Annotated in this window: 47 protein-coding genes (2 of these 47 running past the window's edge); 35 read left to right on the top strand and 12 right to left on the bottom strand. The window is 72.1% G+C overall.

Features of this window, described 5'->3' with window-relative positions:
* The 3 genes from BSB02_RS14165 to BSB02_RS14155 form a co-directional block, all read right to left on the bottom strand.
* Positions 1 to 1,656 carry the 5' portion of a protein kinase domain-containing protein gene (locus BSB02_RS14165; protein WP_143590637.1) on the bottom strand. It extends 156 nt beyond the left edge of the window, so the window shows 1,656 of its 1,812 coding nt (coding positions 1–1,656); it begins with the start codon at positions 1,654 to 1,656; its stop codon lies beyond the left edge, outside the window.
* 98 nt (positions 1,657 to 1,754) lie between these two features.
* Positions 1,755 to 3,197, bottom strand: a complete 1,443-nt coding sequence (locus BSB02_RS14160) for an FGGY-family carbohydrate kinase (protein WP_084959243.1) — start codon at positions 3,195 to 3,197, stop codon at positions 1,755 to 1,757.
* A 2-nt stretch (positions 3,198 to 3,199) separates the two neighbouring features.
* On the bottom strand, positions 3,200 to 4,612 hold the full coding sequence (locus BSB02_RS14155; RefSeq protein ID WP_084959242.1) for an L-fucose/L-arabinose isomerase family protein: 1,413 nt from the start codon (positions 4,610 to 4,612) through the stop codon (positions 3,200 to 3,202).
* A 112-nt stretch (positions 4,613 to 4,724) separates the two neighbouring features.
* On the opposite strand from BSB02_RS14155, the gene BSB02_RS14150 reads away from it, so the two are divergent.
* The 16 genes from BSB02_RS14150 (at position 4,725) to BSB02_RS43505 (ending at position 22,111) form a co-directional block, all read left to right on the top strand.
* Positions 4,725 to 5,705, top strand: a complete 981-nt coding sequence (locus BSB02_RS14150) for a LacI family DNA-binding transcriptional regulator (protein WP_143590635.1) — start codon at positions 4,725 to 4,727, stop codon at positions 5,703 to 5,705.
* Between the two features lie 133 nt (positions 5,706 to 5,838).
* Complete coding sequence (locus BSB02_RS14145) at positions 5,839 to 7,353, top strand: DUF4185 domain-containing protein (RefSeq protein WP_084959241.1); 1,515 nt, start codon at positions 5,839 to 5,841, stop codon at positions 7,351 to 7,353.
* Between the two features lie 219 nt (positions 7,354 to 7,572).
* Entirely contained in the window at positions 7,573 to 8,652 is a 1,080-nt protein-coding gene (locus BSB02_RS14140) for a glycoside hydrolase family 172 protein (RefSeq protein ID WP_084959240.1), read from the top strand.
* Positions 8,649 to 9,737, top strand: coding sequence for a DUF4185 domain-containing protein (locus BSB02_RS14135; RefSeq protein WP_206184682.1), 1,089 nt, complete (start codon positions 8,649 to 8,651; stop codon positions 9,735 to 9,737). The genes BSB02_RS14140 and BSB02_RS14135 overlap by 4 nt, the downstream gene beginning before the upstream one ends.
* Complete coding sequence (locus tag BSB02_RS14130) at positions 9,722 to 11,041, top strand: ABC transporter substrate-binding protein (RefSeq protein ID WP_084959239.1); 1,320 nt, start codon at positions 9,722 to 9,724, stop codon at positions 11,039 to 11,041. Before BSB02_RS14135 ends, BSB02_RS14130 begins: the two co-directional genes overlap by 16 nt.
* Before the next feature lie 88 nt (positions 11,042 to 11,129).
* Positions 11,130 to 12,071: a carbohydrate ABC transporter permease gene (locus BSB02_RS14125; RefSeq protein ID WP_206184681.1), complete on the top strand. Its 942-nt coding sequence runs from the start codon at positions 11,130 to 11,132 to the stop codon at positions 12,069 to 12,071.
* On the top strand, positions 12,068 to 12,886 hold the full coding sequence (locus BSB02_RS14120) for a carbohydrate ABC transporter permease (RefSeq protein WP_084959238.1): 819 nt from the start codon (positions 12,068 to 12,070) through the stop codon (positions 12,884 to 12,886). The genes BSB02_RS14125 and BSB02_RS14120 overlap by 4 nt, the downstream gene beginning before the upstream one ends.
* Positions 12,883 to 15,360 carry a GH116 family glycosyl-hydrolase gene (locus tag BSB02_RS14115; protein ID WP_084959237.1) on the top strand — a complete coding sequence of 826 codons (2,478 nt, stop codon included), beginning with the start codon at positions 12,883 to 12,885 and terminating at the stop codon, positions 15,358 to 15,360. The genes BSB02_RS14120 and BSB02_RS14115 overlap by 4 nt, the downstream gene beginning before the upstream one ends.
* 10 nt (positions 15,361 to 15,370) lie before the next feature.
* Positions 15,371 to 16,198 carry an SDR family oxidoreductase gene (locus BSB02_RS14110; RefSeq protein WP_084959236.1) on the top strand — a complete coding sequence of 276 codons (828 nt, stop codon included), beginning with the start codon at positions 15,371 to 15,373 and terminating at the stop codon, positions 16,196 to 16,198.
* Positions 16,195 to 16,875 (top strand): carboxymuconolactone decarboxylase family protein, encoded by a 681-nt coding sequence (locus tag BSB02_RS14105; protein WP_240506410.1) that lies wholly within the window; start codon positions 16,195 to 16,197, stop codon positions 16,873 to 16,875. The genes BSB02_RS14110 and BSB02_RS14105 overlap by 4 nt, the downstream gene beginning before the upstream one ends.
* Complete coding sequence (locus BSB02_RS14100; RefSeq protein WP_084959235.1) at positions 16,868 to 17,491, top strand: TetR/AcrR family transcriptional regulator; 624 nt, start codon at positions 16,868 to 16,870, stop codon at positions 17,489 to 17,491. Before BSB02_RS14105 ends, BSB02_RS14100 begins: the two co-directional genes overlap by 8 nt.
* Positions 17,492 to 17,629: 138 nt before the next feature.
* The gene (locus BSB02_RS14095) at positions 17,630 to 18,514 is read left to right on the top strand and encodes a PE-PPE domain-containing protein (RefSeq protein ID WP_084959234.1); all 885 of its coding nucleotides are present in this window, start codon (positions 17,630 to 17,632) and stop codon (positions 18,512 to 18,514) included.
* Between the two features lie 9 nt (positions 18,515 to 18,523).
* Entirely contained in the window at positions 18,524 to 19,342 is an 819-nt protein-coding gene (locus BSB02_RS42205) for a M23 family metallopeptidase (RefSeq protein WP_084959233.1), read from the top strand.
* Positions 19,343 to 19,577: 235 nt separating this feature from the next.
* Entirely contained in the window at positions 19,578 to 20,795 is a 1,218-nt protein-coding gene (locus BSB02_RS14085; RefSeq protein WP_084959232.1) for a cysteine desulfurase-like protein, read from the top strand.
* Between the two features lie 108 nt (positions 20,796 to 20,903).
* Positions 20,904 to 21,914 (top strand): hypothetical protein, encoded by a 1,011-nt coding sequence (locus tag BSB02_RS42200; RefSeq protein ID WP_240506409.1) that lies wholly within the window; start codon positions 20,904 to 20,906, stop codon positions 21,912 to 21,914.
* Positions 21,800 to 22,111 carry a response regulator transcription factor gene (locus BSB02_RS43505; RefSeq protein WP_084959281.1) on the top strand — a complete coding sequence of 104 codons (312 nt, stop codon included), beginning with the start codon at positions 21,800 to 21,802 and terminating at the stop codon, positions 22,109 to 22,111. The genes BSB02_RS42200 and BSB02_RS43505 overlap by 115 nt, the downstream gene beginning before the upstream one ends.
* Here BSB02_RS43505 and BSB02_RS14070 read toward each other — a convergent pair.
* Entirely contained in the window at positions 22,049 to 22,897 is an 849-nt protein-coding gene (locus BSB02_RS14070) for a CPBP family intramembrane glutamic endopeptidase (protein WP_084959231.1), read from the bottom strand. The two genes, BSB02_RS43505 and BSB02_RS14070, sit on opposite strands and share 63 nt — an antisense overlap.
* A 240-nt stretch (positions 22,898 to 23,137) precedes the next feature.
* Between BSB02_RS14070 and BSB02_RS14065 the strand changes: the two genes are divergently transcribed.
* From BSB02_RS14065 to BSB02_RS14045, 5 genes are all read left to right on the top strand, one after another.
* Complete coding sequence (locus BSB02_RS14065) at positions 23,138 to 23,350, top strand: hypothetical protein (RefSeq protein ID WP_084959230.1); 213 nt, start codon at positions 23,138 to 23,140, stop codon at positions 23,348 to 23,350.
* A 189-nt stretch (positions 23,351 to 23,539) separates the two neighbouring features.
* Entirely contained in the window at positions 23,540 to 24,271 is a 732-nt protein-coding gene (locus tag BSB02_RS14060) for a response regulator (RefSeq protein ID WP_158088627.1), read from the top strand.
* Positions 24,264 to 26,015, top strand: coding sequence for a hypothetical protein (locus BSB02_RS14055; RefSeq protein WP_084959228.1), 1,752 nt, complete (start codon positions 24,264 to 24,266; stop codon positions 26,013 to 26,015). The genes BSB02_RS14060 and BSB02_RS14055 overlap by 8 nt, the downstream gene beginning before the upstream one ends.
* Positions 26,012 to 27,022: a hypothetical protein gene (locus BSB02_RS14050; protein ID WP_084959227.1), complete on the top strand. Its 1,011-nt coding sequence runs from the start codon at positions 26,012 to 26,014 to the stop codon at positions 27,020 to 27,022. Before BSB02_RS14055 ends, BSB02_RS14050 begins: the two co-directional genes overlap by 4 nt.
* Before the next feature lie 97 nt (positions 27,023 to 27,119).
* On the top strand, positions 27,120 to 27,392 hold the full coding sequence (locus BSB02_RS14045; protein WP_084959226.1) for a YciI family protein: 273 nt from the start codon (positions 27,120 to 27,122) through the stop codon (positions 27,390 to 27,392).
* A 393-nt stretch (positions 27,393 to 27,785) separates the two neighbouring features.
* Here the strand turns inward: BSB02_RS14045 and BSB02_RS14040 are convergent, their stop codons facing one another.
* Positions 27,786 to 29,426, bottom strand: coding sequence for an alpha/beta fold hydrolase (locus tag BSB02_RS14040; RefSeq protein ID WP_206184680.1), 1,641 nt, complete (start codon positions 29,424 to 29,426; stop codon positions 27,786 to 27,788).
* A 130-nt stretch (positions 29,427 to 29,556) separates the two neighbouring features.
* Here BSB02_RS14040 and BSB02_RS14035 point away from each other — a divergent pair, with 130 nt between their 5' ends.
* The 5 genes from BSB02_RS14035 to BSB02_RS14015 all read left to right on the top strand — a co-directional run bounded on the left by BSB02_RS14035 (position 29,557) and on the right by BSB02_RS14015 (position 34,695).
* A complete protein-coding gene (locus tag BSB02_RS14035) occupies positions 29,557 to 31,212 on the top strand; it encodes a LuxR family transcriptional regulator (protein WP_084959224.1) in 1,656 nt (551 codons plus the stop codon).
* Between the two features lie 94 nt (positions 31,213 to 31,306).
* On the top strand, positions 31,307 to 31,975 hold the full coding sequence (locus BSB02_RS14030; protein WP_084959223.1) for an NAD(P)/FAD-dependent oxidoreductase: 669 nt from the start codon (positions 31,307 to 31,309) through the stop codon (positions 31,973 to 31,975).
* Complete coding sequence (locus BSB02_RS14025) at positions 31,972 to 32,754, top strand: class I SAM-dependent methyltransferase (protein WP_084959222.1); 783 nt, start codon at positions 31,972 to 31,974, stop codon at positions 32,752 to 32,754. The genes BSB02_RS14030 and BSB02_RS14025 overlap by 4 nt, the downstream gene beginning before the upstream one ends.
* An 85-nt stretch (positions 32,755 to 32,839) precedes the next feature.
* Positions 32,840 to 33,424 (top strand): TetR/AcrR family transcriptional regulator, encoded by a 585-nt coding sequence (locus BSB02_RS14020; protein WP_084959221.1) that lies wholly within the window; start codon positions 32,840 to 32,842, stop codon positions 33,422 to 33,424.
* Between the two features lie 101 nt (positions 33,425 to 33,525).
* Positions 33,526 to 34,695 carry an FAD-dependent oxidoreductase gene (locus BSB02_RS14015; protein ID WP_158088626.1) on the top strand — a complete coding sequence of 390 codons (1,170 nt, stop codon included), beginning with the start codon at positions 33,526 to 33,528 and terminating at the stop codon, positions 34,693 to 34,695.
* A gap of 13 nt (positions 34,696 to 34,708) precedes the next feature.
* Here the strand turns inward: BSB02_RS14015 and BSB02_RS14010 are convergent, their stop codons facing one another.
* The 4 genes from BSB02_RS14010 to sigK form a co-directional block, all read right to left on the bottom strand.
* Positions 34,709 to 34,894, bottom strand: a complete 186-nt coding sequence (locus tag BSB02_RS14010) for a hypothetical protein (RefSeq protein WP_084959219.1) — start codon at positions 34,892 to 34,894, stop codon at positions 34,709 to 34,711.
* Between the two features lie 148 nt (positions 34,895 to 35,042).
* The gene (locus BSB02_RS40560; protein ID WP_084959218.1) at positions 35,043 to 36,038 is read right to left on the bottom strand and encodes a carbohydrate-binding protein; all 996 of its coding nucleotides are present in this window, start codon (positions 36,036 to 36,038) and stop codon (positions 35,043 to 35,045) included.
* 1,144 nt (positions 36,039 to 37,182) lie between these two features.
* Positions 37,183 to 37,896, bottom strand: coding sequence for an anti-sigma factor (locus tag BSB02_RS14000; protein ID WP_084959217.1), 714 nt, complete (start codon positions 37,894 to 37,896; stop codon positions 37,183 to 37,185).
* Entirely contained in the window at positions 37,893 to 38,483 is a 591-nt protein-coding gene (gene sigK, locus BSB02_RS13995) for an ECF RNA polymerase sigma factor SigK (RefSeq protein WP_084959216.1), read from the bottom strand. The genes BSB02_RS14000 and sigK overlap by 4 nt, the downstream gene beginning before the upstream one ends.
* 194 nt (positions 38,484 to 38,677) lie before the next feature.
* Between sigK and BSB02_RS13990 the strand changes: the two genes are divergently transcribed.
* The 3 genes from BSB02_RS13990 (at position 38,678) to BSB02_RS13980 (ending at position 42,816) form a co-directional block, all read left to right on the top strand.
* Positions 38,678 to 40,063, top strand: coding sequence for a DUF4331 domain-containing protein (locus BSB02_RS13990; RefSeq protein WP_084959215.1), 1,386 nt, complete (start codon positions 38,678 to 38,680; stop codon positions 40,061 to 40,063).
* Between the two features lie 87 nt (positions 40,064 to 40,150).
* Positions 40,151 to 41,380, top strand: coding sequence for a tetratricopeptide repeat protein (locus BSB02_RS13985; RefSeq protein ID WP_084959214.1), 1,230 nt, complete (start codon positions 40,151 to 40,153; stop codon positions 41,378 to 41,380).
* On the top strand, positions 41,377 to 42,816 hold the full coding sequence (locus BSB02_RS13980; protein ID WP_084959213.1) for a hypothetical protein: 1,440 nt from the start codon (positions 41,377 to 41,379) through the stop codon (positions 42,814 to 42,816). The genes BSB02_RS13985 and BSB02_RS13980 overlap by 4 nt, the downstream gene beginning before the upstream one ends.
* A gap of 34 nt (positions 42,817 to 42,850) precedes the next feature.
* Here BSB02_RS13980 and BSB02_RS13975 read toward each other — a convergent pair whose 3' ends face one another.
* The 3 genes from BSB02_RS13975 to BSB02_RS43500 all read right to left on the bottom strand — a co-directional run.
* Positions 42,851 to 45,349 carry a polysaccharide lyase family 8 super-sandwich domain-containing protein gene (locus tag BSB02_RS13975; protein ID WP_084959280.1) on the bottom strand — a complete coding sequence of 833 codons (2,499 nt, stop codon included), beginning with the start codon at positions 45,347 to 45,349 and terminating at the stop codon, positions 42,851 to 42,853.
* Between the two features lie 155 nt (positions 45,350 to 45,504).
* A complete protein-coding gene (locus tag BSB02_RS42980; protein WP_276206330.1) occupies positions 45,505 to 48,225 on the bottom strand; it encodes a CARDB domain-containing protein in 2,721 nt (906 codons plus the stop codon).
* Between the two features lie 635 nt (positions 48,226 to 48,860).
* The coding region (locus BSB02_RS43500) for a discoidin domain-containing protein (protein WP_420855853.1) at positions 48,861 to 49,885 on the bottom strand (1,025 nt) is incomplete at its 3' end.
* 262 nt (positions 49,886 to 50,147) lie between these two features.
* Between BSB02_RS43500 and BSB02_RS13955 the strand changes: the two genes are divergently transcribed.
* From BSB02_RS13955 to BSB02_RS13930, 6 genes are all read left to right on the top strand, one after another.
* Positions 50,148 to 51,194 carry a LacI family DNA-binding transcriptional regulator gene (locus BSB02_RS13955; RefSeq protein ID WP_084959211.1) on the top strand — a complete coding sequence of 349 codons (1,047 nt, stop codon included), beginning with the start codon at positions 50,148 to 50,150 and terminating at the stop codon, positions 51,192 to 51,194.
* Between the two features lie 215 nt (positions 51,195 to 51,409).
* Positions 51,410 to 52,792 carry an extracellular solute-binding protein gene (locus BSB02_RS13950; RefSeq protein WP_084959210.1) on the top strand — a complete coding sequence of 461 codons (1,383 nt, stop codon included), beginning with the start codon at positions 51,410 to 51,412 and terminating at the stop codon, positions 52,790 to 52,792.
* A 64-nt stretch (positions 52,793 to 52,856) separates the two neighbouring features.
* Positions 52,857 to 53,756, top strand: a complete 900-nt coding sequence (locus BSB02_RS13945) for a carbohydrate ABC transporter permease (protein ID WP_084959209.1) — start codon at positions 52,857 to 52,859, stop codon at positions 53,754 to 53,756.
* Positions 53,753 to 54,718, top strand: coding sequence for a carbohydrate ABC transporter permease (locus BSB02_RS13940; RefSeq protein ID WP_143590629.1), 966 nt, complete (start codon positions 53,753 to 53,755; stop codon positions 54,716 to 54,718). Before BSB02_RS13945 ends, BSB02_RS13940 begins: the two co-directional genes overlap by 4 nt.
* Positions 54,719 to 54,749: 31 nt before the next feature.
* Positions 54,750 to 56,270 (top strand): glycoside hydrolase family 13 protein, encoded by a 1,521-nt coding sequence (locus BSB02_RS13935; protein WP_084959279.1) that lies wholly within the window; start codon positions 54,750 to 54,752, stop codon positions 56,268 to 56,270.
* A 12-nt stretch (positions 56,271 to 56,282) separates the two neighbouring features.
* Positions 56,283 to 57,671 carry the 5' portion of a glycosyl hydrolase family 28-related protein gene (locus BSB02_RS13930; RefSeq protein WP_084959208.1) on the top strand. It continues 588 nt past the right edge of the window, so 1,389 of the gene's 1,977 nt are visible here — the first part of the coding sequence; it begins with the start codon at positions 56,283 to 56,285; its stop codon lies off the right edge, out of view.

Below are 57,671 nucleotides of genomic sequence, written 5' to 3'. Positions count from 1 at the left end.
CTGGTCGTCGTACCACTCCCATGCCTCGCCGCCCTGCGTGGTGAACAGCGCGATGGTCGCCTGCCGTACCCCTTGCTCGGAGTCCCAGAAGCAGTAGGTGCCGCCGCTGGGGCAGTGGGTCATGAACAGCCGGCCGTCTGGCGAGTACGACTTGCGGCCCCACGGGTCGCCGACCCATTCCATGGTGCGCAGTTGCCTGCCGTTCAGGTCGAGCAGGCGGATGCCGGACCTGTGGGCGATCATGACGCCGCTGCCGTCGGGCAGCCAGGCGTAGTTGCGCGTGGCCGGGGTGACGGTGTCGTCGGTGGCGACGAAGGAGGACGCTCGCGTGGCGGGATCGATGAGGAGGAACCCGGCATACCGCTCGTTGGCGATGACCGTGAGCATGAGGCGCCTGCTGTCCCGCGACCACGTGGGGGCCGTCCCGGCGTGCTGCGTGGTGACGGTGTGCCTCGCCTTGGCCGCCAGGTCCACCAGCGTCACCCGCGTGCCCGCGACCAGGGCCAGCCAGCGGCCGTCGGGGGAGTGCGCGGGGTCGGCGCCCGGAATGTCGCTCTTGACGAAGGTGTCGCCCTCGCGGACGTAGGTGTCCTCGCCGACACGGTAGGCGGTCATCCTGATGGGGTCGGTGGGGTGCTCCCGCAGCGTCATGCGGACCCCGGGCACCTTGATGGAGGTGGTGGGCGCGGGCGGCGGCGTGGGCTCCCGCGGCGCGGCCACCGTGCTGAGCGTGGGTGCCGGCGTCGCCGCCGGCTGCGGCTGGGCGACCGTCGCCCTGGCCACGAGATGGCCCCCGGCCGCGGACAGTGCCGCGAGCGCGACGGCGGCGGCGCCCATCAGGAGCCTTCCGGTACGGCGAGGCCGCGCCGGCGGCTCGGGCGCGGGTGGCGCGATCACCCGTAACGTGTGGCCCACCAGCGCCATCAGGGCCTGCGGCGCGGTCGGGCGATGTCCGGGATCCTTGGCCAGGCAGGCGGCCAGCACGTCGTCGAGGGGTTGGGGGACCCGGCTGAGGTCGGGCTCGTCGTTGAGGATGCGGTTCATGGTGCCCGTCGGCGTGCCGGCGTCGAACGGGCCGCTGCCGGTCGCGGCGTAGGCGATGACGCAGGCCCAGGAGAACAGGTCTCCCGGCTGGCCGGGTGGCCGGCCCTCGAAGCGTTCGGGGGCCAGGTAGCCGGGGGCCTCCACCCGGTGCGTCGCCTGGGCCGCCGAGGTCTCCACGGCCGCCGCCACCCCGGCGTTGATCAGGCAGGGGCCGTCGGGCCCGACGACGACGTTGTCGGGTCGTAAGGCGCCGTGCACGGCGGGCGTCCGGTGGATGCCCGCCAGGGCGGTCATCGTGGCGATCGCCAGCCGGTGGAGCGCCGTCTCCTCCAGCGGGCCGTCCCGCCGGACCACGGCCTCCAGGGTGGGGCCGGGGACGTATTCGGTGACGATGTACGGCTTGCCGTCCCAGACGCCCGCGTCCAGAACCTGGGCGAGGTGGTAGCCCGCGATGCGGGGAACGTCGGGACGCTCCGCCGCGGCGGTCAGTATCTTGACCGCCACCGGCGTGCCGTCGGGGGCTCGGCCCCGGTAGACGACTCCGGTGTCGCTGCGCGCCAGCTGGCTGTCGAGCTCGTAGTCGCCTACGCGCCGGGTCTCTGATGACGCCACGCTTGAATTATCGGTGATGTTGCTTTCACGCGGGCACCGGATCGCCGGGGACGCCGGGGGCGGAGTGGCCGCGTGGCGGGGTTCTCAGGCGGCCGTGCTCACGATCGGGCGAGGGCGTGCATCAGCGGCGCGGTCGCGCCGTAGAGGTCCCGGTAGATCCGGTAGAACCGGTCGTAGCCCGCCGCGGCATCCGGCTCGATCACCTCAGCCACCGGGTTCCACCCCTGCGTGCCGACGCCGAGCGCCTCGGCCGCGAGCATCGCGTCGCCGTAGGACGCCCCGATGGTCTGCTCGTGCAGCACCTGCGGCAGCCCCACCACGTCGGAGACGATCCGCGTCCACAGCCCGCCCCGCGTGCCGCCGCCCACGGCGACCAGCCGGCGCTGCGTGCCGCCCGCCTCCCGCATGACCTCCAGGTTGTGCCGCACGCCGTACGCCGTCGCCTCCAGCGCGGCCCGGTACAGGTGCCCCCGCCCGTGGCGCAGCGTGAGCCCCACCACCGTGCCGCGCGCGTCCGGGTCGAACAGCGGGGTCCGCTCGCCCGCGAAGTACGGCAGCATGACCAGCCCCTCGGCGCCCGCGGGCACGGCCGCCGCCTCCCTGGTCAGCTCCTCGTACCCGGCGCCGGTCAGGTCGCGCAGCCAGGCGGTGACCGCCCCGGACGTGGCCATGCCTGCCGCCAGCGTGTAGGTGCCCGGCGCGATCCCGGCCGTCCCCCACAGGTACGGCGAAGCCGTCCTTTCGGCCAGCACCTCCACGATGAACATGGTCGTGCCGTACATCAGCATGACGTCACCCGGCTCCCGCACGCCGACGCTGTGCGCCTCCGCCCAGGCGTCGATCGTGCCCGCCACCACCGGGATGCCGGCGGGGAGCCCGGTCCGCGCGGCGGCGCCGGCGGTGACGTGTCCGGCCACCTCGCCGCTCCAGAGCAGCTCGGGCAACTCAAGCCCGGGAGCGATGTCGGCGGCCCACTCGGCGATCCACCGGTGGGAGCGGGTGTCGTAGAGGGGCGTGCACTGGCTCGCCGAGTGGTGGTCGAGCACGTAGGCGCCGGTGAGCTGGTGCACGATCCACGAGTGGGCCATGAACAGGCGCCGGGTGCGCTCCCAGACTCGCGGCTCGTTGCCACGCAGCCACTCCAGCTTGGGGCCGGCGGCCTGGGAGGTGAGCGGCGAGCCGCACCGCTCCAGGATCGCGGCGTCGCCGTACCGCTTGCGCTGGGCATCGATTTCCCGCACGGCCCTGGTGTCGACGCCGTAGAGGATGGCCGGGCGCAGCGGCACCCCGTCGGCCGTGGCGGGCAGGACACACGGCCCGATGCCGCTCACCGCCACGGCGGCGACCTCGGGCCTGGCCAGCGCGCCCGCCAGGGCGGCGAAGTCGGCCCACCACACCCCGGCCGCGTCGTGCTCGAACCAGCCGGGACGCGGCGTGGAGGTGCGGTGCTCGCGCGTCGCGGTGGCCACGACCTTGCCGCCGGGGTCCGCCAGGACGCCCTTGGAGCTGGAGGTCCCGATGTCGATGCCGAGCACGAGCATGGCTAGAGGTCACCGAACCCGTCGAAGTCGAGGTCGAGCAGCTCGCAGACCGCCTTCAGCTCGCCGACGTGGTCGCCCGGCACCGCGTGGATGTGGTTGGAGCCGAACCTGCCGAGGAACTCGGTGGCGGGGGCGTGGAGCCGGGTGAACGCATGCGGCCACTCGAACGTGGACTGCCGCGCCATCGCCTCGTTGGTCGCGTCGTCGTAGAGCTCGAAGTCGCCACGCATGACGTGCATGCGGTAGCGGCCGTCGCGGCGGGTGAGCCGGGCGAACGTGGCGGAGCCGGGCGCGGCCAGGTGGTGGACGCTGGCCCCGCCGGCGGGGAAGAAGAAGACCTCCGGGTAGAAGTGGGTCCTGGCCAGGTTCTCGGCCGGGTCGGCCGAGCGGGCCGCGTACCAGGTGGCGTGCTGGCCGGAGTTGCACAGGTCCCAGACGTCCTTGTCGGCGTGGTAGTGGCGGACGTCGGCGAACAGCACCGGGTCGCCGCTGATCAGCTTGAGCAGCTGCATCGTCAGCGCGCCGTCCATGTCGGCCTCGGTCGCGCAGACGTGGGTCTCCTTGGGGCCCTCCCAGTCGTAGGGGTCGTTGAGGAAGGCCTCGGCCACGTCCATGGTGCAGAAGTGGGTGGTCAGCTCGGGCTGCCCCTTGATGCCCGAGAAGTCAAGGTTCCACTCGTCGATGAGCTCGCGCATGGCGTAGTAGCTGCGGATCTGCCGCTCGAACAGCTCGGGCGTGAGCTGCTTGCCGTCGTAGTGGACGTTGCCGTGGCGCTCCAGCCACTCGCGGGCCTCCTTCACGCGGGTCGCGTCGGCGTTCTCGCTGCGCCGTACGATCTCCCACTGGTCGATCTCCTCGACGTCCACGCCGAAGACGCGCATCCACTGGTCGGTGTTGGCGACCGCGGTGTTCATGCCCATGGGGCGCCCGCCGATCCGGCCGAAGGTGGACCCGCGCAACCCCTGGACGGCCTGGGCCGCCCGCACCTGGGTGAGCACCCGGCCCAGCACGCCGGGGTCGGCGATGTCGCCCCACGCGCGGGCGTGCACCCGTCCGATCTGGTCGAGAGCGCCGCCTCCCGCGAGCATGCCGACCATCCCCGGTTGCGCCGGGTCGATGTTGGCCATGAGCAGCAGCGGGCCGGGCGTGGCCGCGGCGGCGAGCATGGTGAAGTGGGGGAAGGCCCAGACCGCGTAGTTGAAGACGGTCAGGTCGGGCCGCATGTCGGCAACCCAGCGCGCCTGGCTGGTGGCCAGCTCGTTGGTCCAGACGATCTCCGGGGCCACGATCACCTCGTGGCCGGCGTCCCGCAGAGCCCGCGCCAGCCCGCCGGTGGCGCTGGTGATGTGGTCGACCAGGTCGCGGGCGACGTAGTCCCGCCCGTCCGACATGCTCAGCACTCCGATGCGTGCCACGTGGCGCTCTCCTTCGGGGAATCGGGGAAGCTAGGTGGGAAATCGATTTCCGATACCGTAGGCTCCTGGCAGACGGGTGTCAATGGGATGATGGGCCGGACTGGAGGTGCGGGTGTCACAGATCACGATCAAGGACGTGGCCAGGCAGGCGGGCGTCTCTCCGTCCACCGTGTCCCGGGTGCTCAACCAGGGACCGACCGTGGCCGCCGAGCTGCGCGAGCGCGTGCTCGCCGCGGTCCGCCAGCTCGGCTACCGGCCCAACAGCCAGGCGCGCTTCCTGCGCACGCGAGCGACCACGGTCCTCGGCGTGATCATCTCCGACATCACCAACCCGTTCTTCACCTCCATGGTCAGGGGCGCCGAGGACGCCGCGAGCAAGGCCGGCTACTCCGTCGTGCTCGCCAACACCGACGAGGACCTGGAGAAGGAGCAGCGCTACATCGAGGTCGCGGCGGCCGAGAACATGGCGGGCGTCCTGCTGTCGCCCGCTTCGGCCACCCGCACCTCGATCGCGCTGCTGACCGAGCGCGGCATCCCCGTGGTGACCATCGACAGGCGGCTCCAGACCGCCAGGGTCGACCGGGTCGGCGTCAACAACGTCAAGGCCGCCCAGGACGCCGTGCTGCGCCTGGTCGACCAGGGCTGCAGGCGGATCGGCTTCATCGCCGGGCCCACCGAGGTGACCACGGCGGTCGACCGCCTGGCCGGATACCGGCACGGGCTGAAGGCGGCCGGCCTGCCGTACCGGCCGGAGCTGGTGGTGCGCGGCGACTACCGCATCGAGGGCGGCCGGTCGGCCGCGCACGAGCTGCTCGGGCTGCAGCCGAGGCCGGACGCGCTGTTCGTGTCCAACAACCTGATGACGCTCGGCGCCGTGACGGCCCTGCGCGAGGCGGGGCTGCGGTATCCCGACGACATCGCGCTGGCCGTGTTCGACGACATGAGCTGGGCGCTGGGGCTGAGCGAGGAGATGACGCTGATCTCCCAGCCGACCTACGAGATCGGGCGGCAGGCCACGGAACTGCTGCTGCGGCGGGTGGCGGGGGAGAACTTCCCGCCGCGCCACGTCGTGCTGTCCGCCACCCTGCACTGACCCTGCCTTCGCCCGGCGCCGGCCCCCGCGTCCGCGCCGTGCCGCCCGGCGGGCCGGCACGGCATTGACGGCTCCGGTCTCCCCTTGCACAATGCCGGGAAATCGATTCCCGGAGAGTCGGCAAGGAGCCGCCATGCGCCGCTTACGCCCAGCATTACGCCCAGCCGCCGCGTTCGCCCTGCTCACCGCCCTGGCGATCGCCCCGGCCGGCCCCTCCCACGCCTCGACCGCCCGTTCCCCCGCCGTCGTCGTCGGCAAGATGACCGGCCCCGGCTCGCTCAGCGCCACGGACCGCGCCTGGCAGGTGCGCGCCACCGACCTCGGCATCATGTGGGACAACGGCAGCGGCGAGATCCTCGCCGCCTTCGGCGACACCTTCGACGACGGATGGGCCCCGCCGGGCGCCAACGGCGGCGACTGGCGCAGCCAGGTCCTCCTGCGCAGCACCGACCGCGACCTCGCCGACGGCATGTCCTTCTCCAGCGCGGCCACCGACACCCCCGGCCACGCCAAGGAGCTGATCCCCAGCCGCAAGGTCGACAACGACGAGATCACCGTCATCCCCACGGCCGGCGTGTCGGTCGGCGGCAGGCAGTACCTCGCCTACATGTCGGTACGCCACTGGGGCCCGCCCGGCCAGTGGGACACCAACTACTCCGGCATCGCCTACTCCGACGACAACGGCCAGAACTGGACCACGGCGGGCGGCCCGCGCTGGGACAACCCGTCGGGCGACAACCACTTCCAGATGGCCGCCTTCGTCCGCCGCGGCGGATACGTCTACATGTTCGGCACCCCGAGCGGCCGCAACGGCTCGGCCTACCTCGCCCGCGTTCCCGAGGGGTCCGTGCTCGTCAAGTCCGCCTACCAGTACTGGACGGGCTCGGCCTGGCAGTCCGGCCCCGACACCCTGGCCGCGCCGGTGGTCCCGGCGCCCGTGTCGGAGCTGTCGGTCCAGTTCAACGCCTACACCGGCAGGTGGCTGATGACCTACCTGCAGGGCAGCGACGTCGTGCTGAGGTCGGCCGCCTCGCCCACCGGGCCCTGGAGCGGCCCGGCCGTCGTGGCGAGCTTCGCCGACTTCCCCGGCCTCTACGGCGGCTTCATGCACCCCTGGTCGTCCGGCCCCGACCTGTATCTCGCGCTGTCGGAGTGGACGCCGTACAACGTCTACCTGATCAAGATCACCCTCAACCCGGACGCCACGATCGCCAACCCCAACCTGATACGCGACCCGAGCTTCGAGCGCCAGACGACGGGCACGGTCAGCTCGCCGTGGGCGTGTCGCGGCAACTGCGGCGTCGACAAGGCGACCTGGGCCTTCACCGCCGACAGGAACGGCTTCGTGCGCTACAACCGGGGCTGGCACGACCTGCACCAGGCGGTCACGGTCGCGCCGAACACGACCTACACCCTCACCGGCTGGCTGCGCACCTCGCCCAACAACGACAACGGCTTCTTCGGCGTCCGCGACCCGGGCGGGCTGCCGTTCGCCGAGGTCAACTTCCGTGCCGTGAACTCCTGGACCAGGTTCACCGTACGCTTCAACAGCGGGAACCGGACCTCGGTGGAGGTCTTCGCGGGGATCTGGACCGACAACGGCGACATGTGGCTCCAGCACGACGACTTCGCGCTGGTCCGGAGCTAGGTCCGGAGCTCGACAGCGAAAAATCGTTTTCCCAGATCCCTCCACCCGTCGGACCTGGTCAGATCCGCATATCCGCTGGCACACTGGCGTTTCATGTACGGAGGTGTACAGCACCGGACGGCCCCTCGCGTGGCGACGATTGGGTAACGCTGCAGCGAGCGGCTATTGACGGGCGGACGCCCAGGGAGTAGACCGTCAGCAATCGATTTCTCAAGGAGGATGACCGTGACCTACGGCCAGCACGGCAGCAGCCTGCGAGACCTCCCGCGGCTGCGAAACCATCGCCGCCGCCGCGTGTCCAGCTGGGACCGCGCCGGCGGGAACGAGGACCGCCTGACGGTCGGCCCCGGCCAGACCGTGACGCTGGCCGACATACGCGGGGCGGGCTCGGTCAACCACATCTGGATGACCGTCGCGCCCCGCGACCCGGGCACGCCGCAGACGGCCGACCGCGACTTCCTCCGCAAGCTCGTGCTGCGGGTCTTCTGGGACGACTCCGAGCACCCCAGCGTGCTGGTGCCGCTCGGCGACTTCTTCGGCATGGGCCACGCGCGCACCGGCAACTTCGTCTCGGCCCCGCTCCAGATGAGCCCGCAGGACGGCAAGGCCTTCAACTGCTGGTTCCACATGCCCTTCGCCACCCGGGCGCGCTTCGAGCTGACCAGCGAGTGCGACTCGGAGGTCCTGTGGTTCTACTACTACATCGACTACGACGAGTTCGACGAGCTCGGCGAGGGCCTGGGCCGCTTCCACGCCCAGTGGCGCCGCGAGTGCCCGGCCGACGGGATCGAGCAGGGCTCGATGTCCAACTCCGAGTTCCTCTTCGAGGGCGCCAACCTCGACGGCGAGGGCAACTACGTCATCCTCGACGCCGAAGGCCGCGGCCACTACGTGGGCTGCGTGCTGAACGTGACGAACCTGCGCCGCACCTCCGACTGGAACTGGTACGGCGAGGGCGACGACATGATCTTCATCGACGGCGAGGCCTTCCCACCCAGCCTCCACGGCACCGGCACCGAGGACTACTTCAACACCGCCTGGTGCCCGAGCCAGCCGTACCACGCGCCCTACCACGGCATCACGCTCCCGGGCGGCGAGAACTGGAGCGGGCAGATCTCCCTCTACCGCTTCCACATCGAAGACCCCGTGCCCTTCACCAGGTCCATCCGGGTGACGATCGAGCACGGCCACGCCAACCGCCGCAGCGACGACCTGTCCTCGGTCGCCTACTGGTACCAGGAGTTGCCGCACAAGCCGTTCGACCTGCCGCCGGTCAGCGCCCGGCTGCCCATCCTGTGATCGCCGGGCGGATCGCGGTGATCGCCCCCGTCGTGTCGCCGGCCGGGTGCGCCGGGCCGCCCGCGCGTGACTTCGTGCTCGCCGGGGTGTGCGGCCTGACGAAGGTCGCGCAGGTGACCGGCCCGGCCACGCATCGGTACGGCGTGCACGGCACCGACCTGGGATCCGCCTTCACCATGGGCGAGCGGACCTACCTGGTGTTCGGCGACACCTTCGGCGAGCGCCAGGAGGGCCAGACGGGAGCGGGCGGCGGCTTCTGGCGCTCCAACGTCATGGCCTACACGACCGACGCCGACCTGTCCGACGGCGTCCGGCTCGACGGGATGATCACCGACGAGGCGGGCCTGGCCAAGGAGCTGCTGCCGTCCAGAAAGGTCGACCACGACGAGATCACCGTCATCCCCACGTACGGCTTCGCCGTCGGCGAGGCCATGTACCTGCACTACATGTCGGTGCGGCACTGGGGCGCGCCCGGCCACTGGGAGGTGAACCACTCCGGCCTGGCCCGCTCCGACGACCGGGGCCAGACCTGGACCGTGCTCGACGCGCCGACCTGGCCGGGAGAGTCGGGCTTCGCCCAGGTCAGCGTGGCTCGCGAGGGCCGCTACCTGTACTTGTGGTCCATCCCGGCCGGCCGCTTCGGCGGGGTCTCGCTGATGCGCGTGCCCGCCGGGCAGGTCGAGCGGCCCGAGGCCTACGAGTACCGCACCGCCCGGGGCTGGAGCGCCGACCGCGCCAAGGCCACGCTCGTCGTCGACGACACCGTCGGCGAGCTGTCGGTGGTCCGCAACAGCCACCTCGACCGCTGGATCATGCTGTACCTCCGGGAAGGCACCGGAGTCGTCATCCGCGAGGGGCTCACCCCCTGGGGCCCGTGGAGCGAGCCGATCACGGCCGTCAGCGCCACCGACCACCCGGGACTCTACGCCCCCTTCCTGTATCCCGGCCCGTCGAGCGACGGCAGCCGGGTGTATTTCAACCTGTCGCTGTGGGAGCCCTACAACGTCTTCCTGTTTCGCCTGGACCTGCGCAAACACGGCGACATCCCCACCGAGGCGAAGGAGCAGACGTGCGAAGGCAGTTGACGGCCATCCTGCTGATCGGCGTCCTGGCGGGCTGCGGATCAGGCGCGGGCAAGGCGCCGGGGGCAGCCCAGGGCGGCAGGACCGAGATCACCCTGTGGCAGCAGAAGTTCACCGACCAGGAGGACGCCTGGTACAAGAAGGCGGTCGCCGCCTTCAACAAGGCCCAGGACAAGATCGTCCTCAAGCACCAGATCGTCCCGGCCGACGTCTGGGACCAGAAGATGAAGGCCGCCCAGGCCGCGGGCAAGGCGCCCGACGTCTACACGCTCAACTACAACAAGGTCCCGGGCTTCGCCCGTACCGGCCAGATCCAGTCGCTGGAGCGGCTCATCCCGGCCGACAAGTGGACCGGCCTGCAGGAGTCGGTGGTCGGCTCGATCCAGTACAAGGGCCAGAAGTACGCCTACCCCATGCTGGTGGAGCCGTCGGCCGTGCTGTTCTACCGCAAGGACCTGTTCGCCCAGGCCGGGCTCGACCCGAACCGGCCCCCCGCCACGTGGGCCGAACTGATCGACTACGGCAAGCGGCTGACCACCAAGGAGGTCTCCGGCGTCGTGACGGCGGGCACAGCCGTGGACATGGCGTGGTCGACCTGGGGCCTGCAGTGGAACGCCGCCGGCCACCTGCCGATCAGCGACGACTGGTCGGCCTCCCAGGCGACCGACCCCAAGTACAGGCAGCTGCTGCAGGTCTACCAGACGCTCTACCAGCAGGGCATCATGCCCAAGCAGCCGCTCGCGCCGTACGCCGACGCCAACCCCATGGGCCAGGGCAAGGCGGCGATGATGGTGTGCGGCTCGTGGGCGGCCGGCGTGCTGCTGTCCGACTACCCCAAGATGGTGCCGAACATCGGCGCGGCGGCGCTGCCCTCCTTCGACGGCGACCCGGCCAAGCCGACCGCGACGCTGGGCGGCTGGACCCTCGTCGTCGACGCCAAGTCCAAGAACCCGCAGGCGGCCGCCGACTTCGTCGCCTGGCTGCTGGCCGGCGACACCACGCTGCTGGTGGACTTCTTCAAGACCACCAAGTTCTCCAAGTACTCGCCGCGCGCCGCCGTGGCCGACGCGGTCAAGAACGACCCGGCGGCGGCCGAGAACCCGTGGGCCAAGACGATCGAGGAGCAGGTCGTCGCCCACGCCAAGCCGGAGCCGACCTACGACTGGGCCATCAGCCTGGCCTTCGGCAAGGCCATCGAGAAGGCGTTGCAGGGCAAGGACATCGACGCCGCGCTGAAGGCGGCCGACGCCGAGATCAAGGATTTCATCGCCAAGAACGACCTGGCGGGACAGGGCTCCGGATCCTGACCGGCCGCGACCGGCCCCGCGCCGCAGCCGCGGGGCCGGTTCAGCGTTTTGGAGCGCTTCGGAGAAACATCGGAGAAAGGAGTGCGGCGTGGCTGTGACGACGCTGCGTGCCCCCGCCCGCGACACCCGGAGCAGGGGCAGGCCCGCGGGCCGCGGCCGGCGAAGGGAGACCAAGGCGGCGCTGATCATGCTGGCGCCCCTGCTGATCCTGCTCGGGATCTTCGTGATCTGGCCGCTGCTGCACGCGGTCTACATCAGCTTCTACACCTGGAGCTTCTACGAGGCGCCGGTCTTCGTCGGGCTGGAGAACTACCTCACGGTCCTGACCGACCAGGAGTTCGTCGACTCGGTGGTGCGGGGGCTGGCGTTCACCGCGATGGTGGTGCCCGCGCAGGTGGCGGTAGCCTTCCTGTTCGCCAACCTGGTGAAGTCGGTCAGCCGCAAGACGGCGGCGGTGCTGAAGGTCACGATCTACATCCCCGCCGTGATCTCCGAGGTGATCGCGGCGATCGTCTTCTCGCTGATCTACGCCTACCGTGGCGGCATCCTCAACTGGTTCCTCGGCCTGCTCGGCCGCGAGGACACCGCCTGGCTGGGCGAGACGTCCACCGCGCTGCCCGCCGTGGCCGTGCCCGCCATCTGGATCGGCATGGGCGTGGCCTCGCTGATCATGCTGGCCGGGCTGCTCGACATCCCCGAGGCGTACTACGAGTGCGCCTCGCTGGACGGGGCCGGGCCGTGGACCAAGATGTTCAAGATCACGCTGCCGCTGATGAAGAACATCATCCTGTTCCTGCTGGTCACCGGCTTCGCAGCGTCGCTGCAGTTCCTGGTGCTGCCGCTGATCATGACCCAGGGCGGGCCCGTGGACTCCACCACGCTGCCCAACCTGTTCATCTTCCGCCACTTCACCAACGACCTGTACATCGGCTACTCCATCGCCGCCGCGCTGCTGCTGTTCGCCGTGCTCGGTGCGGTGTCCGCGCTCATCTTCAGGCTCGTCCGCTCGGAGAAGGCGGTGGACGGATGACCAGGCTGCTCGGCTGGATCCTCAGGTACGGCATCGCCGCGCTGTTCGTCGTGGCCGCCGTCTTCCCCCTGGCCTGGATGGCCGTCGCCGGGTTCAAGGCCAAGACCGAGGTCGTGGCCACGCCGTTCCAGTTCTTCCCGGAGGTGTGGCGCTGGGACAACTACACCCAGCTGCTGGCCGACGAGTCCTTCCTGCGCTCGCTCGGCGTCACGTTCGCGGGCGCCGTGCTGTTCGCCGCGCTGAGCCTGACCGTCAACGCGCTGGGCGCCTACGCCTTCGCGCGGCTCGACTTCGCCTTCAAGCGGATCCTCTGGGTCGTGGTCATCACCACGATGTTCATCCCCGGCATCGCGATCATGCTGACCTCGTTCGTGGTGGTGACGCAGCTGGGCATGCTCGACACGCTCGCGGTGCTGGTCATCCCCGGCGCCGCCTCGGGGATGCAGGTGTTCTTCCTGCGCCAGTACTACCTCGGCGTCCCCGTCGCGCTGGAGGAGGCCGCGCAGCTCGACGGCGCGGGGCCGTGGCGGATCTTCACCCGCATCTTCGTCCCGCTGTCCAAGGGCGCCTTCGTCGTCGTGGGCGCGACCTCGTTCCTGGCCTTCTGGAACGCCTACGTCTGGCCGGTGCTGACCATCACCGACCCGGAGCTGTTCCAGGTGCAGCAGTACCTGGCCACCTTCCGCTCCGACCGGGCCTCGGAGATGGGGCTGCTCATGGCCGGCTCGACGCTGGCGGCGCTGCCGGTCATCGTGCTGTTCCTGATCTTCCAGCGGCAGATCATCGCAGGCGTCCGGATCACGGGGCTCAAATGAGGGCCATACCGCACGACGAGGGGCGGCACGTGGCCATGCCGCTCGGCGGCATCGGAACCGGCAACCTGGCGGTCTGCGCCGACGGCGCGCTGCGGCAGTGGCAGCTCCAGAACGTGGGCAACCATCGCGGCGACCTGCCGTACAGCTTCTTCGCGCTGCGCGTGAGCCGGTGGGAGCCGCCGTTCGACAGGACCGTCATCCTCCAGGCGCCGCCGCCGGAACCGGGCACGACGGCCACGCCGCTGGTCAACGACGACCACGTGCCGCAGTGGCAGCGGGAGCTGCTGCGCCGCCACGCGGGCGTGGCGGCGACGACCTTCCGCGGCGTGTATCCCTTCGCGCACCTGGACTACCACGACGACGGGCTGCCCGTCCGCGTGCGCATGGAGGCCTTCAACCCGCTGGTCCCGCTCGACGTCGAGCGCAGCTCGCTGCCGGCCGCGCTGTTCACCTTCACGATCGTCAACGCCGGCGGCCTGCCGGCGCAGGTGTGGCTCGGCGCCGCCGTCCAGAACCCCGTGGGGCACGACGGCGCCACGCCCGTCGACGGGGTGCGCGCGGCGGGCTACGGCGGCAACACCAACCGGGTGCGGCGCAAGGACGGCTGGACCGCGCTGGTGATGGACAACACGGCCGTCGACCCGGCCGCGCCGGGCGCGGGCCAGGCGGTGCTGAGCGCCGACTCCGCGCGGGCCGCGGTGCTCCCGCAGTGGGCCCATCCCGACGAGTTCCTCGCCTTCATGGCCGCGCGGGCCGTCTACGGCGACGCCGACCGGGTACGGCATGCCGGCTGGTCGGCCGACTACCAGGCCAGCGGCCCGGCCGGCGGATTCGCGCCCAGCCCGCCCGGCCAGACGTGGAACGGCGGCCTGGTCGTGCCCGCCGTGCTGGAGCCGGGCGAGGAGTTCCAGGTCCGGATCTGCCTGGCCTGGCACTTCCCCAACAGGTATGCCAACTTCGTGCAGTTCGGCCCGCCCAATCCGCAGTGGGGGCCGACGCGGTTCTGGCTCGGCAACGCCTACGCGACCCGCTTCGCCGACGCCGTCGAGGTCGCCGCCGAGATCCAGCGCGACTGGACGAGCCTGCGCGACGACTCGCTGGCCTGGGTCGACACGCTCACCGGCAGCAGCCTGCCCCCGCTCGCGGTCGAGCACCTGGCCGCGCAGGCGGCCATCCTGCGCAGCCCGTCGTGCTTCCTGAGCGCCGACGGCGCGTTCTTCGGCTTCGAGGGCGTGCTCGGCGCCTCCACGGTCATGTGGTCGGGCGACGTCGGCGGCTCGTGCCCGCTGAACTGCACGCACGTGTGGAACTACGCCCAGGCCGCCGCCCGGCTCTTCCCCGAGCTGGAGCGGAGCATGCGGGCCACGGAGTTCGAGGTCATGCAGGCGCCCGAGGGGTACCTGCCGCACCGGGTGATCGTCCCGGCCTACCTGCGCCAGCTGTGGGACGTCCCCATCGGCGGCCCGGCCGAGCCCGCGCTGGACGGGATGCTCGGCGCGGTGCTGAAGACCTACCGCGAGGTACGGCACGGCGCCGACCTGGCCGCCTACTGGCCCGGTGTGAAGCGGCTGCTGGCCCACGTGCGCGGGAAGTGGGACCCAGACGGCACCGGGACGCTGACCGGTGTCCAGCCCTCCACCCACGACATCGACCTGTGCGGGCTCAACCCCTTCATGGGCACGCTGTGGCTGGCGGCGCTGCGCGCGGCCGAGCGCATGGCGGAGCTCGCGGGCGAGCCGGGGTTCGCCGCCGAGCTGCGCGAGCTGTTCGGCAAGGGCAGCGTCCGCTACGACGAGGCGCTGTTCAACGGGGAGTACTACGTCCAGGTCCTGGAGGAGGGTGACTCCCCGGAGTTCCAGTGGGGCGCCGGGTGCCTGTCCGACCAGCTCATCGGCCAGTGGTGGGCCCACCAGCTCGGCCTGGGCCACCTGCTGCCGCGCGACCACGTGCGCAGCGCGCTGCGCGCGATCGTCCGCCACAACCTGCGCACCGGTTTCGAGGGCTTCGAGCACCCCTACCGCGTCTTCGCCGACCGCGACGACACCGGGCTGCTGATGTGCACCTGGCCGCACGGCGGCAGGCCGGAGGTGCCGACCAGGTACTGCGACGAGGTGTGGACGGGCAGCGAGTACCAGGTCGCCGCGCACTGCCTGTGGGAGGGGCTGCGGGAGGAGGCCGAGGCCATCCTCCACGGGCTGTGGGCGCGCTACGACGGGCGGCGGCGCAACCCCTACAACCAGATCGAATGCGGCGACCACTACGTGCGAGCGATGGCCGGCTGGTCGGTGCTGGAGGCCATGGCCGGCATCACCTGGGACGGCCCCAGCGGCACGCTGTCCACCCGCGCTCCGGGCCGGTGGCCGCTGCTGCTGCCCACGGGCTGGGGGCAGCTCGTCAGGGAGGGCGACGCGGTCAGGGCGTCGTGCGCGCACGGGGAGTTCCCATTGATGTACATGAATGTTCTTCAATGCTAGCGTCGAGGGCATGACCACCCTCCATGGCCGCCGCGTGCTCATCACCGGCGCGGCCAGCGGCATCGGCCGCGCCACCGCCCTGCTGGCCGCCCGCGCGGGGGCCGAGCTGTACCTCACCGACCGCGACGCCGGCGGGCTGGCGAGCGTCGCCTCCGAGGCCGGAGCGCTGCTCGCGAAGACCGCCGACGTCTCCGACCTCGCCCAGGTGCGGGGGCTGGCCGAGGAGATCCACGCCGTGGCCGGGCCCATGGACGTCGTGATGAACATCGCGGGCATCTCCACCTGGGGGACCGTCCAGAACCTGCGGCACGACCAGTGGCGTGCCATGGTCGAGGTCAACCTGATGGGGCCGATCCACGTCATCGAGTGCTTCGTGCCCGCCATGATCGCGGCGGGGAGGGGCGGGCACCTGGTCAACGTCTCCTCGGCGGCCGGGCTGGTGGGGCTGCCCTGGCACGCCGCCTACAGCGCGGCCAAGTACGGCCTGCGCGGGGTGTCCGAGGTGCTCAGGTTCGACCTGCGCCGCCACGGCATCCGGGTGACGCTGGTCTGTCCCGGCGCGGTGGACACGCCGCTGACCGAGACCGTGGAGATCGCCGGCGTCGACCGCTACAGCCCGGCGTTCAGGCGGCTCCAGGAGCTTTTCCGCAAGAGCGCCGCGACGCCGGAGGAGGCGGCGCGAGCGATCCTGCGCGGAGTGGCGCGCGACCGCTATCTCGTCCACACCTCGACCCGGGTACGGCTGCTGCACTGGGCGGAACGGTTCTGCCCGCCGGTCTACGTGGTGATCATGCGGGCCATGAACGACCTGCTGACGCGCGCGCTGGAGCCCCGGTGACAGGGCAGGCCGGAAACGGCGGTGAAACCGGGAACGTCGGTGAAACCGGGAACGTCGGTGAAACCGGGAACGTCGGTGAAACCGGGAACGGCGGTGAAACCGGGAACGGCGGTGACGCCGGGGGCGCGTCGGCGGGGCCGCGGATCGCGCCGGGACGGCGGCGCGAGGTCGGCTGGCCCGTCTGGCTGTTCAGCGCGGCGGCCGGGCGCGTCGCCGGCACCGGCCCGCCGAACCTGTTCCTGACGCTCGGCCGCCACCGGCGGCTGTTCTGGGGCTGGCTGCTGTTCGCCGGCCGGCTCATGCCGGGCGGCAGGCTTCCCCGCCGCCTCACCGAGCTGGCCATCCTCCGTGTCGCGCATCTGTGCGGGTGCGACTACGAGTTCGAGCACCATCGGCGGCTGGCGCTGCGCGCCGGCGTCGGCGACCCCTCACGGGTGCGCGAGGGCCCGCAGGCGCCCGGCTGGGCGGCGCGCGAGCGGCTCGTCCTCCTCGCCGTCGACCAGCTCCACGAGCGGCGCGACCTCGACGACCGGACGTGGGAGGATCTACGTGCGGCCCTCGGCGAGGTCCGCACCATGGAACTGGTGACGCTGGTGGGACACTACGAGATGCTCGCGACGACGATCAGGACGCTGCGCGTCCAGACCGACCGTCCCCGCAGGCCCGGCCGTGGCTGAGACCGCCACCGGCCGCTCGCTGCCCAGCGGGCGTCACCACCTCACCCGCGAGCAGGTCGTGGCCTCCCAGCGGGCACGCATGCTGAAGGCCATGCGCGAGTCGATGATGGAGCGCGGCTACGTCGGCACCTCCGTCACCGACATCGTGCGCCGGGCCGGCGTCTCGCGGGAGACCTTCTACCAGCAGTTCTCTTCCAAGCAGGACTGCTTCGTCCAGGGCCTGGACGAGGCGATGGAGCTCCTGACGAGCCTGCTGGAGGCCGCGCGCGACGAGGGGGCGGACCGGGGCGGCGACCCGCACGAGCGTTTCCGCGCGCTCCTGCGGCTCTACCTCCACGCCCTGGCCGCCGAGCCCGCGCTGGCCCGGCTCTTCCTCGTCGAGGTCTACGCGGCGGGGCCGGAGGCGATGGCCCGCCGTACCCACAACCAGGAGCGCTTCGCCGACGCGATCGCCGCGCTCTTCGACGCCACCACCGACGAGCAGCGCTTCGCGTGCCTGGCGCTCGTGGCGGCGGCGGCCCAGCTCGTCACGGCCAAGCTGGTGGCGGGCGACGTCGACGGGCTGACCGCCCTGGAGGAGCCCCTGGCCGGGCTGGCCAGGCGGCTGTTTCCCTAAGCCTGTTTCCTTAGCCGAGGATCCGGCGGGCATCAGACCGAGGCATTGACAGGACCAATTTACGTACATGACTGTACGCGATAGTAGGCCCGCTCTATAGTCAGCTCAGCAATCGATTTCTCCTCGGATGGAGGCATCATGAGAGCGGGCAGGGCAGCCTTAGCCGCCGTCATGGCGGCCATGACGGTCGCCGGCTTACCGGCACCGGCCGGCGCGCAGACGTGCGCCACCAAGATGATCTTCGAGGTCGGCGGCCACCTCGATCCTGAGGCCAGGGTCTACGACGCGAGCAACGCCACACTCCCGCCTGGCGTGAGCTTCACCAAGATCCGCTATTCGGCGTCCATCGCGCCCTACCCCGGCGACCCGGTCTCCATGGACGAATCCGTCGCCGAGGGCGTCGCCAAGCTCGACCGCGCGGTCCGCGACTTCCACGCCGCCTGCCCGGGCAGCCACATCACGATCTCCGGCTACTCCCAGGGCGCGATCGTCGCCGGAGACGTCCTGCACGCCCTGTCCGGCTCGGCCGGCATCCCGCACGCCCAGCTCAACGGCGTGCTGTACGGCGACCCGCGCCGCCCGGGCGCAGGCGGCGGGCCGGGCGGGATCGAGAGCAACCTGCCCACCGTCGTCCCCGGCATCACCATGCGCGGCTCGCGCGGCTTCGGCTCGCTGCGCGTGATGGAGATCTGCAACAGGAACGACGGCATCTGCCACTCCGAGAACCCGATCACCAACCTGCTGGGCTTCGCCAACGGGATCGCCGGCTACTTCATGGGCGACCACGCCTACGACATCGACCCCGACGCGGTGACCGGCGGCGGCGACCTGCTGATCCAGCAGCCGCCCCGCGTACCGCACGGCCCGCCGCTGCCGTTGCCGATCCCGACTCCCTACGAGTTGTTCAACGGCGACCCGGACCGGGCGCGCGCCGAAGTCGCCCGGATCCGCTCTCTGGTCGAGCCCGCGCTGCCCGCGCAGGTGCGCGACCGACTCGACGAGTTCCCCTGGCTGCCGGCGTAGGAGGCCCCGATGCGTATCGTCACCCGTACCCTCACCGCCACACTCCTGCTGCTGGCGAGCTTTCTCATCGCCTTACCCGCCCACGCGGCGCCCGTGTTCAAGGCGCCCTTCCCGTGCGGGCAGACCTGGACCTACAGCCACCACTCCGCCGAAGTCCGCCTCGCCCTCGACTTCGTCAGGTCGGACGGCGGGGCGACCGGCGGCACCCCCGTGCTCGCCTCGGCCGCCGGAACCGCCTACCGCTACTGGGAGGCGGGCGGCGCGGGCAACTACATCGTGATCGACCACGGCGGCGGCTGGAAGACCTACTACTTCCACCTCGCCTCCTTCTCGGTCGGGCACGGCGTCTGGGTCGCGCAGGGGCAGCAGATCGGGATCACCGGCTCGACCGGCGCGTCCAGCGGGCCGCACATCCACTACGAGCAGCTCTACAACGGCGTCGGCCAGACGATCGTCATCAACGGCGGCTCGCTCGCGCCGTACCCGCCGTACTACAACCAGCGCTACCTGACCAGCGACAACGGATGCGGCGGTCCGGCGAAGTACTGGGTCGACACCTTCGCCGACGCCACCGGCTACGCGGGTCCCAACACCGGTGACGCGCAGGGCGTGCTGAAGGCGGGCACCAACTACGTCTTCTGCAAGGTCTGGGGCCAGGAGATCCGCGACGGCCAGGGCAACTACAACCACTGGTGGCTCAAGACCGATCTCGACATCGTCTACCCGGGCAAGAACGGCTGGGGCGCCTACGTCTCGGCCTACTACCTCAGCCGCTGGGGCAACGACGAGGCCCGCGACAACAACGGGACCGTGATCCCCAACTGCTGAGACCGGGACGGCCCTCGTGCGCGGGCTCCGTCCTGCCCCCGCACGAGGGCATGCCGCCTCCACTCATCGCACAGTCCTCCTTCCTGCAGCGCTACCTCATCGAAGGGGTCACGCTGACCGGGATCAAGAACTGACGGCATTTGACCGCTTCGGGTGGGGCCCACAACGATGAGATCGTGAGCACTCCGAGGCGCTCGCCGGCCCGGCCGCCTCACCTCTCGTGCAAGGAGTCCTCGTGACCTACGACGTCGCCGCCGTCCGCGCGCAGTTCCCCGCCCTGAAGGCCGGTACGGCCCACTTCGACGGGCCCGGCGGCACCCAGACGCCGCGGCCCGTCATCGAGGCCATCGCCGACGCCCTGGCCGGGCCGCTGTCCAACCGGGGCACGGTGACGCTCGGAGAGCGCAACGCCGAGGCCACCGTGACCGGCGCCCGGCAGGCGATGGCGGACCTGCTGGGCGCCGACCCCTCCGGCATCGTCTTCGGGCGCAGCGCCACCCAGCTGGCCTACGACTTCTCCCGCACCCTCGCCAAGACCTGGGCGCCGGGTGACGAGGTCGTCGTGACCCGCCTGGACCACGACGCCAACATCCGGCCATGGGTCCAGGCGGCGGCGCAGGCGGGCGCCACGGTCCGGTGGGCCGACTTCGACCCCGCGACGGCCGAACTGCCTCCCGAGGCCATCGAGGCCGTGCTGTCCGAGCGCACCCGCCTGGTCGCGGTTACCGCCGCCTCCAACCTTCTCGGCACCCGCCCGGCCATCGGCGAGATCGCCCGGCTGGTCCACCGGACCGGGGCCCTGCTCTACGTCGACGGGGTCCACTACACCGCGCACGCCTCCGTCGACCTCGCGCGGCTCGGCGCGGACTTCTTCGCCTGCTCGCCGTACAAGTTCCTCGGCCCCCACCTGGGCGTCCTCGCCGCCCGCCCCGACCTGCTGGAAACCCTCCGGCCGGACAAGCTGCTGCCCGCGACGAACGTCGTGCCCGAGCGCTTCGAGTACGGCACGCTGCCGTACGAGTTCCTGGCGGGCACCCGTGCCGCCGTCGACTTCCTGGCCGGGCTGAGCCCGCTCGCGGGCGGCACGCGCCGGGAGCGGCTCGTGGCCGCGTTCGCGGCGCTGGAGGCCCACGAGGACGCTCTGCGGCTGCGCATCGAGCAGGGGCTGGCCGAGCTGGAACAGATCACGGTGCACTCGCGGGCGGCCGAGCGCACGCCCACGCTGCTGCTGACCATCGAAGGCCGCAGCACCCACGACGCCTACCGCTTCCTCGCGGAACGCGGCGTCGACGCGCCGTCCGGCAGCTTCTACGCGCTGGAGGCCTCTCGCCGGCTCGGGCTGGGCGACGGCGGCGGACTGCGTGCCGGCCTGGCCCCGTACAACGACACCGCGGACGTCGACCGGCTGCTGGAGGGCCTGTCGGACTTCCTGCGCCGGCCCCGGCAGGGATGAAACGCCGCAAGTCCACCGTATAAAAGCGCATAAATCCGGTAAATCCGGCATACAGCACTTGTGTCACTACGGTTGCCGGGGTTCCATGCCCTTGGCAGGCTCGGTCCCATGACCAGATCCACTCCGATCGCGGCAGCCGTCGTGGGCATCGCTCTGTCGGCCGCGGCGGCAGGCGCCCTGACCGCGCCGCCGGCGTCCGCCCGGTCCGCCACGCGGCAGATTGCGGCGCCCGCCGGCGTCCCGCTGGGCGGCTGCCCGAACACCCCGGCCGACAGCTTCTGGCATGCGGACGTGTCGAAGCTGCCCCGGCACCCCGGCAGCCAGGCGTACATCTCGAGCGTCGGCCCGACCCGCAAGGTCAAGGCCGACTTCGGAGCGGGCCTGTGGGACGGCGGGCCCATCGGAATCCCGATCACCTACGTCAAGCCCGGGCAGCCCAAGGTCCCGGTCTCCTTCGAGTACGCCGGCGAGAGCGACAAGGGGCCCTACCCCGTTCCACGCGACGCGCGCATCGAAGGCGGACCGAACAGCGACGGCGACCGGCACGTCCTGGTCGTCGGCACCGGAACCTGCAAGCTGTATGAGCTCTACGCGGCCTACCCCCGGCCGGACGGGGGATGGCGGGCCGGGTCGGGCGCGGTGTTCGACCTGAAGTCCAACAAGCTGCGCCCCGCCGGCTGGACCTCCGCCGACGCGGCCGGACTGCCCATCGCGCCCGGCCTGGTCCGCTACGAGGAGGTCGCCGCCGGGCGCATCGACCACGCCATCCGCGTGACGGTCCCGCGCAGCCAGAAGAAGTACGTGTGGCCGGCGCGCCACTTCGCCTCCGGCAGCACGGACCCCGCCCTGCCGCCCATGGGCCTGCGGCTGCGGCTTCGGGCCGGCTTCGACACGAGCAGGCTGCCCCGGCAGGCCAGGGTGATCGCCGAGGCCATGAAGAAGCACGGGCTCATCGTCGCCGACAACGGCTCCAGCTGGTACATCAGCGGCACGCCGGACGAGCGCTGGGACAACGACCAGCTGCGGGCGCTGGGCCTGATCAAGGGCTCCGACCTGGAGGCGGTCGACTCCTCCTCCCTGATGGCCGACCCCGACTCGGCGGCGGTCCGCAGCCGCTGAGCCCGCACTGCTCGGATCTCACGGATCGGAAGGTCACAGGCGCTCGCGCCTCCAACCGGGAGATCGCCCGTCGCCTGCACATCACGGAAGGCACGGCGAAGAACCACATCTCCAGCTGCCTGCGCAAGCTGTCCTTACGCGACCGCACCGGTCTGGCGATCTGGATCGCCCGACGGAGGCCCTCCGGCCACCGCTGACGGCAGCCCGGCGCGTCGGCGGGCGGGGGCGGCGGAGCGCAGCAGGGTGCGGTGGCGTTGGATCGTCCGGGTGGCGAAGAGCACGCCGGCGATGATGAGGAACCGGGCAGCGAGGGACAGCGGGCCGGCCTCCGGCCCGTAGGCGCCGCCGGTGAGCAGGTCGGGGCCGTGGTCGCGCAGGGTCAGCAGGCCGCCGATCACGTCGTGTTCGGCCAGGAAGGGCACGCCCAGGCGGTGCTCGCCGCTGACGGGGTAGCCGAGCAGCGTTCCCTGGACGAAGTTCCACGCGAAGTGCATGGCGATGGGCATCCACAGCCGCCCGGTCCGCAGCAGCGCGAGCCCGTACATCAGCCCGCCCACGGTGCTGCTGACCGCGCCCAGCACGCTGCCGTCCCCGTCCGCCAGGTGCATGGCGCCGAAGAGCGCCGAGCTGACGGCCAGGGCGACCCAGGGCCTGCCGGTGAGGACGAGCAGGGCGATCAGCAGCCCCATGCGGCTGACGATCTCCTCCAGGACGGCCCAGCTCAGGAACGCGGTGAAGCCGTGCCACAACACATCGCCGCGTACGGTGACCGAGACGACCTCGGTGCCGCCCGCGGCGACGAGCGCGGCGAACAGTAAGGACATCGCGACGGTGACGATCAATAACCCGCAGCCGATCTCGAGTCCGAGCCCCGGCCGGCGGACGTCGAACCCCAGCGTGGTGCGCCCGCGGACCCGGGCGACGACGGAGACGACCAGTGCGATCAGGAAGACGGCCCAGATGGCCGCGCCGATGAGATCCATGGCCGCGAGGCTACGGATCCGCGGCCCCGCCCAGAATCCGGCGAGCAACCGTGTCGGCGGTAGAGCAGGCCCTACCGCGCGTCCGCCGCAGCCCCCGCGGGCCCCTGACCGGCGGCGACGTCATCTCGCTGTTGCACCGGCGCCGCCGCGGACGATACGAGGGGGAGAAGCTGGGACAGGGCACTGGCCGATCGGGCTGTTCCTCGCCGAGGCGACAGCCGTACCCGCGAAGGAGACCGCATGATCCCCCAGCCGAAGAGCGACGACGTCGACGACGACATCACGGTCAGTCTCGGCGAGATCCGCCAGGAGTGGTGCGCCCGCTGTCTCAAGAGCACCCTCGACACGGCCACCATCTACGCCTTCGCCGGCACGGGCGCCTACGTCATCGGCGCGTACGCCGTATGCGAGGAGTGCGGCTGGTCCCCCTACGCGGACAAGCGCGCCGGGTGAACCCGCCCGCCGGCTGATCGGCGGGTGCGCGTTCCGATCATCGTGATCGCGCGGCCGGCGGGCTTACGCTGCGGGGCCATGCCGACCGCCGCCCCACCGCGCTCGTCACGATCGGCCGGTGAAAGATCGGGTTCCGCTCGATCACGGCACGCCGTTCGGCGATCATCGCTTCTCGGGAGGCGATGGCGCGTGCACGAGCGAACGGACCGTCCACGGCGGGTCGTGGTGGTGGAGGACGACGACATCAGCAGGCGCGGCATGGCGAGCCTGCTGGCCGACCACCCGCGGGTGCGGGTGGTGGCGGCGCTCGACCATGGCCGGGCGCTGGAGTGGGCGGAGGAGTGGTCGGCGCACGAGGTCGATCTCGCGATCGTCGACGCCGCCGACGAGCGCCGCCGGGACGACCAGTTCCCGGGCGTCGCCGTCGTGGAGGCCATCCGCCGCCACCGGACCGCGGGCCAGACCCGGATCATGGTGGTGACCGGCCACTTCTTCGACGACGCGCTGCGCCGCCGGATGCGCGAGGCCCGCGCCGACCTGTTCTACCACCGCGCCCAGCTCGCCGACGTCGCCGTCCTGTACGAGGCGGTCCTGGCCGCGCATCCGGTACGGCCGGCCGTACCCGGGCCGGTGGATCCCGAGTCGATGGCCCGGCTCGGCGTCAGCCGGGTCTCCACGGTCAACCGGGCGGTCGCCTACGCGCTCGACCACGGGATCCCCGACCGGCTGGCCGTCCGGGACAGCCCACGCAGCCGCGCGTGGCTGCGTCTGCGCCGCGACTTCAACGCCCACGCCCGGCTCACGCCGGTCACCAGGGACGGGCGGGTTCCGGACCGGCCGCAGGACATGCCGTCCGTCACGCAGATCGCCCGGTTCCTGGCGTGGGCCACCCGCGTGAAGCCGGGACGGCCCGATGCGTGAGCCCGCGGCGGCTCCCGGCGCCCTGGCCGAGGCCATGGGGCACGCCGTTCACCGGCTGCGCCACCGGTACGTGCTGTGGGGACGGCTGTGCGTCCGGTTCGGCGTGGCCGCCGTCCTGGCGGCCGAGCCGTCCACGCCCTGGCAGCTCGCGGGGCCGGCGCTCGCGGGCTGCGCCGCCTACGACGTGCTGGTCGCCCGCCGGCTGCGCCGCTCCGGGAGGGCGCGCCTGTGGCCGCGCGCCGTGGCCGACGTCGCGGACGCCGCCGCCTGGTCGCTCGTCGTCGGGTTCCCCTACGACGCGGCGGTGCTGATCACCGCCCCGCTGGCGCTGGAGGCGGGCCTGCGGCGCGGGCGCCCGGCGCTCCTGCTGCCGCTGCTCGTCGGCGCGGCGATCGCGGCGCTTCTGCTCGCCGCCGGACGCCCGCCGGGACCGGCGCCGGTGCTGTGGCCGGTCGCCACCGCCGGGGCCGGGCTCGCCGCCGCCCGCTACCTCGCCGCCCGGCTGGCCGTACTGGAGCGCCTGGCCCGCGCGCGCGTCGCGGCCGAGGCCGGTACGGCGGAGCTGGCCGGGCAGAACAGCGTCGCCATGGGTGCCGACTCGGTCGTGGACGTGCTGGCCAGGACCGCGCCGCTGCTGGCCGTCCCCGGGCGGGCGGCGGTTCCCTCGCCGCTGCCCGCGTGGAAGGCCGCGCTTGCGGAATCCTGCTCCCGGCAGGCCACCTACCTGGGCACCGCGCTCCTGCGCTGGCAGCGCGTCCACAACGCGCGCAGCCCCTGGCTGGCCGCCGACGCCGACCTGCGCCCGTCCCCCGGCGCGGGGACGCTGCTGCTCACCACCGCCCAGGTGACCGCGCTGGAACGCCTCCTGGATGCCGCCTCGCCCTCCGGCGTGGTCGTGGTCGACGTGCCGGAGCCCCGGCCCGTCGGCGGCGAGCAGCGGCTGCTGCTGAACGGGACACCCCTGGTGGTGCCCGCCGACGCGGCGGCGCCGGTCCGGCTGCCGGACCTCGGGCCGATCGCGTTCCTGCTGGCCGCCGCCGGGGCGCTGTGCCACTCGCTGCCCAGCTTCGAGGCGGTGCCGCCGGCCGTGACCGTGCCGGTCGCGGCGCTGGAGGTGGGGGCGGCCTGGTGGGCGCACCGCCGTACCCGCCCGCCGGCCGCGCTCGTGACCGCCGGGCTGGCTCTGGGCGCGGTGGACGCGATCGCCTCGACGGCGGGCATGGTCAACACCGAGACGTCGGGGGTCGCGCGGCTGCCGTTCGAGCTGTTCCTGCTGTGGTTCGGGCCGCTGCTGGCGCTGCACTGGCGTGACCTGCCGCCCGGCCGTCGCGCGGCGCTGCTGCTCGGCACCGCCGCGGTGCTCGGCGCCGGCTTCGCGCTGCTGCCGCCGCAGGTGTCGCCGGGTCTCCCGGCGGCCTTCCCGGTGTGGCCGGCCATGGCCGTCCTGGCCGCCGGCGGTCTGCGGGACGCGATGGACCAGGACGCCGCGGCGCTCGCGTCGGCTCTGGCCCGGGACCGCCGGGCCGTGGTGGACGAGGCCTTCCAGCGGGGGCGGCGGCTGGTGCTGGACCTGGCCACCGCCGAGGCGGTCGCCGTCTGGGAGCGGTTCATGACGGTTCGCGACCGCCTTGCGCCCGCTGTCGCCGCCGAGGTGGAGCGCCGGCTGGCCGAAGTCGGCGATCGCCTGGCACGCATGCGTGGCGGCATGCCCATCTGTGAGGACGTCTGTGAGGAGAGGGAATGATGATGACGACGACGATCGGCCGGCAGGACCATCGGGAGGCACGCCGCCGGTGGCGGCGGCTGGACCGGCGCACCCGCCGGCGGTTGCTGGTGGCCGGCTTGCGCCTGCGCGGGCATCCCGACCCCGGCATCGCGGCCGTCGCCGCCCGCTACGCCGGCAGCGTGCTCGACCGAGCGTGGATACCGGTCAGCTGGCTGGTGGTGGCGCCGGTGCCCATAGTCGTGCTGGCCGCCGTGATGCCGCTGCCGTCCCTGGACTTCGACGCACTCGGCGCGCTGGAGATCGCGGCATGGCTCACGTTCGCCTTGCTGCTCTTGATCGCCGTCCTGGCGAGCCTGGTGATGTTGGTCGCGTTGGTGGCCAAGGGGGTGATGTACCTGCCCCGCATGCTCGTGCTGGGACGCATGGAGCTGGCCAACGCCCTGGTGGCGCTGGGGCCGGCCGGCGTGGGAAGCCTCGCACCCGGACGAACGGTCACGGTCCGGTACCGCGGGCGTGGCCTGGCGATCCATCTCGCAGCGGCCACGGCGTCGGCGGCCGGAGCGGCGCTGGTGTGGACGGCCGCCGGCCGGGTGGGCGGAGGGCCAGTGCTTGTGACGCTGCTGAAGCTGGTGAGCTGCGCGCTCGCGCTCGGGGCCGTCAACGCGCTGGTCACGATCACGCCGCGCTCGCGAGAGCCGGTCCTGGTCCTGGACGAGGACGGCATGCGGGTGCTCGGCGGCGTCCAGCTCGCCTGGCCGGAGGTCGCCGAGCTGAGGCTCGTGCCCTGCCGGGCCCTCACCCTGCTGAGCGTCGTCCGGCGGCCGGTCCCGGCGTGGTACCTCGTGGTGGTGCCGCGCGACCCGCATGCCCTCCTGAGCCGTCTAGGCCCTTCCTGGCGTGCCAGGGCCGCACGCGCGCAGCGGGCGTTCGGGGCGCCCATCGTGGTGGCCGACCTGGCGCTGGATCACTCCCTCTGGAACGTGGCCTCCTGCGCTCCGGCCCCCGTGCGCCGTTTCGAGCGTTAGGGGCAGGCCGCCGTGTGCGATCCGGGCCTCCGGAACGCACGGGCCGGAAGCGGATCATGGTGGCCGCACCCGCTTGAGAGGCGATCGAGGAGGCCACGTGAAGTACGTCCTGTTCTACGAGCCGGCCGATGACGTGCTGACCAGGGCGGTCCCGCACCTGGAGGCCCACCAGGCGCTCCTGGGAGAGTTTCATGCCCGCGGCGAGCTTTTGATGGTCGGCACCTTCGGCGACCCGCAGAAGGAGGGCTCCATGTCGGTCTTCGCGACCCGGCAGGCGGCGGAGGACTTCGTCAGGCGCGATCCCTTCGTCGCCAACGGCATCATGCGCGCGTGGCGCATCCTCGAGTGGGACGAGGTCCTCGTGCCGTAGGGTGAGGCCGGCGGGGCGGCACCGGTTCCCGGCTACGATGGGCTGGTGTACGGCCTGCTTCGCTCCGTGTGGACCGAGCCCCGTCCCCCGGGGCCGCCGCGCGGGGGATGGCGACGCCGAAGACGAGCCGGAACCCGGCCAGGAGAGCGCCGTCCCCCTCGGGGGCGTGTAGAACACCGTCATCCACAAGCCCGTGAGCGTCCCGAGAAGCCCGCAGGGGACCAGCAGCCGCCCGGCCACCCGGAGCCAGCCCGGCCTCGGGCGGCGGAACAGGCGGGCGAGGTCACCGGCGTCTGCGGCCCGGGGATGAGCACGACCCCTCCCACGCGGCGCCGCCCCGGCCTCGTGCCCGGCCAGGGCGGCGCCGCGGGCGCGAGCAAACCCGGTCGAAGCTCAGCCTGACGTTCCGGCGGGAGCCGGTCCCGGCGGAAGCCGGAACGGCGTCCCGGCCGGACCGGCCCAGGGCAGGCCGTCCGACGGCCACGTCTCACGCTGCCGCTTGGCCGTGGCCTGGAGCCCGCCCACGGGACAGCGGAAGCCGTGCGGGGGCACGACCAGCGAGATCAGGTACTTGTCGATGGGCTCGGTGCTGCACCTGTCCTTGCCGTAGATGCGGTGCCCCCAGCCCTCGTAGGTGAGCAGCACCGCCTTGGGGCCGAGCTGGCGGGCCACGTTGACGGACCAGCCGTACGGGGTGGAGGGGTCGTGCAGCGAGCTGCCCAGCAGGATCGGGGCGCTGCCCGTGTAGCGCAGCCGGTGCTGGGGGTTGGCGGTGGGGTGGTTGAGGCAGATGGGCAGGTCCTCGATCGGCATCGGGTTGAACCGCATGTCCGGGGCCAGGCGGGCGGAGCTGCGCAGCAGCGCGGCGTAGTGCCCATAACTGTGCACCCGCAGGTTGTAGTCCTGGCAGAGGATCACGGTCGGCAGGTGCGCGACATCCCCCGTCACGGGCTGGCGGCCGGGCAGCGGGGGCACCCACGACGGCGGCGGCCCGCCGTCCAGGGCACGGATTATCTCGCTCAGCAGCTGCCAGGCGGGCCCTTCGGTGCCCAGCACGCCGTTCCACAGCACCTGCAGTTCGGTCATCGGGCGGTCGGTGACGCCCGGCCAGTACAGCTTGCCGTCGCGCGCCTTGGCCAGCACCCGCTTCCACACCGCCCGCACGTCCTGCCCGTGCAGGGCACAATCGGGTTCTTGATCGCACCAGCCGACGAACTGGTCGAAGGCGTCCTCGACGGCGGCGGCCTCGGTGTCGAGGAACCGCTTGACGCCGAGGCTGTGGTCCATGTTGCTGTCCAGGGCCATGGCCCGGATCCGGTGCGGGAACAGCTCGGCGTACATCTGGCCGATCAGCGTGCCGTACGAGATCCCGTAGTAGGTGAGCTTCTCCTCGCCGAGGGCGGCGCGGAGGGCGTCCACGTCACGCGCGACGTTGCGCGAGTCGACGTGGTCGTACAGGGGCCCGGTGCGGGCCCGGCAGTCGGCGTGCAGCCGCTTGACGTAGGCGGTCCACCTGGCGAAGTCGGCCCGGCTCGACATGACGGCGTAGGGCATCTGGTTGAACACCGACGCCGAGCAGATCACCGGGTGGCTGCGGCCCACGCCCCTGGGGTCGAAGCCCACGATGTCGAAGTGCCGCTGGATCTCCTCGGTGAAGAAGCCGGGGGCGCCGTAGACGGCCTCCACGCCCGACCCGCCCGGGCCGCCCGGGTTGATCACCAGGGATCCGACGCGGGCCGCCGGGTCGGTGGCCTTGCGGCGGGCGACGGCCAGGTCGACGGTGGGCCCGTCCGGATCGGACCAGTCGATCGGAACGGCCAGCGTGCCGCACTCGGCGGCGGGCTCCTCCGCGCAGGGCGCCCAGGCGATGCCGCCCGTCCCGGCGGGCGCCGGGGTCGCGCCCGCGGTGGCCGCGCCGGCCGCCGAGGCGGGTAACAGTGCCGCCAGCATCGCGAAGGCGACGGCGAGCAGAGAAGATCTTCTTCGCACGGTGCTCCAATCGTCGGTCAGCCGGCCGGGTGCCGTGTGCGACACCGGCCGATCTTGATCATGCCCGGTCGATCGGGCGCGCGGGGCGCGATTGGGACATTTCTCGAGGCGATCAGCGGGAACGACGTCATCACTTCGACATTGCCTCACCTGCGTGACCACGTATAACGGAAGGGTGACCGTCTCGGTGGGCGAGCTGATCGCCGAAGGCCGGGCCGCGCTGCGCAGCGGAGACGCCGCCCGCGCGCGGCGGGCACTGGAGCGCGCCGCCGCCGATGCGCCGTGCGCGGAGGTGGCCGAGGGGCTGGCCCGCGCCTGCTATCTGGAGCTGGACTTCCCCGGGGCGATCGAGGGCTGGGAGCGGGCGTACGCCCTGTACCGGGCCACCGGCGACGACGCCGGCGCGATCCGGGTCGCCCGGATGCTGTCGTGCGTGTACCTGTCGGTCATGGGCGATCGGGCGGTCTGCAACGGCTGGCTGGCGCGCGCCCGGACGCTTCTCGGCCAGGGGGAGGCGTCCTCGGAGAGGGGATGGGTCGCGCTCAACGCCGGGATGGTCGAAAGCGACAGGGCACGCAAGGACGACCGCTTCCGCGAGGCGCTCGCCGTGGCGCGCCGGTGCGGCGACACCGACCTGGAGATCGTGACGCTGGGCTACCTGGGCGCCAGCCTCGTGCACGGCGATCGGGTCGAGGAGGGCATGGCGCTGCTGGACGAGGCGCTCGCGGCGGTCGCGGGGGACGAGGTCGACGACTTCTTCTTCCTGGAGGAGATCTTCTGCCAGCTCTTCTCCGCCTGCGAGAGGGCGCGCGACGTCACGCGCGCCGAGCAGTGGAGCCGCATCGGCGAGGAGATCGCCCGGCGCCGCAACCTGCCCTCCGTCACCGCCTACTGCCGTACTCACTACGGCGGCGTGCTCATCGAGGCCGGCCGCTGGAGCGAGGCCGACGTGGCGCTGACCGAGGCCGTCCGCCTGTGGGGCCTGGGCCGGCGCTCCATGCTGCGGGCAGGGGCGCTGGCCCGGCTGGCCGATCTTAGGGTACGGCAGGGCCGCTTCGAGGAGGCCGAGCAGCTCCTCCAGGACGCCGACCCCGAGGCCGACATCGAGGTCGCGCGGTCGCTGGCGGCGGTGCGCCTGGCGCAGGGCAGGCCCGTGCTCGCCGTCGACCTCGCCGAACGCGCCCTGCACCAGGTCGACCGGCACGGCACGGAGGCGGCGCCGCTGCTGGCCCTGCTCGTCGAGGCCCACCTGACGGCAGGGGAGGTCGAGCAGGCCGAGTCGGCCGCCGAGGAGCTGGCGGCGTGCGCGAGACGCCATCCCAGCCACTACCTGACCGCGGTGGCCGCCCTGGCCCGCGGCCGGGTGTGCCTGGCGACGGGCGCCGGGGACCCGCAGACCTGCCTGCGCGAAGCGCTGGCCGCGTTCGCCCGGGCGCGGATGCCCGTGGAGGTGGCCCGGTCGCGGCTGGAGCTGGCCCGCGCGCTGGCCGCCCGGCGGCCCGAGGTGGCCCTGGCCGAGGGCAGGGCGGCGCTGGACGCCTTCGACCGGCTGCGGGCCGTACGGGACGCCGACGCCGCCGCCGCCCTGCTGAGGTCCCTGGGCGTCCGTACGGCGGCGCCGCGCAAGGGCGGCGAGGCGCTGACCCGGCGCGAGGCCGAGGTGCTGGAGCTGCTCGGGCACGGCCTGTCCAACCCCGAGATCTCCGAGCGCCTGTTCATCAGCCGCAAGACCGTCGAGCACCACGTGGGCAACATCTTGGCCAAGCTGGGCCTGCGCAGCCGGGCGGAGGCCGCGGCGTACGCGGCGCGCGCCGAACCAGGCGCGCAATAGGGGAGTTCCCCGATCCCGCCGCACCGCCGCCGCGCGAGCCTGGTCACATCGGACGTCGCAACGGACGTCACATCAACGGGTGCGGGGTGGGCCGATGACTCCATACGACGCGATCGTCGTCGGCGCGCGATGCCCCGGCGCTCCGACCGCGATGCTGCCGGCCCGCCGGGGATACCGGGTCCTGCTCGCCGACCGGGCGAGCTTCCCGAACGACACGCTGCCGACCCATGTGATCCATCCGCCGGGCGTCGCCGCGCCGGCCCGCTGGGGCCTGCTCGACCGGGTGACGGCGACGGGGTGCCCGCCGCTTCGGCGGTACTCCTTCGACTTCGGCCCCTTCACGATCGCCGGCACGCCACACGCGCACGACGGCGTCTCGACCGCCTACGCGCCGCGGCGGACCCTGCTCGACAAGATCCTGGTGGACGGCGCGGCGGCGAGCGGCGCGGAGGTCCGCGAGCGCTTCACCGTCGAGGACGTGCTCGCCGAGGACGGAGCCGTGACCGGCGTCCGCGGCCATGGGGCCGGGGGCGCGAGCGTGACGGAGCGCGCCATGCCCGTCTACGAGTTCACCGCCCAGCTGGCCACGCCGGCGCCGCCGCCGGCCGAGGTGCAGCGGCTGCTGGCCGCCGTGAGCGGCGATCCGGAGGCGATGGACGCCTTCGCCGGCGTCATCGCCGAAACCCTGTCCCCGGCCGAGTTCTTCGATCCCGCGAACATCGCGCGCATCCTCGGCCTGAGCATGGAAGGAGCGGACACATGAGCTCGGCGGTACTTCAGGGAAGGCTGTGGGGCGCGGCGACCGAGGACTGGTCGCAGCTGGCGGAGCCGGCGATGACGCCGGTGTACGAGGCCGTGTTCGACGCCATCCGCGTCGGGGACGGCACCCGCCTGCTGGACGCGGGCTGCGGCGCCGGGCTGGCCCTTCAGCTCGCGCGCAGGCGGGGCGCCGTGGTCGCCGGGCTCGACGCCGCCGCCGGCCTGCTGGCCGTCGCCCGCCGCCGCCTCCCCCACGCCGACCTGCGGGAAGGCGATCTGGAGCGGCTGCCGTACCCCGGCCACTCGTTCGACGCGGTCACCTCCTTCAACGCCGTGCAGTACGCCGCCGACCCCGTGGCGGCGCTGCGCGAGCTGCGCCGCGTGGCCGTGCCGGGCGCGCCCGTCGCCGTCGTGACGTGGGGGCCGGCGGAGCGGTGCGAGACCAGGGTCGTGCTCGCCGCGATCGGCGCGCTGCTCCCGCCCCCGCCGCCCGGCGCCCCCGGCCCGTTCGCCCTGAGCGCCCCGGGCGCGCTGGAGGAGCTGGTCCGCGCCGCGGGCCTGAACCCGCAGGACGCGGGCGAGGCGCCGATGACGTTCGACCACCCCGACCTGGACACCGCCGTCAGGGCGCACCTGTCGTCCGGACCGGCGCGCCGGGCCATCGAGCAGGCCGGGCCGGACGCCGTCGCCGAGGCCATACGCGGCGCGCTCGCTCCCGGCGTGGAGCCCGACGGGCGGTGCCGCCAGCGGAACGTCTTCCGCTATCTCATCGCCGCGGCCTGACCGGAACGGCGAAGCCGCCCGCGCGGCTAGGATCTGGACGTACGCCCAGATCACATGTCCAGAGCGGCTGCGCGGGAGACGTCCGATGGTGCAAACGGCTGCGGAGCGCGGCAAGGCGACGCGGCAGCGGCTCTTCGAAGCCGCGGTCGCCCTCATCGGCGAGGCGGGCTGGAGCGGCGTGTCCACCCGCATGGTCGCCGAGCGGGCCGGCGTGGCGCCGGGAGTGGTCCACTACCACTTCGCCTCGGTGACCGACCTGCTGGTCGCCGCCTCCGTGAGCTTCGCCCGCGACCTGGTCGACCAGCTCGCCGCCGGGCTGGCCGAGCAGCGCGACCTCGGCGGCGGGCTCGACTGGCTGCTGGACCGGCTGGGTGCCTACACCGGCACGGATCCGGCCTCGCTCCTGGTCGCGGAGACGTACCTGGCCTCCAGCCGCGTCCCCGCGCTGCGTGCCGAGCTGCACGCCATCATGGCCGACTTCCGCCGGGCCGTCGTCTCGTGGCTGCGATCGTGCGGGCACGCGGGAGACGCGGAGGCGGCGGCCGTGCTGCTCGCCGCCGTCGTCGACGGCCTGGTGCTGCACCGGGCCCTGGACCCCGGCCTGGACCTCACCGCGCTGGCCGGCCCGCTCCGCGCCATGCTGCGGGCGGAGCCGGAGGACGAGGCCTGACCGCCGCCGGCTCGAGCGAACCATTTGCACGACGCACCGGGGGAGGCATATCGTCACCGTATTGGGCGAACGTCCAAGGCGAATGTTCAGGAGGTGCCCTCGTGAGGGTTCTCATCTGCGGGGCGGGAATCGCGGGCCTGACGCTGGCCTGGCATCTGGAGCGCGCCGGATGGGAGGTGGAGCTGGTCGAGCGCGCACCGGCGTTCCGCGAGGGCGGCTACATGATCGACTTCTACGGCGCCGGGTACGAGATCGCCCGGCGGATGGGCATCGACGGCCGCCTGCGCGAGGTCGGCTACCAGATCAACGAGCTGCGGTACGTCGACCGGCACGGCCGCCGGACCAGCGGCGCGCGGGTGCCCTCCGGCTTCGACCGGCTGGTCAGCCTGCTCCGCGTCGATCTGGCCCGGGCGATAGCCGACGGCGTGCACGCCAAGATCTGGTACGGCACCGGCGTCGCCGCCGTCGACCGGCACGAAGACGGCGTGGAGGTGCGGCTGACCGACGGCACCCATCGCGAGGTGGACCTGCTGGTCGGCGCCGACGGCGCCCATTCCGTCGTCCGCGGGCTCGCCTTCGGCTCCGAGGAGCGCTTCGAGCGCTACCTCGGGCACCACGTGGCCGCCTACGTCATCGCCGACGAACGGCTCAGCGAGCAGATCGGCATGCGGTACCAGATGCTCACCGTGCCGGGGTCGATGGCCGGGGCCTACGCGCTGCGCGGCGGCCGGCTCGCGCTGCTGTTCCTGCGCCGCGAGCCCGATCCCGCGCTTCCGGCCGATCCGGCCGCCGCGCTGCGCGACCACTTCGGCCCCCTGGGGTGGATCCTGCCCGAGGTGCTCGACCGGGTCCCCGCGGACCTGTACTACGACCAGGTCACGCAGATCGAGATCGAGCGGTGGAGCCGTGGCCGGGTCGTCCTGGTCGGCGACGCCTGCCAGGCGGTCTCGCTGTTCGCCGGCCACGGCGCCTCGCTGGGGATGGCCGCCGCCTGGGTCCTGGCCGACGAGTTGACCGGCGAGCCGGTCGATGGGCGCGCCGCCGATCTGGCCGCCGCCCTGGACCGCTACCAGCGGCGCATGCGGCCGGTCATCGCCGAGACCCAGGCGTTCGGGCGCCGGTTCATCGAGTGGCTGGCCCCCTCCAGCGGCCTGCGCATCGTCATGCGCGACTGGCTGCTGCGCCTGGCCGCCCTCCCCGGCGCGGACCGGCTGTTCCTCAGGTCCCTCACGCCGGGCGGGCACCGCCTGATCACCGGCGGCCGGGCATGACGCCCTGACGCCGTCACCCGGCTCCCGCGCCGTCGCCGCCCGGGTCGGAAGGAGGGCGTGCCGCCTTCTGGGCCGCCTTCCGGCCCGCCGCCTCCTGGGCCCGGTCCGCGCGCTCCTTCTTCAGGACAGCGCGCACGCCGAGGATGACGACGATGGCCACAACCGTGGGAGGCACCAGGGCCTCGATGATCTCAAACATCTCGCTCGCCGTGACATCGCAGAGGGGGCTTGGGCCCTACCCATCGTAGGCGGCGCGCCGTACCTGGCAAACGCGGCGCACGATCGGCTCCTCCACGCGCTGCGGCGTGCGGTCGTGGTAGGCCGGGCCGGATCCCGGCGGTTCGACGTCATCGGCGCTGCCACAGGGCAGGGGTGCCGGGCGGTTCCCAGCCGATCTGGGCGGTGTGCGCCTGGAGGCAGCGGTACGTGACGCCGTTGTAGGTGACCAGGGCGCCAACGGCGTAGGCGGTGCCCGCCTTCCAGCCGGTCGCGCCGGTCTGCGTCGGGGTGGGCGAAGGGGTCGGCCCGGAGGTGGCGGTCGGCGTCGGGCTGGGTGTCGGCGAGGCGCCACCGCCGGCCAGCTGGTAGGCGCGCATGTCACGCAGCAGCAGGTAGGTGTCCTGGAGGGAGCCGGACGTGTCGCCCAGGGAGCGGTAGATGCCCCACTTGGGCCGCACGCGATCGGCCAGGAAGGTATCCACGCCGGTCTTGGCGGCGTCCAGGATCGTGGTGCCCCCGCTGCGCAGTACCCAGCGGACCGCGCCGGCGGCGCCGTCTCCGATCTTGATCTCGTACTCCACGTCGATCCATTTGTTCTGCAGCGGCTCCAGGTTGGTCCGGCCGACCAGGATGTTCCCGGCGAAGATCTTGTGCTCGATGGTCTGCACGCCGTTGACCCGGCGCAGCGAGGTCACCGTGATCGGCGAGGTGCCGGTTCCGGGCTGCTTGGTCTGCATGATGTGCGTGAAGGTCGTCGTGGCCTTGAGCGAGCTGGGAATGTACATCGAGTAGGTGACTCGCCAGGTCTCGCCGAGCCTCCACTGGAGGTGGGCGGTGGAGGAGATCCGGTTGCCGGTGACCTCCTGGCGCTGGCGGTCGGTGGAGGTGTCCCGGTCGACCATGTGCATGTCGAAGCGGTAGGCGTTGCCGGACACCTTGATGTGCGGCTGACCGGCTGGATGGGAATCGGCGCGATCGTCCTCGACGGTCTCGAAGGCGCGCAGCCCGACGGTGGCCGGGTCGGGCGCCCAGCGCAGCTGCCACGTGGGCGCGGCGTGGGCGGGCGGGGAGGAGACGGCGAGGACGGCGGCGGCCAGCGCTAAGGCGCCCAGGCGGCGTGTCATGGGTGACTCCCGGGGGTGAGGGGACGGCCGTGCTCTATAGTGCCCGCCTCAGATTAGTTAGTAAAGCTTCCTACTAATCACCTGGCGTGACCCTCGAGCCGGCGGCGAGCCGTGAACGGCTCCGGCCCCTGGCGATGGCGCCGTCCTCGAGGCCGGACCAGGGTCGTTGCGCTACACGATGCGTGGCCTCCGGTGCGGGTTTCCCGGCATCACCGTGCCGGATCCGGGCCTGGCCGTCAGACTGGAGGGGCGCGTGCCCATGCACTGCGCTTCTTCGCCGTTGTTCTTTTCGCGCAGGACGGGCTGGCCCGCCGTCCTTGCCGCGGGTTGGAAAACCGCCGTTAAAAGGTTCAGGTTTCGCCCGCGAAAACGCGGTGGCGACCTTTGGGCCGGCGCGCGAGCGCGCGGTAGGGTATCCGATCGGCCGCAGGCGATTGCCCAATAATGACAGACATGTCCAAAGATGTTGAAAGTTTTACTGAAGGTGTTACGCGCGAGGGAGTCGCACGCTGACGCCGGCTGAAACGACCTCCCCGCCCGGGCACAGGCCCGGGCGGGGAGGAATCCGACGGTCAGCCGGTCAGATCTCGGCGGTTTACCACCACTGCCGCCGCCACCACCATCCGTGGGTGTGCCTGCGGCGGCGCCTCCAATACCTGCGGCGACGTCGGTAGCTGTCTCCCCCGTCATCCCAGCGGGTGGGGAAGCCGGTCAGGTCCATAAATTTCCCCCTCTTGCGAACTCCCCAGTGCGGGAGCTCGCCTCGATATGGACAAATAGAACACTATCCCATGGAACGCCGCATACGTTGCGATAAACAGAACATTGGAGGGGGTTTGACGTGGAGTTCGAGGGATGTTCATGTTATCGGCGCCGGCGGATTGCCGCGGGCTTCCGCGAAGCCCTGCTGGACCTAGGGTGTCAACGCTCCCAGTCCGCCACGTTTTCGAGCCGGCGTCCGCAGTGGAGCCGCGAGCGTATTTTTACCCGCACACGGCGAGAAAGCCACAACACGCCATGAACTCCAATATTTCCCAATAACCCAGTAGCGGCTCGCGGGGGAGCGGCCCGGAGGAGCTCGGCCGTCGCGGCGGCCCAGGCGATGGGCTCGCGGCCCGGCGGGCGCCGCGAGCGCTGAGCCGGATCAGGTGGCGGGCACCTCCACCAGCAGCAACGGCGTGCCGGTGGGCTGCGGCGAGCCGCCCGCGGGTTCGACCGTCACGCCGACCGAGGACACCCCGGGGGCGGGGGCGAGCACCATCGTGGCCGCCTCGGCGCCGACCAGCCCGGCGGACCGGATGCGGCCGGGGGCGATCTGCCACACCTGGTAGGTGCGGTCCTCGGGCAGTGCCGGCAGGCCCTCGGCGACGAACACCAGCCGGCCCTCCTCCCGGGAGATCACCACCGTGCCGCGGCCGCCCCGCTCCGCCGCGGCGGTGGCCACGCGGGCGTCGGGCGCCGCGAGCGCGGCGGCGACCTGCCGGTTGGCGGCCTCGAGCCGTTCGACCTGGTCCTGGGCGCGCACCGCCACCACGGCCAGCACGACGGCGGCGACGGCCGCCACCGCGGCCAGCCACGGCGCCCAGCCGATCCGCCGGCGGCGGGCGCCGGGCGACGCGACGGCCGGGGGCAGCTGGCGCACCTGGCCGATGGCGGCCATGACGTTCGCGCGCAGGCCGGGCGGGGGCTCGACGGCCATCGCCTGGCCGAGCCGGGCCGCGGTCTCGGCGAACGTCGCCAGCTCGTGCGCGCACTCCGCGCACTCGGCCAGGTGCTGCTCGAAGCGGCGCCGTTCGAGATCGTCGTCGATGGCGTCCAGCGCGTAGGCGCCGGCCAGCGTGTGCGGGTCCGGCCTCATCGCTCCACCCCCAGGCAGTCACGCAGCCGGATCAGCCCGTCGCGCATGCGTGTCTTGACCGTCGGCAGCGGCGACCTCACCAGCTCGGCGACCTCCCGATAGGAGTACCCACCGTAGTAGGCCAGGGTCACCGACTCGCGCTGCAGGGGCGTCAGGCCCTCCAGGCAGCGCCGCAGCCGTTCCCGCTCCAGCCGGGCCTCCACCGACTCGACCACCTCGTCGTAGGGCCGGTGGACCTCCATGCGGGCCACCCGCTCCTCCCGGTCGCTGCCCGCCTGTGCCGACCGCACCCGGTCGACGGCCCGGCGATGCGCGATCGTCATCACCCAGGCCAGCGCCGATCCCCGGCGCGGATCGTAGCGTGCCGCGCTGCGCCACACCTCCACGAGCACCTCCTGGGCGACCTCCTCGCTCAGCGCCCGATCCCGCACGACCCGCAGCACCAGGCCGTACACCTTCGGGGCCACCGCCTCGTACAACCGCTCGAACGCCGGCCGGTCGCCGCGCGCCACGGCCGCCAGCCATCGCTCCAGCCCCGCCGGGGCGTGCTCCGCACGTTCCCCGCGTGGCTCGTTCTCAGGCCCCATGTCTCTCCCGTCCCGCGCTCGGCTGACCATGACCGGCCCTGCCCGCGACGAAGTCGCCTGACAGACATTCGCGGCCGAGGAGATTCCGGATTGGGACGCCTCGGCGCCCATCCACCGCGGCGGCGGTGACGAATAGGCACCCGAGGACTCCCGGCCGGAACCTCACCTGCGAACCAATCACGAAAGGACCGACCATGGAACTCCGGATCAACCGGCGCGCCGTCATCGGGCTGGGTGTCGCGGTGCTCGTGGCCGCCTCGGCGCCGGCCCTGTTCCGCGCCGAGAGCGGCACGGCCTCCTCGCACCGCGAGGCTCCGATGATCGCGGGCGACCCGCGCAACGACAACACCGACGTCTATGCGTTCGTCAGCCCGGACAAGCCGGACACGGTGACCCTGATCGCCAACTGGATCCCCTTCCAGGAGCCCAACGGAGGCCCGAACTTCTACACCTTCGACACCAGGTCGCGCTACAACATCAAGATCGACAACGACGGCGACGCCAGGCCGGACATCACCTACGAGTGGACCTTCCGCGACGAGGACAGGCGCGGAAACTCCACCTTCCTGTACGCCAAGGGGCCCGTGACCTCGCTGGGCGATCCCGACCTGCTGTTCCGTCAGCGCTACACGCTCAAGCGGGTCACCCCGCACGGATCCCGGACGCTGGTCTCCAACGGCGTCGTCGCCCCGAGCAACGTCGGCCCGGCCTCGATGCCGGACTACGGCGCGCTGCGCAGCCAGTCCATCACCGCCCTGCGCGGCGGCGGCAAGGCCTTCGCCGGCCAGTCCGACGAGGCGTTCTTCCTGGACCTGCGCGTCTTCGACCTGCTGTACGGCGGCAACCTGTCCGAGGTCGGCCAGGACACCATGCGCGGCTACAACGTCCACACCCTGGCCCTGCAGGTCCCGGCCAAGGACCTCGCGCTCAAGGGCGACGTCGGGCGCAACCCGGTCATCGGCGTCTGGTCCACGACCGACAAGTGGGGCCCGCGCGGCTACGTCCAGGTCTCCCGCCTGGGCAACCCGCTGGTCAACGAGGTCGTGGTGCCCGCCGGGCTCAAGGACGCCTTCAACGCGCTGCCGCCGCACCAGGACGCCGGCGTCCCGGCGGTCGTCAAGCGGGTCACCGACCCGGAGGTCGCCCGGCTGCTGGAGAAGATCTACGGGATCAAGGCGCCCCGGACCCCGCGCCGCGACCTGGTCGAGATCTTCCTGACCGGCATCGCCAAGGGCAACGGCCCGATCAAGGCCGACCTGAACTCCCAGACGCTCAACAAGGACGCGGGCAGGCTGCGCCCGGCCGAGATGCTGCGGCTCAACATGGCCGTCCCGCCCGCCGCGAACCCCAACCGGCTGGGCGTGCTCGCGGGTGACCTGCAGGGCTTCCCCAACGGGCGCCGCCTGGGCGACGACGTCGTCGACATCGCGCTGCAGGCGGTCGCGGGCGCGGCTGCCGGCGGCAAGCCGATCCCCGCGCTGACCGACAAGGTCGACCGGAACGACAAGCCCATCGGCGCGACGTTCCCCTACATCCCGCTGCCCGGCAACGTGTCGGTGAACGCCGTCGGCGCCCGCTGACGACCCGACCGCCGGCCCCTCCCGCCCCGCAAGCGCGCACCCACCGCACCCCCCCGACAGAGAACACGACGGAACGGAGAAGCAAGCATGCGCATCGCGCTCGCGGCAGGCGGCATCGTCCTGGCCGGGACACTGGCGTTCACCGCGGCGGCCGTCCTGGCGCCGCCGCACCGGCCGCCCGTGCCCGCCGCCGGGTCCGACGGGCCGGTCTTCCGGGAAACCCTCCAGGACAGGGTGCGCCGCCTGCCCCGGGACCACCGGGCCTGGGCGCGCCTCGGCCTGCAGCACATCGAGCAGGCCAGGATCACCGGCGACCCGTCCTTCTACCCCCGGGCCGAACAGGCCCTGGACACCGCCCGGCGGCTGGCGCCGCGCGACGACGCGGTGCTCACCGGCCTGGCGGCGCTGGCCGCCGCCAGGCACGACTTCGCCGAGGCGGTACGGCTGGCCGGCCGCGCCGTCGCGGCCAACCCCTCCGGCGTGACCGCGCACGGCGTCATGGCCGACGCCAAGACCCAGCTCGGCGACCTGCGCGGCGCGGAGGCGGCCGTCGACCGGATGCTGGCGCTGCGGCCCGGCGTGCCCGCCTACACCCGCGCCTCCTACGCGGCCGAACTGCGCGGCGACCTCGCCGCGGCCCGCCGCCACCTGCACGAGGCGCTGGCCGACGCCTTCGCCCCCGCCGACGTGGCCTACTGCCGCCACTACCTCGGCGAGCTGGCCCTGCGCTCCGGCGACCTGGCCCAGGCGCGCCAGTGGTACGGCAAGGCCCTGGAAGCACTCCCCTCCTTCACGCCCGCGATGGCCGGACAGGCCAGGGTGCTCGCCCTGTCCGGAGACCTGGGCGCGGCGCTGCGGCGGTATGAGGCCGTGACCGCCCGGCTGCCGCTGCCCCAGTACCTGGTCGAGCACGGCGAGGTTCGCCTGAAGGCCGGGTTGCCGCCCGACTGGAGCCTGCTGGAGGCCCAGACCCGGCTGGCGCGCGAGGCCGGCGTGCTCGACGACCTCACCCTGGCCGAGTTCGAGGCCGACCACGGCGATCCGGCGCGAGCCGTACGGCACGCCGAGGCCGAGTACGCCCGCCATCCCAACCTCGTCGCCGCCGACGCCCTGGCCTGGGCGCTGCACAGGGCCGGGCGGTCGCGCGAGGCGCTGCCGTACGCGCGCAAGGCCACCGCGACCGGCTGGCGCAACGCCCTGGTCCACCACCACCGCGCCGAGATCGAACGCGCGCTGGGCCTGCGGCCCGCTTCGAAGGCTCTGGAGTTCAACCCGCGCTTCGATCCCGCCCTGCCCGCGCTCGCGAGGTTCTCATGAGACTGGTTCGTCTGGCCCTGCTGTCCCTCGTCGCCGGCTTGGCGCTCACGGTGCCGGCCCGGGCCGCGCTCGCGCACCCGCTGGGCAACTTCACCGTCAACCACTACAACGGGCTGCGGATCCTGCAGGACCGGGTGGAGAGCACCGCCGTGGTGGACGCGGCCGAGCTGCCCACCCTCCAGGCCAAGGGCCGGGTACGGCCGGCGGCCGAGCAGTGCGCTGAGCTGGCCGCGGGGCAGCGGCTCGTGGTGGACGGCGCCGCCGTGCCGTGGCGGGTGACCGGCTCCTCCTTCGGCTACGAGCCCGGGCAGGGCGGCCTGGCGACCAGCCGCCTGACGTGCTCGCTGGAGGCGCGCGTGCGGGCGACGCGCTCGGTGGAGTTCACCGACGCCTTCCAGCAGGACCGCATCGGCTGGCGGGAGATCACGGTGACCGGCTCGTCGGTGCGCAGGGCCGACGTGCCCGCGACGAGCGTCAGCTCACAGCTGCGCGCCTATCCGCCGGACCTGCTCGCCGACCCGCTCGACCAGCGGACCGCGACGGCCGTGCTGGGCGGCCCGGCCGCGCCGGGAGCGCCGGGGGTGGCCCTGTCGTCCGGCGTCGGTCCGATCGCGGCGGCGCTGGACTTCGTCGACCGGACCTTCACGGGGCTGGTGGGGTCCTCGTCGCAGGCGGGGCCGCTCGGCCTGCTGGCCATCGCGCTGGCGGCCGTCCTCGGCGCGGGGCACGCCCTGATCCCGGGGCACGGCAAGACCGTCATGGCGGCCTGCCTGGCGGGCCGGCGGGGCCGTCCGAGGGACGCCCTGGTGGCGGGGGCGACGGTGACGGTCACCCACACGGCCGGCGTGCTGGTGGTGGGGGTGTCGATCAGCGCGTTCTCCGCGCTGGCCGGGGAGTCGGTGCTGGCGTGGCTGGGGGTCGCGAGCGGGCTGCTGATCGCGGTGATCGGCGCGGGGCTGCTGCTCTCGGCGCTGCGTGGCGCCAAGCGGCTCCACGGGCACGGCCACGGTCACGGCCATGGTCACGGTCACGGTCACGGACATGGACACAGCCACGGCCATGGGCATGCGCATGAGCACAGCCAGGGCCATGGGCACGGGCATGGCGGTCGTCTCCGCGGCGGGCTCGTGGGGCTCGGCGTCGCCGGGGGCCTGGTGCCGAGCCCGTCGGCGCTCATCGTGCTGCTGGGCGCCATCGCCGCGGGCCGGGCATGGTTCGGCGTCGCCCTGGTCGCCGCCTACGGCGTCGGCATGGCGGCCACCCTCACCGTCGTCGGCCTGCTTCTGGTCAGGCTGGCCGACCGGCTGGAGCGTCGCGCCCGGTTCGGCCACCGCGTGGCCGCGCGCCTGTCCCGGCTGGCGCCCGCGGGCACGGCGGCCGTGGTCGTGCTGCTGGGCGCCGGGATGGTCGTGCGCTCGGCGATGGCGGTGCTCTAGCCGCTCAACGCTCCGGAACGCCGGAGACCCCGGCTCAGTGCAGGGTGGCGGTGAAGGTGCGGCCGTAGGCCTGCCGGGTCTCGGCCCGGATCAGGGTGCCGCCCGGCACGCGCCGTACCGTCACCCCCTCGTCGGCCGACTCCAGCCTCAGCTGCGCGCCGCGCACGACGACGGTGACGCGGTCGCGCCTCATCGTGGGGTCGGACAGGGCGACGGCCGTCCGCTCGCGGGAGGACTGGACGATGACCGAGGCGGGGCCGTCGATGAGCAGGCGCTCGGCGTGGCGAGGACCGTCGGCGAACACGTTGGCGGCCACGATGCCGAGCCCGCGGTGCTTGATCGCCTGCACGTGCCGGTTGTTGGCCAGGACGGTCAGCGGCCCGTGCGCGTAGCCGCGCAGGCGGGCCTCGGTGGCGTTCGGGACCAGGGCGTAGGCGAGGGCGGGGACGTCGCCGGCGGCGGGGTGGGCGACCGAGGCGGTGAAGACGTTCTTGGTCACGGCGGTGTCGGGGTTGGCGGCGCGGACGATCCTGCGGCTGCGGGTCACCGTCTCCAGCCCGGCCGCGACGGGCTGCCTGGTGAGGAAGACGTAGCCGACCGCGGTGCCGCGGGTGCCGTTCGCGTAGCGCAGCCACCGCGGCGGCGCGGTCTCGCCCGCCCGCCAGGCCCCGCCGTCCCACAGCTCGCCGGACACGGCGACCTCGTCGGCGGGCGCGGCGATGCGGCTGTCCACGGTGGTCACCGCGTCCCGCCCGCTCTGGCCGGAGACGTCGGCGGCCAGCACCACGATCTCCTCATCCAGCATGAACCACGACTTGGTCGCCCGGGCGTTCTGGTAGGCGACGAAGTCGCCGGGCAGGATCCCGGCCCGCTTGGCGGTGTAGGCGGCGTCGTCGGAGCAGACCATGCCGGCCGCGCCGTACGCGCCGAGCGTCGCGCCGCCGGACAGGACGTTCCCGCCGCGCGGGAAGTACACGTAGGTGTTCTGGGACTCGGAGGAGGAGGTGAAGTTCAGCGGGTGCCCGGGGTTCTCGTACCAGAAGCGGCCGTACAGCTCGGGCACGGTCCGCCGCTCCTCCACCGGCGCGGTGACCCCGGCCAGCCGGTACGGCGAGACGGCCGTGTAGTAGTCGACGCCGAAGACCTCGCGCTGGTCCTCGCCCGCCAGGTAGAGGTAGTACGCGCCCTCGCCCTGGAACCACGGCATGAGGTTCTCGCCGTTCATGTACTCGTACTTGCTGATCCGGTCGGAGCTGCGCGCCAGGGCGAAGGCGTAGCCGGGGCGGCGGTGGACGGTCCGGTCCATGGCGTTGAACGCCACGCACCGGCTGGGCGGGTTCAGGTCGGCGGCCGGGACGGCGGCGTCGGCGCGGATGGCCGCGTAGCGGGCGATGCTGACGGGGGAGACGAAGGCGGCCGGGTCGGCGGCGGGCAGGAACTTGACGTACTTCTTCAGGGCGAGGGCTTCGGCGGGCCCGGCGTGGTCGGCCAGGTCGGCGATGGCCTCCACGATCACGCCGACGTCGGCGTAGCCGGTGGTGGTGCGCGAGACCGCCCGACCCTTGACGATCTCCATCATCCACCCCTCGAAGATCAGCGGGGCGAAGCCGTCGGCGATCCAGCGGTACACCACGCCGGCGAGGCCGTCCGAGCCGCCGCTCGTCGCGCCCTCCAGCATCTTGATGGTCTGCACGACGCGGGTGAGCAGGATGCGCCCGTAGGAGCCGGTGTAGGCGACCGAGTGGTGCTGGATGAAGGAGCCGTCGCGGTAGTAGCCGTCGGTGACGCCGTGCCTGAGGTCGTAGGGGTCGATGGTGGCGAAGACGGTGGCCTGGTCGGCGATGGCCTTGGTGACGCGGGCGTCGTCGCCGGTGAGCGCGCCCTGCAGGATCCGGTTGGCGGTGATGTCGGCCAGGTTGGCCCCGGTGTGGAAGCGCGAGTCGAGGTCGACGTCGCCGTTCTTGCCGTTGCGCAGGTAGGCGTCCATCGAGGCGATGTAGGCGGCCGTCAGATCGGGCCGTTCCTCCCGCAGCCGCTCGGCCAGCAGGACCAGCGTCCTGCTCACGTGGGTGGAGATGCCGATCTCCCAGGTGTGCCAGTTGCCGTAGTAGCCCTTCGACTGGTCGCCGTAGTGGTGCTCGTGCAGCCACGCCAGGCCGTCGGCGACCCGCCGCTGGACGGCGGCGTCGCCGGCGAGCTCGCCGCCCGGCGTCCGGGTCGCGAGGGCGATCTCGTACAGGTACTGGAAGGCCAGCCGCAGGTTGGCGTCGTCGGCGCCGAGCCTCAGCCCCGCGAACAGCTCGCCCTCGCCCGCCCTGTCGAGGTCGGCCAGCCGCCGCCTGGCCGTGCTCAGGATCGCCGCCAGCTTGCCGGCCACCTCGGGCCTGGCGTTGACCTCGGGGGTGCCCGCGAAGATCGCCACGGTGTTGGCCAGCAGCCGCGCGTGGTCGATGCCCGCCGCGGCACGCGCGGGGGAGGCCACGGCGAGTAAGCCGGCGGCGGGGAGCAGGGACAGTACCTGGCGGCGGGACATCTGCGGCACGGCGAACTCCAGGCCAGTCGGGGAATATGGTGCGCTTACCTTATCTGTCCCCTTTCTGGCCGCCCGGGAATTCGGCCGGTCCGGCGAGCGGGCATGGGGATGCCCGGCGGGGGTGCGTCCTCCTCCCGCCGGGCATCCGGCTCGTGTCAGTTCCGGTTGATCGTGAACGTGGACGTGGTGTTGCGGATGTCGGTGTGGTTGCCGGTCAGGGTCAGGTTGGTGAAGGTGGCCGAGCCGACCGCCGGTCCCTGCCCGGGCTCGGGCATCTCGTTGGCCCAGATGCCGAAGCCGGACTTGGCGTCGAAGGCGTCACCGCTCTTGCGGGCCCCCGAGACCGTCACGTTCGTGAAGAGCGTGTCGGTGATCGGGTTCTCCGGCTGGCCGCCCGTGTACTTGGTCTGGAACATGATGCCGTGGTAGGTCGGGTCGACGATGTCCACGTCGCTCACCCGGATGCCGCGGAACTCCTTGGAGGCCGAGAACAGCCAGATCCCCGGGAAGGTCTGGGCGCCCCAGAAGTGGCCGCCGCAGCGGATGATCGAGATGTTCTCGAACCTGGTCGGGGTGGTCCCGAAGCCGCGGAACGGGTAGCCGAAGTCCAGCGAGCTGATCGTGATGCCGGAGTAGGTCAGCGTGTCGGCGATGTGGATGTTGCGGAAGACGTTGTCGTACCCGCCGTAGACCGCGACGCCGGCCGCGCGCCACGGCAGGGTGGCCGACAGGTTCTCGAAGACGTTGCCCGTGTTGTCGCCCTGGACGATGTCCACGGCGTTGAACAGGGCGAAGGAGTCGTCGCCCGTGCTGCGGGCGTCGACGTTGCGCACGGTGTTGCCGTCGCTGTCGTTGGTGAAGTTGATCGCGTCGGCGAACAGGTCGCGCACCCGGCTGTTGGTGATCGTCACGTTCTTCAGGTTCGTGCCCCAGACCATCACCATCTGGTGCTCGATCCAGAGGTTGTCGATGGTGAGGTCGCTGACGCTCCTGAGGTCGAAGACCTTGCCCGGGCCGTCGATGCGCGCGGTGTAGTTGCCGAAGACGGCGAACCCGGCGAAGGCCGAGCCGTTGGCCGAGGACTGCACGGAGAACCCGATGTCGGTGTTCTCCTGGCCGGTCGGGGCGTAGAAGCGGGTGTACCAGGGGCCGGCGCCGACGACCTTGACGGCCTTGCCGTACACGTTGAACTTCTGCGAGGTCTGGTAGGTCCCCGCGGGCAGGTAGACGCCCTCCCAGCCGCTCTCCATCCGGGCCTTGTCCAGGGCGGCCTGGACGTCCTGGTGGGTGAAGCCGTTGGGCACGACGTACCTGGCCGGGTCGGGGTTGGCGGCCGGGGCGACCTGCTCGGTGTCGATGAAGTCGATCGCGTAGGTCGTGGTGTTGGCCGCGTCCTTCTGCAGGCGGATCTTGGTGCCCGCCGGGAAGGAGGCGTCGAGCATCAGGTTGGCCTCGTCGTAGATGTGGCGCGGGCTGCCGGAGCCGGGGGAGTTGCCGGGGCTGGCCTCGGCTCCGTAGAGCCACATGTGCTTGGAGGTCAGGTTGAGCGCCTTGTGGAAGGAGCCGTTGACGTAGACGTTGAGCGTGGCGTTGATGCCGCCCCCGCCGGGCGCGTCGGGGATGGAGAAGCGGGTGACCAGCGTGTTGGTGCTGGCCTTGGTGGTGAACTCGACGTAGGCGCCCGTGGTGTTCAGCGTCACGGCCTTGCGGCCCGACGCCTCGCCGGCCAGGTCGCCGATGGTGCGGTTCGGCCCGACCACGGTGGCGCCGCCGCCGGTCACGGCGTCCTCGGCCTCGTAGTGGTCATACGGCATGTTCGCGCCGCGGCCGACGAACAGCGACCGGGTGGCCGTGTTGTTGTCCCGCTTCACCGGCAGCTCGTTGGCGTCGGCGGCGACGACGGCGCGGACGGTGTAGCGGCCGTTGGCCGCGGTCCAGGTGCCGAGGCTGACCGGGGAGGTGGTGGCGCCCGCGGCGATCGTGCCGCTGTGGCTGCCGGTCAGCGTCTTGACGGTGCCGCCGGTGTCGTTGAGCACGGTCACGGTGATGGCGTGGGTGCCGCCCGCGGAGGCCACCGTGCCCTGGTTCTTCAGGGCGACGGAGAACGTCACGGTGCCGCCCGCCGGTGGGTTGCCCGGTGTCCAGCTGAGCACGGGCACCAGGTCGGAGCTGTCGACCGGGCGGACCGTCAGCCTGGTCGAGCCGGTGAGGGAGTTGTTGCCCTCGTTCTGCTCGATCACCGCGCCGGCCTCGTCGACCTTGGCGGTCACCTCGTAGGAGGCGGCGTCGCGCGCTCCGATGCCGGCCGACACGGTGGCCGACGCCCCCGCGGCCAGCGCGCCGACGTCGGCGGTGCCGACCTTGGTGTCGCCGAGGTAGAAGGCCACGCTGGTGGCGGCGGAGGCGGCCGTGCCCTGGTTCTTCACGGTCGCCGACAGCATGATCGCGTCGGTCTCGACGGGGGAGGCGGGGGTCCAGGACAGGTCGGTGACGGTGAGGTCGGGGTTGGGCGCCGGGGTGCCGAAGACTTGGAACTCGGCGACCTGGCCGCCGGGCGCGCCGGTGTTGCTGTTGATCTTGAGCTGGACGTCGGCGACGGTGGCGGTGACCGGGATGGTGACGCTGTTGCCGGTGGCCGGGTTGAAGGTGTAGTCGGCGGCGGCCACGAGGCCGGTGTAGCCGGAGGCGCTCTGCTCGCGGCCGAGGACCTGGATGTTTTGGGTACGGGTGCCCCACGCGCTGGAGGGGTTGAGCTTGAGCACCACCTGGGTGAGGGTGGCGTTGGCGCCCAGCTTGACGGTCAGGGTATTGGGGAAGGCGCCGGAGTTGGCCTCCCAGTAGGTGTTCAGGTCGCCGTCGACCGCGTTGGCGGCCACGAAGGTGTGCACGTGCCCGGACTCCACCACCTCCTTGCCGAGGGCGAGGTTGGAGCCGGTGCCCGTGCCGTTGCGCGTCACGCTGTTGCTGGGGGCCGAGACGTTGCCCGCGGCGTCCTTGGCCCTGACGTAGTAGGTGACCGTGGCGGTGTCGGGCTGGTTGTCGGTGTAGGTCGTGGTGGTGCCGCCGACGCTGGCGCGCACGGCGCCGTTGGCGTAGATGTCGTAGCCGGTGACGCCGACGTTGTCGGTGGAGGCGGTCCAGGTCAGCCTGATCTGGCCGGTGGCCGGCTGGGTGTAGGTCAGGCCGGTGGGCGCGGTCGGGGCCTGGGTGTCGCCGCCGTGGCCCCGCCGGGTCACGGTGTTGCTGGGGGCCGAGACGTTGCCCGCGGCGTCCCTGGCCTTGACGTGGTACGACACGGTCTCGCTCGCGGGCCGGGCGTCGGTGTAGGTCGTGACGTTCCCGGCGACGCTGGTGAGCAGCGCGTCGTTGGCGTAGATGTCGTAGGCGGCTACGCCGACGTTGTCGGTGGAGGCGGTCCAGGTCAGCCTGATCTGGCCGGTGGCCGGTTCGGTGTAGGCCAGGTTGGTGGGGGCGGTGGGCGGCTGGGTGTCGCCCGTGGCCGGGCCGTACNAGCAGCGCGTCGTTGGCGTAGATGTCGTAGGCGGCTACGCCGACGTTGTCGGTGGAGGCGGTCCAGGTCAGCCTGATCTGGCCGGTGGCCGGTTCGGTGTAGGCCAGGTTGGTGGGGGCGGTGGGCGGCTGGGTGTCGCCCGTGGCCGGGCCGTACACCTCCAGCTCCGACAGCTGCCCGGCCGGCCAGCCGGTGTTGGCGGTGATGTGCAGCCGGATGTGGCGGACGGTGGCGGCGTTGAAGGCGATCGTCACGCTGTTGCCGGTGGCGGGGGTGAAGGAGTAGCCGGCGGAGGCGACCAGGTCGGTGAACGTCGAGCCGTTGGCGCTGCCGCGCACGGTCAGCGTCTGGGTGCGGGCGCCCCAGGAGGAGGGGAGCTTGAGGACGAGTTTGTTCACGCTGACGGCCGCCCCCAGGTCCACCTGGATCCACTGGGGGAAGGCGTTGTTGGCGCTCTCCCAGTAGGTGGCCTGGTTGCCGTCGTTGGCGTTGGCGGCGACGTAGGCTTCGACGGTGCCGCTGGCCGACATCGCCTTGCCCGCCGCGAGGTTGGGGGAGGAGGCCGTGGCGCCGTAGACCTCCAGCTCCGACAGCTGCCCGGCCGGCCAGCCGGTGTTGGCGGTGATGTGGATCCTCACGTAGCGGGTGACCGTGGCGGGGAAGGTGATCGTGGCCGTCGGGGCGAACGTGTGGACGGCCGAGCCGACGATCGTGGTGAAGCCGGTGCCGTCGGTGCTGCCCTGCACCGACAGGGTCTGGGTCCTGGCCTCCCAGGTGGCGGGGAGCTTGAGCACCACCTGGTCGATGCTCGTGCTGGCGCCGAGGTCGACCTGGGCCCACTGCGGGAAGGCGTTGTTGGCGCTCTCCCAGTAGGTGGCCTGGTTGCCGTCGGTCAGGTTGGCGGCGACGTAGCCGTTGACGCTGCTGCCTGCCGTGGCGGGCCTGCCCGCCGCGAGGTTGGGGCCGCCGGCGGCGGAGGAGGGCGGGACCGCCCAGCCGAGGAGGGCCACGGCGGTCGTGAGCATGACGGCGAAGAGCCGTAACACCACGCGCTTGCTTCTCATCGCTTCCTCTGTCCGTGAGAGGGGGGTGGGGGCGCTCTCGGTCAGGGACGCTCTAACCGTGGCCCCACACACTAAGTTGACGAACAGACTGCTGCAATGTTTCGACGGCATCATGCAATGTAACGACTAGATTACGGCAAGCTTCATCCGGGCTCCGCAAGGCCGCCGCATCCGGCTGCCCGTTCGCAAGCCGCTTGCGCACGATTGACACTATGCTTGCGATGTGACCGAAAACCCGACGTCAGGGCGCACCACCACCCGCCGCCTCGCGGAGGTGGCCAAGAAGGTCGGCGTCAGCGAGGCCACCGTCAGCCGCGTGCTCAACGGCAAGCCGGGCGTGTCGGAGGCGACCCGGGCCGCCGTGCTGACCGCCCTCGACGTGCTGGGCTACGAGCGGCCGACCCAGCTGCGCGGCGAGCGCGCCCGGCTGGTGGGCCTGGTGCTGCCCGAGCTGGGCAACCCGATCTTCCCCGCGCTGGCCGAGGTGGTCGGCGGCGCGCTGGCCCAGCGCGGGTTCACCCCGGTGCTGTGCACCCGTACGGCGGGCGGCCTGTCGGAGGCCGACTACATCGAGATGCTGCTGGAGCAGCAGGTGTCCGGGGTGGTGTTCGCCGGAGGGCACTACGCCGAGGCCGACGCGCCGCACGAGCACTACCACCGGCTGCTGGAGCTGAAGCTCCCCGTGGTGCTGGTCAACGCCGCCACCGAGGGGCTGGCCTTCCCCCGGGTGTCCACCGACGACGAGGTGGCGGTGGAGCTGGCGTTCGGCCACCTGGCCTCGCTGGGCCACGAGCGGATCGGCATGGTGCTGGGGCCCGCCGACCACATGCCCTCGCGCCGGAAGCTGGAGGCCTTCCGCGCGGAGATGGCCAAGGCCGGGCTGGAGTTCGACCCCGGCGCGGTCGAGCACGGGCTGTTCTCCCTCGAGGGTGGGCAGGCGGTCACCACCAGGCTCGTCAAGAGGGGCGTCACCGGCGTCATCTGCGCCAGCGACGTGCTGGCCCTGGGCGCGGTCAGGGCGGTGCGGCGGCTGGGCCTGTCGGTTCCCGAGGACGTGTCGGTGGTGGGCTTCGACGACTCGGCGTTCATGAACTGCACCAACCCGCCCCTGACGACGGTCAGGCAGCCGATCGAGGCCATCGGCCGCACCGCCGTCACGCTCCTGGTCAGCCAGATCGACGGCACGGCGGGATCGACCGACGAGCTGCTGTTCGAGCCGGAGCTCGTGGTGCGCGGGTCCACCGCTCCGCTGAAGGCGCGCACCGCCTAGAACCCCTCACGCATCCCGGCGAGCCCGGTGTCCGCTTCCGGACACCGGGCTTTCGCATGGAGTGCCCCATCATCCTCTGTCACTTTTTTGCATCGAGCTATTCAGCTACTTGCTGGTCTCTGTCTCGAAATGTAGGTTTCTCGCAATCTGTTCGCGTAGCCAGCCTGTGAATCTTCAGCCTCGTCGGTCGGGGACCGTCCAGGAGGTAACCACCCATGAAACCCCGTCACCTCGCCGCCCTGCTCAGCGCGGGCCTCGCCCTCGGCCTGGCAGGATGCGGCTCCAGCGACGCGCCGCCGGCCTCGAGCAAGGCGGCCCAGCCGGGCTCGGCCGCCTCCGGCGCGCCGGTGTCGATCACGATCAACTGCAAGCCCCCGAAGACCAACACCGCGCAGCGCGCCACCTTCGAGGAGGACGTGGCCGCCTTCCAGAAGCTCCACCCGAACATCACGATCTCCAAGGCCGTGGACGCCTTCCCCTGCTACGAGCCGCGGACCTTCGAGGCCAAGCTGGCCGGCGGCCAGCTGGAGACCGTCTTCTACGTGAACTTCCCCAACGTGGGACGCCTCATCGAGGCCGGCCAGGCCGCCGACATCACCCCGTACCTCGACGAGATCGACACCTTCGAGGACTACAACCAGTCCATCGAGATCTTCAAGAAGGACGGCAAGGTCTACGGCCTGCCCACCGACGGCTACGGCATGGGCCTGGTCTACAACAAGGACGTCTTCGCCAAGGCCGGGCTCGACCCGGCCAACCCGCCCAAGACCTGGGCCGAGGTGCAGGCCGCCGCCAAGCAGATCGCCGCGCTCGGCCCCGGCTACGTCGGTTTCGGCGAGTACTCCGGCGGCAACACCGGCGGCTGGCACTTCACCGCCTCCCTCTACGCCCGCGGCGGCGACATCCTCACCCCCGACGGCAAGAAGGCCGCCTTCAACAGCCCCGAGGGCAAGGCCGTCCTGCAGAACCTCAAGGACATGCGCTGGCGGGACAACAGCATGGGCTCGCGCCTGTACAACGAGTGGCCCGCGCTGATGAAGGCCATGGCCGGCGGCAAGATGGGCATGATGCTCGGCGCCCCCGACGTGCTCATCGCCCTGCGCAACGACTTCCAGGCCAAGTTCGACAACTACGCCGTCACCGCGGTGCCCGAGGCCAAGGCCCTGCTCAACGGCGGCTCCGGCTACATGATCAACCCCAAGGCCACGCCCGAGCAGATCAGGGCCGGGCTGAAGTGGATCGAGTACGAGTTCCTCACCCCCGGCAAGGGCCAGCTCGACTACGTCCGCGCCAAGGGCGCCGACCTCACCGTCGGCCAGCCGTACCCCGACCTGTACCGGCCCGACACCGACTCCGGCAAGAAGGTCGCCGAGCTGCGCGCGGCCAACGCCAACATCGACGCCGGCCAGTTCGCCCTGTGGGTGGAGGGCTCCAAGGGCATCCCGCCGAAGGCGGAGCCCGGGCCGTACGCCCAGGAGATCTACGCGATCCTCGACACCCCGATGTCGGCCGTGCTCACCAGGCAGGACGCGAACATCGACCAGCTGCTCGCCGACGCTGAGGCGAAGGTCAACGCCCTGCTGGAGAAGAAGGGCTGACACGGCGGCACGGCCGCCCGGACCCGGCCCGGGTCCGGGTGGCCCCGGCACGGATCGGACAAGCATGACGACACTCACCCTGCGACGGGCCAGTCGCCGCCGGGCCGTCAGGCGGAACCTCACCGCCTACGGCTTCCTCTGCGGAGCGCTCATCTGCTTCGCGTTCTTCTCCTGGTACCCGATGGTCTGGGAGATCGTCCTCAGCTTCCAGCACACCAACTTCGTCGACCCGCCGGTCTGGGTGGGGCTGGACAACTTCCTCACCGTCTTCCAGGACTCGGCCTTCGGCCCGGCCTGGAAGAACACCGTGATGTTCACGCTGCTGGCGCTGATCATCGGGTACGGCGTGCCGTTCGTGATCGCGCTGGTGCTCAACGAGCTGCGCCACTGCCGCGCCTACCTCAGGTTCGTGGTCTACCTGCCGGTCATGCTGCCGCCGGCCGTGGGCGTGCTGCTGTTCCAGTGGTTCTACGAGCCGGAGACGGGCCTGTTCAACACCGTCCTCGACGCCCTGCACCTGCCCACGCTGAGCTGGCTCAACTCCACCGACACCGCGCTGGTCTCCCTGGTCATCGTCTCCACCTGGATGAACCTGGGCAGCGGCACGCTGATCTACCTGGCCGCGCTGCAGACCATCCCGAGCGAGCTGTACGAGGCGGCCGAGCTGGACGGGGCGGGCATCCTCAAACGGGTCTGGCACGTCACGATCCCGCAGACCAAGCTGATCCTGCTGGTGATGCTGCTGCTGCAGATCATCGCCACCATGCAGGTCTTCATCGAGCCGTTCCTGCTGACCGGCGGCGGGCCGGAGAACTCCACCGTCACGGTCGTCTACCTCATGTACCAGTACGCCTTCAACTTCGGGAACATCAACGGCGGCAACGCGCTCGGCGTGATGCTCATGATCGTGCTGCTCGTCTTCTCCACCGTCTACCTGCGCGTGTCGAGGGAGGACCGGACGTGACGGCGAACCTCACCGCTCCTCCCGCGACGGCCGAGCGCCGGCCCGCCGCCCACCGCGGGACCAGGCGCCCCCGCGGGCACATCCCCGCCGGCCACCGCACGGTCGTCTCGCCCCACCAGCTCAACTCGCCGTGGGGACGCCGCGTCTACTGGCTGGTGCTCACGCTGGTGGTGGCCTCCTTCACCGCGGCCTTCGTCTTCCCCCTGTACTGGATGGTCACCGGGGCGATGAAGAGCACCGAGGAGCTCGTCGCGATCCCGCCCACGTTCCTGCCCTCCCGCTTCAGCCTGGAGGCCTTCGCCGAGGCGTGGGAGCTGATGGACCTGAAGCTGCTGATGGGCAACACCGCCCTGTACGCCGGCGGCGCGTGGCTGTTCACGCTCACCGTCGACGTGACGGCGGCCTACGCGCTGTCCAAGCTGCGCCCGGTCCTCGGCAAGCTCGTGCTGGGCATGATGCTGGCCACCCTCATGATCCCGCCCATGGTGATCATGCTGCCGGCCTACCTGACGGTCAAGGACCTGCCGATCTTCGGCTGGGACCTGCTCAACACGCCGTGGGCGATCTGGCTGCCGGCCGCGGCCAACGGCTTCAACATCTTCCTGCTCAAGCGCTTCTTCGACTCCATCCCGCGTGAGCTGCTGGAGGCCGCCGAGATCGACGGCGCCTCGCCCGGCCGCATCCTGTGGTCCGTGGTGATCCCCGTGTCCCGGCCGATCCTCGGCGTGGTGTCCATCCTGACCGTCGTCAACGTCTGGCGGGACTTCGTCTGGCCGCTGCTGGTGCTGCAGGACCCGGAGAAGATGTCGGTGAGCATCGGCATCGCCTCGCTGTCCAGCCAGATGCCGCAGAACGTGCTCATCGCCGCGCTCGTCATCGCCGGCATCCCGACGATCATCGTGTTCTTCATCTTCCAGCGGCACATCATGGCCGGTCTCACCGCAGGCAGCCTCAAGGGCTGAGCCTGCTCATACGCGAGGAGTTGTGTTCAGCATGCCCGAGACGTGGTGGCGGGGAGCCGCGATCTACCAGGTCTACCTTCGCAGCTTCGCCGACGGCAACGGCGACGGGATCGGCGACCTGGCCGGGCTGCGCTCCCGCCTGCCGTACCTGCGGGACCTGGGGGTCGACGCGGTCTGGCTCAACCCCTGGTACCCCTCGCCGATGGCCGACGGCGGCTACGACGTGGCCGACTACCGCGACATCCACCCGGATTTCGGCACCCTGGCGGAGGCGGAGCAGTTCATCCGGGAGGCGCACGAGGCCGGCATCAGGGTGATCGTCGACGTCGTGCCGAACCACTCCTCCGTGGCGAGCGCGTGGTTCCAGGAGGCGCTGCGGGGGATCGGGCGGGACCGGTTCTGGTTCCGCGACTCCGCCGACGGCGGCCCGCCCAACGACTGGCAGTCCATCTTCGGCGGGCCCGCGTGGACCCAGGTCGAGGACGGGCAGTGGTACCTGCACCTGTTCGACCCCGCCCAGCCCGACTTCAACTGGGACAACCCGGAGGTGCGCGCCGAGTTCGAGGACGTGCTGCGCTTCTGGTTCGACCGGGGCGTGGACGGGGTCCGCGTCGACTCGGCGGCGCTGCTGGTCAAGTCCGAGTCCGCCTTCGAGGACCTGGACGGCGTCCACGACATCTACCGCGGCTGGCGGCGCGTCGCCGACTCCTACCCCGGCCGCATGCTGGTCGGCGAGGTGTGGCTGCCCGACCAGGAGCGCCTGGCCCGCTACCTGCGGCCCGACGAGCTGCACACCGCCTTCAACTTCGACTTCCTGGCCTGCCCGTGGGAGCCCGCGGCGCTGCGCGCCTGCATCCGGCGGACGATCGCCACCCACGCGCCGCTGGGCGCGCCGCCCACGTGGGTGCTGTCCAACCACGACGTGGCCCGCGTCGTCACCCGGTACGGCAGGGCCGACACCTCCTGGGACCACGCCGACCGCCGCGACGGCGTCCACTCCGACCTCGAACTGGGCTACCGCCGCGCCCGCGCCGCCGCCCTGCTGGCGATGGCGCTGCCCGGCGGCGTCTACGTCTACCAGGGCGAGGAGCTCGGCCTGCCCGAGGTCGAGGACATCCCCGGCGAGCTGCGCCAGGACCCGATGTGGCGGCGCTCGGGGCACACGGTCCCGGGGCGCGACGGCTGCCGGGTGCCGATCCCCTGGTCGGGGGAGGAGCCGCCGTTCGGCTTCAGCACCGGCACGCCGTGGCTGCCCCAGCCGGAGGAGTGGCGCAAGCTCACCGTGGAGGCGCAGCGCGAGGACCTCGGCTCCATGCTCACCCTCTACCGCAAGGCCCTGCGCCTGCGCCGCGACCTGCTCGGCGACGGCACGCTGACCTGGCTGGACTCTCCCGCCGAGGTGCTGGCCTTCGCCCGCGAGTCGGGGCTGACCTGCGTGGTCAACCTCGGCTCCGATCCCGTACGGCTGCCGCCGCACGAGCGGGTGCTGCTGGCCAGCGGCCCGCTGGACGGCGAGCGCCTGCCTCCCGACACCGCCGTCTGGCTCGTCTGAAAGGTCTCGCCCATGTCCCGAGCACTCCCGGCCTTGGTCACGGCGGTCATGCTGGCCGTCTCCGGCACGCCCGCGCTGGCCCAGCCCGCCGCGGCGCCCGTCGTCACGCGGGCCGCGCTCGACCCCGCGCTGGTCGCCGGCCGCGGGGCCGAGGTGCCCTTCCTGGAGCAGGAGGCGGAGAACGCGGTCACCACCGGCACCGTCATCGGCCCCGACCGGACGCCCTACACGCTGCCCGCCGAGGCGTCCGGCCGCTCGGCGGTCCGGCTCACGCCCGGCCAGTACGTGGAGTTCACGCTGCCGAGCGCGGCGAACGCGATCACCGTCCGCTACAGCATCCCCGACGCCCCGCGCGGGGGCGGCATCACCGCGCCGCTCGAGGTCACCGTCAACGGCGGCGGCCGCAAGACGATGACGCTCACCTCCCAGTACTCCTGGCTGTACAACCAGTACCCCTTCACCAACGACCCGCAGGCCGACCTGCTGCACCCCAACTGGTGGATCACCGAGTGCTCGTGCGTGCCCGCCTCCACGCCCGGGGTGAGCATCGCCAAGCCGTTCCGCCCGATGCACTTCTACGACGAGCAGCGGCTGCTGCTCGGCCGTACCTACCGGGCGGGCGACAAGGTGCGGCTCACCGTCCCCGCGGGCGGCAACGCGGCCTGGACGGTCATCGACCTGCTGGACTCCGAGCTGGTCGGCCCGCCCAGGATCCGGCTCGCGGCGGCGAACGTCCTGGCCTTCGGCGCCGACCCGACCGGCCGCCGCGACTCCGCCCGCGCCCTGGAGCGGGCCATCGCCTTCGCCAAGCGCAAGAGGCTGCCGGTGTACCTCCCGCCCGGGACCTACCAGGTCAACCGGCACATCATCGTCGACGACGTGACCATCGAGGGCGCGGGCAGCTGGTACACGATCATCAAGGGTCGCGAGGTCGCCCTCGACACGCCCGCCCCGGACGGCTCGGTCCACACCGGCGTCGGCTTCTACGGCAGGCCCGCCGCCGAGGGCGGCAGCCGCAACGTCCACCTGTCGGGCTTCGCCATCGAGGGCGACGTGCGCGAGCGCATCGACACCGACCAGGTCAACGGCATCGGCGGGGCGATGAGCGACTCGACCATCGAAGGCCTGCACATCCGGCACACCAAGGTCGGCATGTGGTTCGACGGGCCGATGTCCGGCCTGACGGTGCGCGACAACGTCATCGTGGACCAGATCGCCGACGCGCTGAACTTCCACACCGGCGTCACCGGCTCGGTCGTGTCGGGCAACTTCGTCCGCAACACCGGCGACGACGGGCTGGCCATGTGGTCGGAGAAGACCGCCGACGCGCGCAACGTCTTCACGCGCAACACCGTCCAGTCGCCCTCCCTCGCCAACGGCATCGCGATCTACGGCGGGACG

The sequence above is a fragment of the Thermoactinospora rubra genome (assembly GCF_002093975.1).
GTDB classification, from domain to species: Bacteria; Actinomycetota; Actinomycetes; order Streptosporangiales; family Streptosporangiaceae; genus Nonomuraea; species Nonomuraea rubra_A.
This window is presented reverse-complemented; position numbering and strand designations above follow the sequence as displayed.

Coding starts and splice junctions, on each gene's coding strand:
- BSB02_RS14140 (WP_084959240.1), top strand. CDS start 7,573: ATGACCGTGACCTACGGCCAGCACGGCAGCAGCCTGCGAGACCTCCCG.
- sigK (WP_084959216.1), bottom strand. CDS start 38,483: ATGGGGCCTGAGAACGAGCCACGCGGGGAACGTGCGGAGCACGCCCCG.
- BSB02_RS14115 (WP_084959237.1), top strand. CDS start 12,883: ATGAGGGCCATACCGCACGACGAGGGGCGGCACGTGGCCATGCCGCTC.
- BSB02_RS14050 (WP_084959227.1), top strand. CDS start 26,012: ATGATGATGACGACGACGATCGGCCGGCAGGACCATCGGGAGGCACGC.
- BSB02_RS14010 (WP_084959219.1), bottom strand. CDS start 34,894: ATGTTTGAGATCATCGAGGCCCTGGTGCCTCCCACGGTTGTGGCCATC.
- BSB02_RS14065 (WP_084959230.1), top strand. CDS start 23,138: ATGATCCCCCAGCCGAAGAGCGACGACGTCGACGACGACATCACGGTC.
- BSB02_RS14020 (WP_084959221.1), top strand. CDS start 32,840: ATGGTGCAAACGGCTGCGGAGCGCGGCAAGGCGACGCGGCAGCGGCTC.
- BSB02_RS14120 (WP_084959238.1), top strand. CDS start 12,068: ATGACCAGGCTGCTCGGCTGGATCCTCAGGTACGGCATCGCCGCGCTG.
- BSB02_RS13950 (WP_084959210.1), top strand. CDS start 51,410: ATGAAACCCCGTCACCTCGCCGCCCTGCTCAGCGCGGGCCTCGCCCTC.
- BSB02_RS14110 (WP_084959236.1), top strand. CDS start 15,371: ATGACCACCCTCCATGGCCGCCGCGTGCTCATCACCGGCGCGGCCAGC.
- BSB02_RS14160 (WP_084959243.1), bottom strand. CDS start 3,197: ATGCTCGTGCTCGGCATCGACATCGGGACCTCCAGCTCCAAGGGCGTC.
- BSB02_RS13935 (WP_084959279.1), top strand. CDS start 54,750: ATGCCCGAGACGTGGTGGCGGGGAGCCGCGATCTACCAGGTCTACCTT.
- BSB02_RS14025 (WP_084959222.1), top strand. CDS start 31,972: ATGAGCTCGGCGGTACTTCAGGGAAGGCTGTGGGGCGCGGCGACCGAG.
- BSB02_RS14070 (WP_084959231.1), bottom strand. CDS start 22,897: ATGGATCTCATCGGCGCGGCCATCTGGGCCGTCTTCCTGATCGCACTG.
- BSB02_RS14055 (WP_084959228.1), top strand. CDS start 24,264: ATGCGTGAGCCCGCGGCGGCTCCCGGCGCCCTGGCCGAGGCCATGGGG.
- BSB02_RS42205 (WP_084959233.1), top strand. CDS start 18,524: ATGCGTATCGTCACCCGTACCCTCACCGCCACACTCCTGCTGCTGGCG.
- BSB02_RS14095 (WP_084959234.1), top strand. CDS start 17,630: ATGAGAGCGGGCAGGGCAGCCTTAGCCGCCGTCATGGCGGCCATGACG.
- BSB02_RS13975 (WP_084959280.1), bottom strand. CDS start 45,349: ATGTCCCGCCGCCAGGTACTGTCCCTGCTCCCCGCCGCCGGCTTACTC.
- BSB02_RS40560 (WP_084959218.1), bottom strand. CDS start 36,038: ATGACACGCCGCCTGGGCGCCTTAGCGCTGGCCGCCGCCGTCCTCGCC.
- BSB02_RS14000 (WP_084959217.1), bottom strand. CDS start 37,896: ATGAGGCCGGACCCGCACACGCTGGCCGGCGCCTACGCGCTGGACGCC.
- BSB02_RS13990 (WP_084959215.1), top strand. CDS start 38,678: ATGGAACTCCGGATCAACCGGCGCGCCGTCATCGGGCTGGGTGTCGCG.
- BSB02_RS14145 (WP_084959241.1), top strand. CDS start 5,839: ATGCGCCGCTTACGCCCAGCATTACGCCCAGCCGCCGCGTTCGCCCTG.
- BSB02_RS13945 (WP_084959209.1), top strand. CDS start 52,857: ATGACGACACTCACCCTGCGACGGGCCAGTCGCCGCCGGGCCGTCAGG.
- BSB02_RS13985 (WP_084959214.1), top strand. CDS start 40,151: ATGCGCATCGCGCTCGCGGCAGGCGGCATCGTCCTGGCCGGGACACTG.
- BSB02_RS14030 (WP_084959223.1), top strand. CDS start 31,307: ATGACTCCATACGACGCGATCGTCGTCGGCGCGCGATGCCCCGGCGCT.
- BSB02_RS13980 (WP_084959213.1), top strand. CDS start 41,377: ATGAGACTGGTTCGTCTGGCCCTGCTGTCCCTCGTCGCCGGCTTGGCG.
- BSB02_RS42200 (WP_240506409.1), top strand. CDS start 20,904: ATGACCAGATCCACTCCGATCGCGGCAGCCGTCGTGGGCATCGCTCTG.